The organism is Pseudokineococcus sp. 5B2Z-1 (assembly GCF_037482305.1).
In the GTDB taxonomy this organism is placed as follows: domain Bacteria; phylum Actinomycetota; class Actinomycetes; order Actinomycetales; family Quadrisphaeraceae; genus Pseudokineococcus.
Window position 1 is genome coordinate 55,217 of record NZ_JBBHZG010000003.1, and the last position, 56,773, is coordinate 111,989.

The following is a 56,773-nucleotide window of genomic DNA, read 5'->3' on the forward strand; positions in this document are numbered from 1 at the left end:
GGGGTCGTGCCGGCGCCGCCGGGGGAGTCGCCCCCGCGGGCGGCGCGCAGGGAGTCGCGGGCGGCCTCGGCGACGGCCTCGCCGGTCAGCCCGAACTCGCGGTACAGCGTCTCGTAGTCGGCCGAGGCGCCGAAGTGCTCGATGGAGACGGTGCGGCCGGCGTCGCCGACGACGTCGCGCCAGCCCTGGGCCACGGCCGCCTCGACGGACACGCGGGCGCGCACGCCCGCCGGCAGCACGGACTCGCGGTAGGCGTCGTCCTGCTCGTCGAACCACTCGCGGCACGGCATCGAGACGACGCGGGCGCGCACGCCCTCGGCGGCCAGCTGCTCGCGCGCCGCCATCGCGATCTGCACCTCGGAGCCCGTCCCCACGAGGACGACGTCGGGCTCGCCGCCGTCGGCCTCGGCGAGGACGTAGGCCCCGCGCAGGACGCCCTCCGCCGACGCGAGCGTCGAGCCGGACGCCGCGCCGTCGCCGCGCTCGAAGGTCGGGACCTTCTGGCGGGTGAGGGCGAGGCCGGCCGGGCGGTCGGTGCGCTCGAGGACGCCGCGCCAGGCCCACGCCGTCTCGTTCGCGTCCGCGGGGCGGACGACGTCGAGGCCGGGGATGGCGCGCAGCGCGGCGAGGTGCTCGATCGGCTGGTGGGTCGGGCCGTCCTCGCCCAGGCCGATGGAGTCGTGCGTCCAGACGTAGATCGTCGGGACCGCCATGAGCGCCGCCAGGCGCACGGCGGGGCGCATGTAGTCGCTGAAGACGAGGAAGGTGCCGCCGTAGGCGCGGGTGCCGCCGTGCAGGGTGATCCCGTTGAGGATCGAGCCCATGGCGTGCTCGCGGATGCCGAAGTGCAGCGTGCGGCCGCCCTCGTCGCCCGGGAACTTCTTCGTGGCCTTGCCGGCCGGGACGAAGGAGCTGACGCCCTCCATCGTCGTGTTGTTGGACCCGGCGAGGTCGGCCGAGCCGCCCCACAGCTCGGGCAGCACGGGCGCGAGGGCGGAGAGGACGTCGCCGGACGCCGAGCGCGTCGCCACGTCCTTCCCGGCCGGGAAGACGGGCAGCGCGTCGGTCCAGCCCTCGGGCAGGCGGCGCTCCGACATGCGGTCGAGGAGCTCGGCCCGCTCGGGGTTGGCCGAGCGCCACTGCTGGTAGCGCTCCTCCCACGCGGCGCGGACGCCCTTCGCGCGCTCGGTGCTCGAGCGGGTGACCTCGAGGACCTCGTCGTCGACCTGGAAGGTGCGGTCGGGGTCGAAGCCCAGGACCTCCTTCGTGGCGCGGACCTCGTCGTCGCCGAGCGCGGCGCCGTGCGAGGCGCCCGTGCCCTGCATGGTCGGCGCGGGCCACGCGATGACCGTGCTCAGCTTGATGATCGAGGGGCGGCTCGTCTCCTCGCGCGCCTTCGTGATGGCGGCGTGCAGCTCGGCCGGGTCCTCCGCGTAGCCGCCGCCCTTCGTGAAGTCGACGTGCTGGGTGTGCCAGCCGTAGGCGGCGTACCGGGCGAGGACGTCCTCGCTGAAGGCGATGTCGGTGTCGTCCTCGATGGAGATGCGGTTGTCGTCGTAGATGACGACGAGGTTGCCGAGCTCCTGGTGGCCCGCGAGGGAGCCCGCCTCGGAGGTGACGCCCTCCTGGAGGTCGCCGTCCGAGGCGATGACGTAGATCGTGTGGTCGAACGGGCTCTCGCCGGGCGCGGCGTCCGGGTCGAGCAGGTGGCGCTCGCGGCGGGCGGCCATCGCCATGCCGACCGAGCTCGCCAGCCCCTGGCCCAGCGGGCCGGTCGTGATCTCGACGCCGTCGGTGTGGCGGAACTCCGGGTGGCCCGGCGTCTTCGAGCCCCAGGTCCGCAGCTGCTGGAGGTCCTCGAGGGAGACGTCGTAGCCGGCCAGGTACAGCTGGATGTAGAGGGTGAGGCTCGAGTGCCCGGCGGAGAGCACGAACCGGTCGCGCCCGTGCCAGTGGGAGTCCGCCGGGTCGTGGCGCATCACCTTCTGGAAGAGCAGGTAGGCCGCGGGGGCCAGGCTCATCGCCGTGCCGGGGTGGCCGTTGCCGACCTTCTGCACGGCGTCGGCCGCCAGCACGCGGACGGTGTCCACGGCGCGCTGGTCGGCGTCGCTCCAGGTGAAGGAGCCGGCCGTCGTCTCGGTGTCCATGGGCGTCCTCTCGCGGCCGCCCCGGCGGTGGTGCCGGGCGCCGGCCTCGTCTCGCGGTGCTCAGCCCGTGCCGCGCACGAGCTCGGTCAGTGGCCCGTCGGCCCGGGCCCCGGCGGGTCCCGCCCGGCGCTCGGGCCGCCGCCCCCGGTGCAGCGCACGGGGGGCCGCGGGGCTTCCCGCCCGCCCCGAGCGAGGGACCGGGTGCGGACGTCCCCCGGGGCCCTCTCGCGAGGGCCGTGCCCGGGGCCGCCCGGGACCCGCAGCGACCCTAGTGGCGCGGCCCTCGCGGCGCCCGCGCGCGCCCACCCCTCGGGCGACGCCGGCCGTCGCCCCCGCGCGTCGTCCGGCGGGCGGGTCCGGCTGCCGTCCGGCGGGCGGGTCCGCCCGGGCGCCCGGGGACGGGCGCGTACGATCGGCACCGGAGCAGGCGCACCGGCGGGACCGGTGCGCGGGCGGGCGCGGCGGCGCAGGCTCCCGCTCGTACGCCCAGCCCGCACGCCCAGCCCGGGTGCCGCCCCGGACGCCACGACGTGCGCCCCACCCCCGACCGATCGGACGAGGCCCCTGTGAGAGCGACCGACCCGCTGCGCGCCGAGACCGCCGCGGGCCCCGCCGCCGCGCCCCGGGGCGCCGGCCGGCCGGGCTCGGCGGGGGGCGCCGCGAGCGGGCCCCTGCACCCCTCGGGCCGGCCCGGGCGCTCGCGGGCCGCCGCCTTCCTGGCGCTGACCAAGCCGCGCATCATCGAGCTCCTGCTCATCACCACCGTGCCCACGATGCTGCTCGCCGCCGGGGGCCTGCCGCCCGTCGGGCTCGTGCTCGCCACCCTCGTGGGAGGCGCCCTCGCGGCCGGGAGCGCCAACACGCTCAACTGCTACGTGGACCGCGACATCGACGCGCGCATGGACCGGACGCGGGAGCGCCCGCTCGTCACCGGCGAGGTGACCCCCCGGGAGGCGCTCGTCTTCGGCGTCGGGCTCGGCGTGCTCTCGACGGCGTGGCTGGCCCTGCTCGTCAACCCGCTGTCCGCCGCCCTCGCGGTGGCCGCGATCGCCTTCTACCTCTTCGTGTACACGCTCGGCCTCAAGCGGCGCACCTCCCAGAACATCGTCTGGGGCGGCGCCGCGGGCTGCATGCCCGTGCTCATCGGCTGGTCGGCGGTCACGGGCGGGCTCGACTGGCCCGCCGTCGTCCTCTTCGGCGTCATCTTCCTCTGGACGCCGCCGCACTACTGGCCGCTGTCGATGCGCTACGCCCGCGACTACAGCAGCGTCGACGTGCCCATGCTCGGCGCCGTCGAGCGCCCGACCCTCGTCGCCCGCCGGATCCTCGCCTACTCCTGGGCGATGGTCGCGTGCTCGCTGCTGCTCGTGCCCGTCGCCGGGACGGGCCCGGTCTACACGCTCGGCGCCGTGGTCCTGGGCGCCTGGTTCCTCCTGGAGGCCCACGCGCTGCGCCGCCGCGCCCGCCTGGCCGACTCCTCGACGGAGCCGGTCGCCACGGCCGGCGCCATGCGGGTCTTCCACGTGTCGATCTCGTACCTCAGCCTGCTCTTCCTCGCCGTCGGCGCGGACCCCTTCGTCCCCTGGTGGTGACGGCTCCCCGGCGGTGAGGACCGCCGGGAGGGCGTGCGCCCTCCCGGCGGTCAGCTCCCCTCGACCGGCTCAACCCAGCACGTCGACGACGACGCGGGCCGGGTCGGACAGGCGGGTGACGCGGTACGGCGCGTCGGCGGCGGCGTCCAGGCCCACGAGGACCTGGGCCTGCCCCTCGAAGACCGCGCCCACCGCGACCTCGCGGACGAGGGCGGTGCCCTGCCCCTCGACCGACCCGACGAGCTCGTCCTGCCCGGTGTCGAAGGGGTACCCGAGGCCGCGCACGACGACCTCGAGGAAGCGCTCGCCCTCGACGGCCACGGGGTCGCCGGAGCCCTGCTGGGAGGGCTCGTCGACGTAGTGCGCGAACCAGCCGGGCAGGCCGGCGGGGTCGCCCGCCAGCTCGACGACCACGCGGTCGAAGCCCTCGTGGCGCCCCGTGCGCACGTCCACGACGGAGAGGCCGGCGCCCGTGGCCGCCTCCTCCGAGGGCGCCGTGCCGACGTCCGCCGGGGCCTCGCCCGCCGCGTCGCCCCCGTCCTCGGACGCCGGCGCGGACGACGCGGGCGCGTCGGTCGCGGGCCCGTCGGTCGTCATGGGGTCCGTGGTGCCCGGGTCCGTGGTGCCCGGGTCCGTGGTGCCCGGCTCCGTCGTGGGCGCGCCCGTCGCGGCGGCGGCGTCGGAGACCGGCGAGGAGGCCGCCACGGGGGAGGAGGACGCGGGGCCGGCGGTCACGTCGTCGCCGCAGCCCGCGGCGAGGAGGGCCAGCGCGGCGGCCGCAGCCGCCGCCCGGGCGGCCCGGGTGCGTCGCACGGGCCCGGGCACGGCGGGGCGGGAGCTCGTCAGAGGCCGGGAACGGTCCTGGTGTCGTCGGTCCATGCCCCGATCATCGGCGGCGCGGTGCGGGTGCGAGAGACCGATCCGGTCACGATCTGCTCACACGTGCTGCGCTGCGTGACAGCGCCGTCGGGCGTCAGGCGGGGGCGGAGGGTCGCCGCTCGCGCAGGGAGAGCAGGAGGGCCGTGGTGGCGACGACGCCGAGCGCGGCGCCGAGCATGTGCCCCGCGACGAGGACCTCCGGGAGGCCCGTGGCGTACTGGACCCAGCCGAGCGCCCCCTGCGCGAGGAGGACGACGAGCAGCGCCGCGGTGCGCCGTCGCGGACGCCGCGGCGCGCCCGCCCGCCGCAGCAGCACGGCGAGCACCACGACGAGCGCCAGGAGGAGGACGACGGCGTCGGCGTGGAGGCGGGAGACGACCTCGGTGTCGAAGCCGAGCCGGACGGGGTGCTCGGCGTCCCCCGAGTGCGGGCCGGAGCCGGTGACCACGGTGCCCAGCACGAGCACGGCCCCCAGCACCACGCCGGCGCTGCGCGCGACGACCCGGGGCGCGCGCGGCACCAGGGGGAGCGGCGGGCCGTCGGCGCCCTCGCGCACGCGCAGGAGCAGGACGGTGGAGGCCGCCACGAGCGCCATGGAGACGAGGAAGTGGGTGGCGACGGTGGCCGGGTGCAGCCGGGTGAGGACGGTGATCCCGCCGATGAGCGCCTGCAGCACCACCCCGACCAGCGGCGCCGCGGCGAGGGGCAGCAGCCCGGCCGGCCGACGGCCGGTGAGGACGAGCCGGCTCACGGCGGCGAGGGCGGCCAGCGCCGTGAGGGTGACGACGCCGGTGAGCAGGCGGTTGCCGAACTCGATGGCCGCGTGGACGCCCATCTCCGGCGTGTAGACCGGCGTGTAGGAGCCCACGCTGCACTCGGGCCAGGTGGGGCAGCCGAGCCCCGAGGCCGTGAGGCGCACCGCCCCGCCGGTGACGACGATGCCGACCTGCGCCACGAGGTTGGCCACGAGGACGGCGACGACCCAGCGCGGCGGACGGCCGCCGACGGCCGGGGCCGTGGAGCGCGCGGGGCGCGCGGCGACCGGAGAGGAGCTCACCGCCCCAGGGTAGGTGAGGGGCCGGCGCCGCCCGACGCCGCTGCCGGCGGGCGCGCTCAGTCCCAGCGGAACCAGCGGCGCGCGGCGAGCGCGGCGACGACGGCCCAGGCGAGGAGGACGAGCAGGGCCGTCACGTCGAGGCCGCCGTCGGCCGAGGCGCGCCGCAGGCCCTCGCCGAGGGCGCCGGAGGGGAGGGCGTGCACGAGCGCTGCCCACGGGCCCGGCAGCGCCGCGGCCGGGACGACGAGGCCGCCGCCGACGAGGAGCGCGGCCCAGACGAGGTTGGCGACGGCGAGGACCGCCTCCGCGCGCAGGACGCCCGCGAGCAGGAGCGCCAGCGCCGTCAGCGCCGCGGTGGCCACGAGGACGAGCAGCGCGCCGGGCAGCAGGCCCAGCGGGTCGGGGCGCCAGCCGACGGCGACGGCCACCGCGCCGAGCAGGACGACCTGGACCACCTCGACGGCGAGGACGCCGAGGACCCGCCCGGCGAGCAGCCCGCCGCGGCCCAGCGGCGTCGTGGCGAGCAGGCGCAGGACCCCGCTGCGGCGGTCGAAGCCGGTGGCGATGGCCTGGCCCGTGAAGGCCGTGGAGAGCACGGCGAGGGCGAGGACGCCCGGCGCGACGACGTCGACGGGGCGCTCGCCCGCGGCGAGGCCCAGGTCGACGACCTCGGTGCGGGCGAGACCGACGAGGACGAGCGCCGGCAGCACGAGCGTGAGCAGCACCTGCTCGCCGTTGCGCAGCATGGTCCCCGCCTCCCAGCGGGCCTGGGCCGCGACGCGGGCGAGCAGCGGGGCGGCCGCCGGGCCGCCCCCGGCCGTCCCGGTCGCGCCAGGGCCCCGGCTGGAGCTCGGCCCCGGGCCGGGGCGGCTCACCGCAGGCTCCGTCCGGTGAGGTCGAGGAAGACCTCCTCCAGGCTCGGGCGGCCGACCGAGAGGGCGTCCGGCATGACGCCGCGCTGGGCGCACCAGGACGTCACGCCGGCGACCACCTGCGGGTCGACGTCGCCGGAGACGACGTAGGACCCGGGCGCGGCCTCGCTGACGACGACGTCCTCGGGCAGGGCCTGGCGCAGCGGCCCGAGGTCGAGACCGGGGCCGGCGGTGAAGCGCAGCGACGCCGTGGACCGGGCGGTGAGGACGCCGGGCGCCCCGGTGGCGAGGGCGCGGCCGCCGTCGACGATGACGACGTGCTGGGCGAGGCGCTCGGCCTCGTCGAGGTCGTGCGTCGTCAGCAGCACGCCGGCCCCCTCGGCGACGGCCTCGCGGACGAGGTCCCACACGACGAGGCGGGCGGCCGGGTCGAGCCCCGCCGTCGGCTCGTCGAGGAAGAGCAGCCGCGGGCGGCCCACGAGGGCGGCCGCGAGGGCGAGCCGCTGGCGCTGCCCGCCGGAGAGCCGGCGGACGGACGTGCGCGCGAAGGCCGGCAGGCCGAGCCGCTCGGCGAGGGCGTCGACGTCGCGGGGGCGCGCGTGCAGGCGGGCGAGGTGGCGCAGGAGGCGCATCGGGCGCGCGGAGGTCGGCAGGCCGCCGTCCTGCAGCATGGCCCCCACGGCGGCCCGGTGGTGGGGGTCGGAGGCGGCGCGCAGCACGTCGGCGCCGAGCACCTCGACGCTCCCGCCGTCCGGCCGGCGCAGCCCGAGGCAGCACTCGACGGTGGACGTCTTGCCCGCGCCGTTGGGCCCGAGCAGGGCGGTGACGGAGCCGGCGGCGACGTCCAGGTCGAGGCCGTCGACCGCGGTGCGCGCGCCGTAGCGCTTGACGAGGCCGCGCACGCGCAGCGCGGCCCCGGACGGGGAGCCGTCCGGAGGACCACCCACGGCGGGCGAGTCTAGGTCGGCGCCCCGGCCCCGCCCGTCCCCGCCTCGTCCGAGCCACCCGTCCGAGGGGGAGGGGCGAGCGACGGGCGAGGGGGGCGACGGGTGAGGGCAGCCTCACTGGACGCCCCCCGCGGGGTTTCGTCACACTGGCGTCGTGAAAACGGACGGCGCCTCCCGCTCCGCGGGCGGGACCTCGGGCGAGGTGACCACGCGCGAGCGCGTGCTCGCCGTCGTCGTCGAGCACGGGCCCGTCACCTCGGGGGGCGTGGCGCGCGTCCTCGGGCTCACGGCCGCGGCCGTGCGCCGCCACCTGGACGCCATGGCGGCCGAGGGCCTCGTCACCGGCCGGGACGCCCGTCCCGGCCCGGGGCCCCGCGGACCCGGGCGCCCGCCCAAGGAGTTCGTGGCCACGCGCCGCGCCTCCGCGCCGGCGGGGGAGCGGGACGGGCACGCCGACCTGGCCGTCGACCTCCTGCACCACCTGGCGGCCACGACCGGCCGGGCGGGGGTGCGGGCCTACGCCGAGCACCGCGCCCACGAGCTGCGGGACCGGTACGCGGCGGAGGTGCGGGCGGCCGGCCCGGAGGTCACGGACCGCGCCCGCGCCCTCGCGGGGGCCCTGGGGCGCGACGGCTTCGCGGCCAGCGCCCGGCCCGTCGACACGGGAACAGGCGTCGCCGCGGTCCAGTTGTGCCAGGGGAGGTGCCCGGTGCAGCACGCCGCGGCCGCCTTCCCCGAGCTCTGCGAGGCGGAGACGCAGGCCTTCTCCGAGCTCCTCGGGGTCGGCACCCGCCGGCTCGCGACCCTGGGCGCCGGCGGGCGCGTGTGCACCACGCACGTCCCGACCGCCCCGCCCGAGCACGACCGGCCGGACGAGCACCACCCGGCCCAGCAGCGATCGACCCAGCAGCGATCGGCCCAGCACGGCACCACCACGAGCGGCGCACCACGCCGGGCCCTCGGCCCGGCGGTCCGCCGCACCCCGAGCAGTCCGGAGGGACCCCGCGGATGAGCACCGACGTCGAAGCACTGAACCCCGAGCTCGAGGGCATCGGCACCTACACCTACGGCTGGGCCGACTCCGACCTCGCCGGCACGAACGCCCGCCGCGGCGTGGACGAGGACGTCGTCGCGGACATCTCGGCCCGCAAGGGCGAGCCCGACTGGATGCTGCGCACCCGGCAGAAGGCGCTGCGGATGTTCGGGCGCAAGCCGATGCCGAGCTGGGGCAGCGACCTCGACGGCATCGACTTCGACAACATCAAGTACTTCGTGAAGTCCACGGAGAAGCAGGCCACCTCCTGGGACGACCTGCCCGAGGACATCAAGAACACCTACGACCGCCTCGGCATCCCGGAGGCGGAGAAGCAGCGCCTCGTCGCGGGCGTGGCGGCGCAGTACGAGTCGGAGGTCGTCTACCACCAGATCCGCGAGGACCTGGAGGAGAAGGGCGTCATCTTCGTCGACACGGACACGGGCCTGCGCGAGCACGAGGAGCTGTTCAAGGAGTACTTCGGCTCCGTCATCCCGCCCGGCGACAACAAGTTCGCCGCGCTCAACACGGCGGTCTGGTCCGGCGGCTCCTTCATCTACGTGCCCCCGGGCGTCCACGTCGACATCCCGCTGCAGGCCTACTTCCGGATCAACACCGAGAACATGGGCCAGTTCGAGCGCACCCTGATCATCGCCGACGAGGGCTCGTACGTGCACTACGTCGAGGGCTGCACGGCGCCGATCTACAAGAGCGACTCGCTGCACTCGGCCGTCGTCGAGATCGTCGTGAAGAAGGACGCCCGCGTCCGCTACACGACCATCCAGAACTGGTCGAACAACGTCTACAACCTCGTCACCAAGCGGGCCACCGCCGCCGAGGGCGCCACCATGGAGTGGATCGACGGCAACATCGGCTCCAAGGTGACGATGAAGTACCCGGCCGTCTTCCTCATGGGGGAGGGCGCCAAGGGCGAGACCCTGTCCATCGCCTTCGCGGGCGAGGGCCAGCACCAGGACGCCGGCGCCAAGATGGTCCACGCGGCGCCGCGCACGTCGTCCTCCATCGTCAGCAAGTCGGTGGCGCGCGGGGGCGGGCGCACGTCCTACCGGGGGCTCGTCCAGGTCCTCGAGGGAGCCCATCACTCGGCGTCGACCGTCCGCTGCGACGCGCTCCTCGTCGACCAGATCAGCCGGTCGGACACCTACCCCTACGTCGACGTCCGCGAGGACGACGTCGCGATGGGCCACGAGGCGACCGTCTCGAAGGTGAGCGAGGACCAGCTCTTCTACCTCATGTCCCGCGGCATGACGGAGGACGAGGCCATGGCGATGATCGTGCGCGGGTTCGTCGAGCCCATCGCGCGCGAGCTGCCCATGGAGTACGCGCTCGAGCTCAACCGCCTCATCGAGCTGCAGATGGAGGGCGCGGTGGGCTGACGACCGAGCCCATGCCGCCGCCGGCCGCCCCTCCCGGGCGACCGGCGGCGGTGGTGCGAGGGCGACGGGACGCCCGCCGCCCCCGCACCTCCCGAGCGCCCCCCTGCGCGCCCTCACCGGGCGCCGCTGCACGAGCACCCCGCCCCACGAGCACGGAGGTCCGTCATCAGCACCCCCGACACGCGCCAGGCCGACCACGAGGCGGCGGCCCAGGTGGCCGACGCCGTGGACGCCCGCCAGGAGCACGCCGTCGACCACGCCGCCGAGGCGCCCGCCGCCGTGACGCTCGACTCGTCGCGCAGCCCGGGCCCCGGCTACGACACGGCGGCCGCCCGCGTGGCCGAGGCCGGTGAGGCCGTGCTCGAGGCCTCGCGCGGCGAGCGCCCGCGGTCCTTCGACCCGGCCGACTTCCCCGTGCCGACGGGCCGCGAGGAGGTCTGGCGCTTCACCCCGCTGGACCGCCTCGGCGGTCTGCTCGAGGACGCCCCCGCCGACGAGGACGCGCGCGACGTCAGCGTCCAGGCGCCGGACGGCGTGCACGTCGGCGAGCTCGGGCGCGGCGAGGGCGTGCGGGGGAGCGCCCTCGTACCGGAGGACCGGGCTGCGGCCCTGGCCGACGCGGCGTCGCCGACGGCGACGCACGTGCGCGTCCCGCGCGAGGTCGAGCTCGACGAGCCGGTGCACGTCTCGGTCGTCGGCCGCGCCGGCCGCCGCGGCGCGGGCCACCTCGTCGTCGAGGCCGAGCGCCACTCGCGGGCCGTCGTCGTCGTCGAGCACACGGGCGGGGGCGCGCACGCGGACGCCCTCGAGGTCGTCGTCGGCGACGGCGCCGAGCTCACGGTCGTCAGCCTGCAGCTGTGGGACGACGACGCGGTCCACGTCTCGCAGCAGGAGGCGCGCGTGGGCCGCGACGCGCGGTACCGGCACATCGCCGTGACCCTGGGCGGCTCCGTCGTGCGGCTGTCCTCGACGGCCCGCTACGCCGGCCCGGGCGGTGACGCCGAGATGCTCGGGGTCTACTTCGCCGACTCCGGCCAGCACCTCGAGCACCGCTCCTTCGCCGACCACGCCGAGCCCCGCTGCCGCAGCGACGTCCGCTACAAGGGCGCCCTGCAGGGCGAGACGGCCCGCACCGTGTGGATCGGCGACGTCCTCATCCGCGCGGCGGCGCAGGGCACCGAGACCTACGAGCTCAACCGCAACCTCGTCCTCACCGACGGGGCCCGCGCCGACTCCGTGCCGAACCTCGAGATCGAGACGGGCGACATCGAGGGCGCCGGCCACGCCAGCGCCACCGGTCGCTTCGACGACGAGCAGCTGTTCTACCTGCGCTCGCGCGGCATCCCCGAGGAGGTCGCCCGGCGCCTCGTCGTGCGCGGCTTCTTCGCGGACGTCGTCCAGCGGATCGGCGTGCCCGCAGTCACCGAGCGGGTCATGACGGCCATCGAGGCCGAGCTCGACCTGGCGGTCGGCCCCGTGGCCGGCGTCGCCGCCCCCGCGGACGCCGCGGCGGAGCCGGCGCTGGCCGCCGCGCCGTCCTCCGCGGGCGCCCCGGCGGGTGGCGCATGAGCCTCGTCCGGGTGCTCGCCGCCGGCGACCTCCAGCCGGGGTCGCTGCGCGCCGTCGACGTCCCCGACGCGGCCGGCACGCTGCTGCCGGTCGTCGTCGTGCGCGACGAGGACGGCGGCTACCACGCGCTCGGCGACGAGTGCTCCCACCAGGCCGTGCTGCTCTCGGACGGCGAGGACGACGCCGTCGAGGGCTGCGCCCTCGAGTGCTGGCTGCACGGCTCCCGCTTCGACCTGCGCACGGGGCGGCCCTCGGGGCTGCCCGCCACGCGCCCGGTGCCCGTCTACCGCGTGGCCGTCGACGGCGAGGACGTCCTCGTGGACGTCGAGGCCGGCCCGGACGGCGCGAGCACGGACGACGAGAGCACCACCCCGACCCCCACGACCACCGGCGCGCCCGGCGCGCCCGCGAAGGAGAGCTGACATGGCCACCCTCGAGATCCGCGACCTGCACGTGAGCGTCGAGACCGACGGCGAGCCGACGGAGATCCTCCGCGGCGTCGACCTCACCATCGAGTCGGGGCAGACCCACGCGATCATGGGCCCCAACGGCTCCGGCAAGTCCACGCTCGCCTACTCCATCGCGGGCCACCCGAAGTACACGATCACCGGCGGCACCGTGACGCTCGACGGCGAGGACGTGCTCGCGATGAGCGTCGACGAGCGCGCCCGCGCGGGCCTCTTCCTCGCCATGCAGTACCCGGTCGAGGTGCCGGGCGTCACCGTCTCGAACTTCCTGCGGACGGCGAAGACGGCGCTGGACGGCGAGGCGCCCGCGCTGCGCCACTGGGTCAAGGACGTCCGCACGGCGATGGGCGACCTGAAGATGGACCCGGCCTTCGCCGAGCGCAACGTCAACGAGGGCTTCTCCGGCGGCGAGAAGAAGCGCCACGAGATCCTCCAGATGGAGCTGCTCAAGCCGAGGTTCGCGGTCCTCGACGAGACCGACTCGGGCCTCGACGTCGACGCGCTGAAGATCGTCTCGGACGGCGTGAACCGCGTCCGCGCCGGCGGCGACGTCGGCGTGCTCCTCATCACGCACTACACCCGGATCCTGCGGTACGTGCGCCCCGACGTCGTCCACGTCTTCGTCGCCGGCCGCGTCGCCGAGACCGGTGGCCCCGAGCTGGCCGACGAGCTCGAGGAGAACGGCTACGACCGCTTCGTCCAGGCGGTCGCGGCGTCCTGAGCGCCCGCACCACCGCGACCACCGCACCGCCCGTCCCTGGGAGGACCGCATGAGCGAGACCACCGCACCCACCGAGACCGCGACCGCCCCCTCGGGGGCGGCGACCGGCCCGACCCCGGCCGAGGTCGCCGACGTCGAGGAGGCGCTGCGCGACGTCATGGACCCCGAGCTCGGCGTCAACATCGTCGACCTCGGGCTCCTGTACGGCCTCACCGTCGACGAGTCCAACCACGCGGTGCTCGACCTCACGCTGACGTCGGCGGCCTGCCCGCTCACCGACGTCATCGAGGACCAGACGGCCGCGGCGCTGGCCGACGTCGTCGCCGGGCACAGCATCAACTGGGTCTGGATGCCGCCGTGGGGCCCGGAGAAGATCACCGACGACGGGCGCGAGCAGCTGCGCGCGCTCGGCTTCAACATCTGAGCGCTCCCGCGGCGGGGCCCGCGGGCGGCACGGGGCCCGGGCCCTCGGCCGGCGGCCGGGCGCCCGGCCGGACCGCGCTGGTGCCGCTCGCCCGCTTCGAGGGGTGGCTCGAGCGCTTCGCCGCCTCCCACGGCGGCCCGGGCCGCCTCGTCGCCGGCGGCGGGGGGAGCGCGCTGCTCCGCGCCCCGGACGGGGCCGGGGCGCGCCTGTCCTGCCCGGGTGCCGACCTCGACGGCGGACGCCCGGCGGGAGAGGCGCTGGCGGCCGAGGAGGTCGTTGCCCGCGCGGTCGTCCCGCGCGCGGCAGCGGTCCTGCTGCTGCGCCGCGGGGGCGCGGTGGTGGCGCTCGTGCGGACGGGAGCCGCCGGGCCCGAGGTGCTCTCCTCCCGGGTGCGCACCGCGCGCGTCCAGTCCCGCACGGCGGCCGGCGGGTGGTCGCAGCAGCGCTTCGCCCGGCGGCGAGCGGGCCAGGCCGAGGGCCTCGTCCGGGACGCCGTCGCCGCGGCCAGCCGGGTCTGGGCGCCGGCGGGCGGTGCCGGGCGCCCCGACCTGCTCGCCGTGGGGGGCGACCGCCCGCTCGTCGAGCGGGCGCTCGAGCTCCTGCCGGCCGCGCTGGCCCACGTCGCGGCCCTGCCGCGGCAGGACCTGGACGTCCGGGCCGACCCCCGCCGGCGCGTCCTCGACGCGCTGGCCCCCGACGTCGGCGCCGTCCGCGCCGAGGTCCGGGACGCCTGGGGCGTCCCGCCGTCGTCGCCCTGAGCAGGGCGGCGGCGTCCGTACCATCGAGACCGCACCACGCCGCGCCCCGCGAGCGCCGGCGCACCGCCCCGGAGGGCCCACGTGATCACTGCACAGGACGTCGAGCTGCGCGCCGGAGCGCGCCTGCTGCTCGGCGGCGCCACCTTCCGCGTCGGCCCGGGCGACCGGGTCGGGCTCGTCGGCCGCAACGGGGCGGGCAAGACGACGCTGACCCGCACGCTGGCGGGGGAGACGCAGCCCGCGGGCGGCACCATCACGCGCAGCGGGCCCGTCGGGTACCTGCCGCAGGACCCGCGCGCCGGCGACCCCGAGGTCCTGGCGCGCGACCGGATCCTCGCCGTGCGGGGCCTCGACCGGATCGTCGCGGGCCTGCGGACCGCCGAGGTGGGGATGGCGAGCGACGACGAGGCGGTCCGGGAGAAGGCGATGGCGCGGTGGGCGCGCCTGGACGCCGACTTCACGACGCAGGGCGGCTACACGGCCGAGAGCGAGGCCGCGGCCATCGCGGCCAACCTGGCGCTGCCCCCGCGCGTGCTCGACCAGCCGCTGAAGACCCTCTCCGGGGGCCAGCGCCGCCGCGTCGAGCTCGCCCGCGTCCTCTTCTCCGGCGCCGAGACGCTGCTGCTCGACGAGCCGACGAACCACCTCGACGCCGACTCCATCTCCTGGCTGCGCGAGCACCTGGCCCGCCACAACGGGGGCCTCGTGGTCATCAGCCACGACGTCGAGCTGCTCGAGGCCGTCGTCACCAAGGTCATGCACCTGGACGCCAACCGGTCGGTGGTCGACGTCTACAACGTCGGGTGGAAGGCGTACCTCGCGGCGCGGGCCACGGACGAGAAGCGCCGGCAGCGCGAGCGCGCCAACGCCGAGAAGAAGGCGTCGACGCTCATGGCGCAGGCCGACAAGATGCGGGCGAAGGCCACCAAGGCCGTCGCCGCGCAGAACATGGCCAAGCGCGCCGAGAAGCTCGTCAGCGGGCTCGAGGACGTGCGCCAGCAGGACCGCGTGGCCAAGCTGCGCTTCCCGCAGCCGGCGCCCTGCGGGCGCACCCCGGTCACCGCGGTGGACCTCAGCAAGACCTACGGCTCGCTCGAGGTCTTCACGGGCGTCGACCTCGCGATCGACAAGGGCAGCCGCGTCGTCGTGCTCGGCCTCAACGGCGCGGGGAAGACGACGCTGCTGCGCATGCTCGCCGGCGTCGAGCGGAGCGACGGCGAGGGCCGGGTCGTCCCCGGCCACGGGCTGCGCCTCGGCTACTACGCGCAGGAGCACGAGACCCTCGACCCGGACCGGTCGGTGCTCGAGAACATGCGGACGGCGGCGCCGGACCTCGGGGACACCGAGGTCCGCAGCGTCCTCGGCTCCTTCCTCTTCACCGGTGACGACTCCGACAAGCCGGTGTCGGTGCTCTCCGGCGGCGAGAAGACCCGCCTCGCGCTGGCGACGCTCGTCGTCTCGGCCGCCAACGTCCTCCTGCTGGACGAGCCGACGAACAACCTCGACCCGGCGTCGCGCGCCGAGGTGCTCGGCGCCCTGCAGCGGTACGAGGGCGCGGTCGTCCTCGTCACGCACGACGAGGGCGCCGTCGAGGCGCTCGAGCCCGAGCGCGTCGTCGTGCTGCCCGACGGCACGGAGGACCTGTGGAACCCCTCGTACGCCGAGCTCGTCCAGCTGGCCTGAGGGCGGGACGGGGCGACGCCGGCGCGGCGGGCGCCCGGGTGGCCGTCGTCGGTGCGCGGGGTGATGATCCCGTGAGCGCCCGGCGGGGCCGTGGGGCGGCCGCCGGGGGAGGCGGCCGCCGGGGCCGCTCGGAGCGGTGGGTCGAGGAGGTCGGTCGTGGCAGCGACGCCGGACGGGTCGGAGCGGGGCGAGGACGCTCGCGCGGCGGGCACGGCGGCGAGCCGTCGCCGGATGAGCGCCGACGAGCGCTCGGCGCTGCAGCAGCGCCTGGGCGCCCGGTACGGCGAGGGCTCGAGCATCCGCCAGCTCGCCGGCGAGGAGGGCCTGTCGTACGGGTTCGTCCACCGGCTGCTCAGCGAGGGCGGCACCGCGCTGCGCGGGCGGGGCGGCAGCACCCGGCGCCGCGCGTCCTCCTGAGCCCCGCGCGCACGGCGCGGGCTGCCGGGGCGCCGCCGGCCCCGGCTGCGCCGCGTGAGGGCGCCGCGTGAGCCACGGCGCGTCGTGGACGACGCTGCGGAGCTTCACCCGGGACCCGTCGCTGCGCAGCGGCGGCGTCAGCCGTGAGACGTGGCGGCGCATCGGCGACCTCGCCCGGCCCTACCGCCGCCAGCTCGCGGTGTTCCTCGTCCTCGTCGTCCTCAGCTCGGCGGCCGCCGTCGCGACGCCCCTGCTGCTGGCCGTGCTCATCAACCGCGGCGTCGTCGCGGGCGACCGCGGGGTGGTCCTGGGCGTCGCCGGCGTCGTGGCCGCGCTCGCCCTCGTGGAGGGCGGCATCACCCTCGCCCAGCGCTGGTACTCCTCCCGCATCGGGGAGGGCCTCATCTACGACCTGCGCACGTCCGTCTTCGCGCACGTGCAGCGCCAGCCCGTCTCGTTCTTCACCCGCGCGCAGACCGGCGCCCTCGTGACCCGGCTCAACACCGACGTCAGCGGCGCCCAGCAGGCCTTCACGACGACGCTGCAGTCCGTCGTCTCCAACGTCGTCCTCCTGGTGCTCGCGGGCGGCGTCGTCCTCAGCCAGGCGCCGGTCCTCCTGCTCGCCGTGCTGCTCCTCCTCCCGCTGTTCTGGGTGCCGGCCCGCCGCGTGGGTCGGCGCCTGTCGGGCCTGACCCGGCGGTCCATGGAGCTCAACGCCGACCTCGGCACGCGCATGACCGAGCGCTTCAACGTGGCCGGAGCCCTGCTCGTCACCCTCTACGGGCGGCCCGACGAGGAGGACGAGCAGTTCCGCGAACGGGCCGACCGGGTGCGCCGCATCGGCACGTCCATCGCCATGTCGAACCGCGTCTTCTTCACCGCCCTGACGACCGTCACGGCGCTGGCGACGGCGCTCGTCTACGGCGTCGGCGGCCTCCTGGCGATCGGCGGTCGCTTCGAGGTCGGCACCGTCGTGGCGCTGGCGGCGCTCATGGGGCGCCTGTACGGGCCGATCACCTCGCTCGCCAACGTGCGCGTCGACGTCATGAGCGCGCTCGTCAGCTTCGAGCGCGTCTTCGAGGTGCTCGACCTGCCCTCGCCGCTCGTCGAGGTCGAGGGCGCGGTCGACCTGCCCGAGGGGCCCCTCGACGTCCGGCTCGAGGGCGTCGGCTTCTCCTACCCGCGCGCGGGGGAGGGCGGGCTCCGCTCGCTCGAGGGCGTGACGGCGGACGACGCGCCGCCGGCGGACGACGACGCGGCCGGGGAGGCGCGTGCGGGGGCCGCGACGCACGGCGGTCCCGAGGGCGGCCCCGCCCTCGCGGACGTCGACCTCCACGTGCCCGCCGGGCAGGTGCTCGCCCTGGTGGGCCGCAGCGGGGCCGGCAAGACCACCGCCACGGCCCTCGTGGCGCGCCTGTACGACCCGACCGAGGGGCGCGTCCTCGTGGGCGGCGTGGACCTGCGCGAGGCCCGCCTGGCGTCGGTGCACGACCGCATCGGCGTCGTCACCCAGGACGCCCACCTCTTCCACGACACGGTGCGGGCCAACCTCCTCTACGCGCGCCCGGGGGCGAGCGAGGCGGAGCTGCTCGCGGCGCTCGAGGCGGCGCAGGTCCTCGACGTCGTCCGCGACCTGCCGGAGGGCCTCGACACGGTCGTCGGCGACCGCGGCCACCGGCTCTCGGGCGGCGAGAAGCAGCGCGTCGCCCTCGCGCGCCTGCTCCTCAAGGCGCCGGACGTCGTCGTCCTCGACGAGGCGACGGCGCACCTCGACTCCCGCTCCGAGGCGGCCGTGCAGCGGGCCCTCGAGCGGGCTCTCGAGGGGCGCACGAGCATCGTCATCGCCCACCGCCTCTCGACCGTTCGCAGCGCCGACCTCATCGCCGTGGTCGACGCCGGCCGCGTCGTCCAGACCGGGACGCACGAGGAGCTGCTGGCGCAGGGGGGCCCGTACGCGGTGCTGCACCGCACCCAGCTGGTCGGGGCCGGCGGGCCCCCGGGGGACGCGGCGGACGACGCCGAGGGGGTCGACCTCGACCGCGGCGACGGGGCCGCAGGGCCGGCGGGCGGGCGGCGTCCCCCCGCTCCTCGCCCGGCTCCCTAGCGGCGCCCCGCCGCGCCGTCCTCGAGCGCCGACCGCTCGCCCGCACCTCGGACCAGCCCGTCGCGCTCGGCGGCGTCCACGAGGGCGTCCTCCTCCTCCTCGGCGCTCGGCCGCCGGGGCGCCCGGCGCCGGCGCGCTGGCTCGGCGCCGTCGCGGCGCTCCGGCCGCTCGTCCGGGTCCGGCCCGTCGCCCGTGCCCGTCCCCGGGCCCGCGGCCTCGGCGCGCAGGTCGGCGGCGTGGCGGCGCGCGACGACGCCGTACCCGACGAAGCCGCCGGCGGCGAACACCCACCACTGGAAGGCGTAGGACAGGTGCGGCCCCTCGTCGACGGGCGGGGCGGGGAGGAGCTGCGGCGCCGGGGACGCCGCGGGCACCTCCTCGGCGAGCACGCCGTACGCACCGCCGACGAGCTGCGCCCCGACGGCGTCGAGCGCCCCGCTCGTGGGGGCCCGCCCGGCCAGCCCCGCCGGGTCGATCGTGCGCGTCTGCCCGGCCGGTGCCTGCCCGTAGGGCTCCTCGGCGGGGCGCAGGTGCACGACGGTCGTCACCTCTCCGGCCGGGGGCGGGGGCACGTCGACGGCCCCGGCGTCGTCGCCGGAGGGCAGGAAGCCCCGGTCGACGAGCAGGGCACGCCTCAACCCGTCGCCGGTCGTCCCCTCACTCGTCGTCGTGCTCTCGTCGAGGAGCAGCGGGACGAGCACGTGGAAGCCGTTGGTGCCGTCGAGGGGCCGCTGGCGCAGGAGGACGGTGCCCTCGGGCAGGTAGCGGCCGGTGGCCTCCACCGGGCGCCACTCGTCCGCCGTGGGCAGGAGCCCACCGCTGGGGGGCAGCAGGGACGCGGGGTCGACCGCCGGCTGCCCGTAGTTCTCGGTGATGAGCATGTTGGCCGCGTGCCGCGCCGTGCGGCGGTCCCACTGCCAGAGGCCGAGGGAGACGCACACGAGCGCGAAGGCGACCGCCAGGGCGAGGCCGGCGAGCCAGCGGGGCGTCAGCAGGAAGCGCACGGGCTACTCCCGACCGCCCGGCAGCTCGTCCACGGCGACGACCTCGCGCAGGAAGGACCGCTCGGCGAGGTGGGTGGACAGGTGCTCCCGGTGGTCGGAGCAGGCGAGCCACGTCTTGCGCCGCTCCGGCGCGTGCAGCCGGGGGTTGTTCCAGCGCAGGCCCCACGCGGCGGGGGCGCGGCAGCCGCGGGCGCTGCACACGAGCGGGCCTGCGGGGCCGCGGCCGGGGGCCGCCGGCGGTGGCGGGGTCGGGCTGCCGGGGGAGTCGGGCACGGGCCCAGTGTCCTCCCACCGCTCCGTCGCCCTCGACGGGCCCGGTGCCCAGCCGTCGAGACGGCACAGCGCCGGAGAGCGCACGACGCCGGGTCTCACACAGGGCCGCGAACGAGGACGACGCCGGGCGGCGACGGGGGAGACGCCGCCCGGCGTCGTCGACGCGCGCCCGACGGGGGGGACGGGCGGCGCCGAGGTCGAGTATGGCACGGGACACCTGGCGACCGCGGGCTCTCGCGGCCCCGGAGCGGCGGCGTCGCCCGTCCGGGGGCACGACCACCCCACCGGGGGGCCCGCCGTCGGTGACCCGGCCGGAGCGGGCGCACCACCACGGGGGCGGGTGCGCGCGCGGCGAGCCGTCAGGCGGCGCTGCGGCGGTCGCCGCCGTCGGCCGGCGGACGGAGCCGCTCCGCCTCCCAGGTCCTCGGTCCCGCGCCGGTGCTGCCGGTGCCGGTGCCCGCGCGGCCGGCGCCGGAGGCGGTGGGCTCGTCGGCGTCGACCACGTCGCCCTCGACCACCGGGCCCTGGAAGACCTCGCCGACGAGCGGCGGCTCGGGCTGCGGCCGTGGCGGCGCGGCGGTGAGCGAGGGTCGCGCGGGTGGCGTCACCTGGGTCGTCGTGGGCCCGACGGTCTCGCGCCCGGCGTTCGCCACGAGCACGGCGATGTAGGGGAGGACCACGGCGAGGGCGACGAAGAGCCACATGAGCGCCATGTACCCCGCCTGGGCGAGGACGATGGCGACGACGAAGCACGCCGTGCGCACGCCCATGGACCACAGGTAGCGGCCGATCTGCTGGTGCTGGTGCTGGCGCTGCCCCACGGGGGCGGTGGTGATGCGCTGCACCGGGGCGTCGTCGCGGTGCGGGCGGCGCGCCCTCGCCGAGCGGTCGGCGGAGGGCGGGAGGGACGGCGTGGGACCGCGCCCGCGCGAGCCGGGTGCGGTCCGCTGAGCGCCCGAGGCGCTGGTGGAGACCACGCCCACTACGGTAATCCGCGCCCGCGCGCGGGCGCGCGGGGGGTGCCACCGGCGGGGATGCGGCCGGGCGACGTCCTCCGGCGGGAGCCCGCCGGCGGGCCGTGGCGGGGGCGCCACCGGCGGTCCCCCTCGGGTAGCGTCCGCGACCGCACCAGCGCTCCGGCCGTCCGGCCGGCGCCGCCCCCGACGGAAGGTCCCCGCGTGCCCGAGCCCCGCAGCGTCCTCGTCACCGGCGGCAACCGGGGCATCGGGCGGGCCATCGCCGAGGCGTTCGTGGCGGCCGGCGACCGCGTCGCCGTCACCACGCGCACGGGCGAGGCGCCCGACGGCGTCCTCGGCGTCGCCTGCGACGTCCGCGACGGCGCCTCCGTCGACGAGGCGTTCACGAAGGTCGAGGCCGAGCACGGGCCGGTGGAGGTGCTCGTCGCCAACGCCGGCGTGACGAAGGACCAGCTCCTCCTGCGCATGAGCGAGGACGACTTCACCGACGTCGTCGACACCAACCTCACGGGCGCCTTCCGCTGCGTGCGGCGCGCCACCAAGGGCATGGTGCGGCTGCGCCGCGGGCGCGTGCTGCTCGTGTCGAGCGTCGTCGGCCTCTACGGGTCGCCGGGCCAGGTCAACTACGCGGCCAGCAAGGCGGGCCTCGTCGGCGTCGCGCGCTCGGTGACGCGCGAGCTGGGCGGGCGCGGCATCACGGCCAACGTCGTCGCGCCCGGCTTCGTCGAGACCGACATGACCGCCGCCCTGCCGGAGGCGACGCGGGACGGCTACCTGGCCGCCATCCCCGCCGGCCGCCTCGCGAAGCCCGAGGAGGTGGCGGGCGTCTGCGTCTTCCTCGCCTCGGAGGCGGCCGCCTACATCAGCGGCGCCGTCGTCCCCGTGGACGGCGGCCTCGGCATGGGGCACTGACCCACCGCCACCCCGAGCCCCGGCCCGTCGCCGGGGCGCCCAGCAGCACGAGACACCACGAGCACCGCGACATCGAGAGGGACGGCACGCGCATGGGGATCCTGGACGGCAAGCGACTGCTCATCACGGGGGTCCTGACCGACGCGTCGATCGCCTTCCGCGTCGCGCAGGTGGCGCAGCAGGAGGGCGCGACGGTCGTGCTCACCTCCTTCGGCCGCCAGATGCGCATCACGCAGGCGATCGCCCGGCGCCTGCCGCAGCCGGCGCCGGTCGTGCAGCTCGACGTCTCCGACCAGGAGGACCTCGACGCCCTCGCCGATCGCGTGCGCGAGCACGTCGACGGCCTCGACGGCGTCCTGCACTCCATCGGCTTCGCCCCGCAGGGCGCCTTCGACTTCATGGCGGCGAGCTGGGAGGACGTCTCGGCGGCCCTGCAGATCTCCGCCTACAGCCTCAAGTCCCTGGCGGTGGCCGCGCGCCCGCTCATGGCGGAGCGCGCCAGCGTCGTCGGCCTGACCTTCGACGCCAGCTTCGCGTGGCCGGTCTACGACTGGATGGGCGTCGCCAAGGCCGCCTTCGAGTCGGTGGCGCGCTACCTGGCGCGCGACCTCGGGCCGGAGGGCACGCGGGTCAACCTCGTGTCGGCGGGCCCGCTGCGCACGATGGCCGCCAAGTCGATCCCGGGCTTCGAGGCCTTCGAGAACAGCTGGCCCGAGCGGGCCCCCCTCGGCTGGGACCTCGCGGACACCGAGCCCGCGGCCCGCGCGTGCGTCGCGCTGCTGTCGGACTGGTTCCCCGCGACGACCGGCGAGATCGTGCACGTCGACGGCGGCGTCCACGCGATGGGGAGCTGAGCTGGCGCTCCTCGTCGTCCTCCGCCACGCCCAGGCCGTGCCGGCCGGCGCGGGCCCCGACCACGCCCGCCCGCTGACGGCGCGCGGCGAGGACGAAGCCCGCGCCGTCGGGCGGGCGCTGCGCGAGCGCGGCATCGCGCCGGACGTCGTCGTCTGCTCCGACGCGGCGCGCGCGCGACGCACCGCCGAGCTCGTCGTCGCGGACGCCCCCTGGCCCCTCGTGGAGGACCCGGACGTCTACGAGGCGAGCCCCGCGCGCCTGGGCGCCGTGCTCGAGCAGCGCGCCGCCGACGCGACGACGACGGTGCTCGTGTGCCACGAGCCGGGCGCCTCGGGCCTGTCGGTCGCGCTGGCCGGGCCGTCGTCCGCGCCCGGTGCGGCCGACCGCCGCGCGCAGGTCCTCGGCGGCCTCGGCACGGCCTGCGCCGCCGTGCTCCGCTGGGACGACGAGCACGCCCAGCTGCTGCCCGCCAGCGCCGACCTGGTCGACGTCCTCGGCCCCTGACCCCTCCGCTGGAGTTCCTGTCCCGGGAGGGTCGGCAGCGCCTCGCCCGCGGACCTCGAGGGACGACGCGCCGCGCGGCCGCCGCGGGTGCGGACTTCGGGGGACGACACGCCGAGCGGCTGCCGCGGGCGCGGACTCCGCGGGACGACACGCCGAGCGGCTGCCGCGGGCGCGGACTTCGGGGGACGACGCGCCGAGCGACTCCCGCGGGCGCGGACTTCGCGGGACGACACGCCGAACGGCCGTCGCGGGCGCGGACTTCGCGGGACGACACGCCGAACGGCCGTCGCGGGCGCGGACTTCGCGGGACGACACGCCGAACGGCCGTCGCGGGCGCGGACTTCGCGGGACGACACGCCGAACGGCCGTCGCGGGCGCGGACTTCGCGGGACGACACGCCGAACGGCCGTCGCGGGCGCGGACTTCGCGGGACGACACGCCGAACGGCCGTCGCGGGCGCGGACTTCGAGGGACGACACGCCGCCCGACGCCCCTCGAAGTCCGCGCCCACGCTGACGCCGCGGCGTGCCGACCCGCGAAGTCCGCTCTCGTGCTCGGTGGTGCACCTCGTGGGCCAGCGCGCATCGGTGGTGGATCCCGTGGGCTGGCCCGCGTCGGTGGTGGACCCCGTGGGCTGGCCCGCGTCGGTGGTGGATCCCGTGGGCTGGCCCGCGTCGGTGGTGGACCCCGTGGGCTGGCCCGCGTCGGTGGTGGACCCCGTGGGCTGGCCCGCGTCGGTGGGGGACCCCGTGGGCTGGCCCGCGTCGGTGGGGGACCCCGTGGGCTGGCCCGCGTCGGTGGGGGACCCCGTGGGCTGGCCCGCGTCGGTGGGGGACCCCGTGGGCTGGCCCGCGTCGGTGGTGGACCCCGTGGGCTGGCCCGCGTCGGTGGTGGACCCCGTGGGCTGGCCCGCGTCGGTGGTGGAGCGCGTAGGACGGCACGCCGACGTCGACCCCACGCGGTCCACCAGCGCCGGCCGCAACCCACGGGGTGCACCACCGAGGGCGCCCGAACCGGGGCGGACGGCTCGGTTCATCCACAGGGGCCCGAACGTCACCGGATCGGGGAGGTCGGGTCTGGCTACGGTCGGCGGGTGCGCCTCCTCGTCCCCGCGGCAGCCGCTGCGGCCCTGCTCGCGCTCTCCGGTTGCAGCGACCCCGAGCCCGGCTCGCCCCTGCCCACCGGCGCGCCCGCGGAGACGTCGACGACGGCCCCTCCGCCCGCCCCCACCGCGACGGCGACACCGACCGACGACGCCCCGACCCCCGAGCCGGGTCCGGCCCCGACCCTGCCGCCCGAGGCGACGACGGACGACGCCGCCGGCGCCGAGGCCTTCGTGCGGTACTGGTACGACTCGCTCAACTACGCGATCCGCACCGGCGACACCGCCTCCGTCCGAGAGGCATCGCTGCTGCCCGAGTGCATCGAGTGCGAGGCCCTGGCCAGCTCGGTGGAGTCGGCCTACGACGCAGGAGGGTCGCTCGTAGGTGGCCGGGCCGACGTCGTCGAAGCCATCGCGCCCACTCCCGACGGTTCTGGCGCAGTCCTCCTATCGGTCGTTGTCCAGCAGCAGCCTCTGCAGCGGTTGGACAGCGCGGGCGACGTGGTCAGCGACGACATGGGCGAGGGGGTCGACGAGTCGAGCCAGTCGGTCGTCATCGGCCGTAACGACACCGGTGATGGATGGCTCATGGTTGGACTCGGCCAGTGAGGCTCCAGCAGACTGGCTCGTTGTGGCCACCCCTGGTCGCCGTCGCCGTCTGTCTCACTGCGCTCGCGGTGAGCCTCGTCGCCCCACCGACCGCGCTCGCCGCCGCCAGCGACGACGTCCCGAAGATCTCGCCCCACCTCCGCGAGGGCGCCGCCGACCTCCTCGGGCGCTACCGGGCGCCCTCGAGCGGCCGTCTAGCGTCGTCCAGCGCGTCACCACGCACAGGCGGGCTGATTGTCGACGCGGTCACCACCAAGCCAAACCCCTACGTCTACCGCTACCTGCCCGCGTGCTCCGGCAACGACGCGAACGGTGGGGCGAGCGATGACTGCGGGGCGACGCGGGCGGCGTGCCCGCCGGGGCAGCTGATGTTCTTCGTGTGGCAGGCGCCGGCGACGGACGGAGTGGCGTCGGGTCCGTTCACGCAGACGGGCCGGGTGTGCCGGGTGCCGTTCCAGCCGGGGGAGCCGGGGGCGCCGGACGCGGTGGAGGCGCTGGTGCTGCCGGTGATGACGCAGGCGGACTTCCAGCGGCTGCCGCTGCCGGCGGGGCGCTCGGGGGTGGAGCCGGCGTCCGGCGAGGTGCTGGTGGCGATGCCGACGAACACCTACGCCGTGGCCGAGCCGGTGACCCTGCAGACGGACCTGCTGGGGTTCCCGGTGACGGTGCGGGCGACCCCGGTGGCGTACACGTGGGACTACGGCGACGGGACGGTGACCGGTCCGACGTCGGAGCCCGGGGCGCCGTGGCCGGACCTGCGGGTGACGCACGTGTACGAGCGGTCGGGTGAGTACGCGATCACGTTGACGACGCACTACGAGGGTGAGTACTCGGTGCTGGGCGGGCCGTTCCTGCCGGTGCCAGGGCAGGCGCAGGTGACGAGCGACCCCGAGCCGGTGGTGGCGTTCGAGGGCCGCACCGCGCCCGTCGCCGACCCCCTGCGCTGACCCGCCCCACCCCGACCGCTGGGCGCCCGTCCCCGCGCCGAGCCCGCGGGGCCCGTGCGCAGGACGGTCTCAGCCGCCCTCGGGCCGCCCGACCCCCACGAGGTGGGCGACGGCGGTGAGGTCGCGGTGGCGCAGCACCACGTCAGCCGCCGCGGCGAGCACCGGCCTGGCGCAGAAGGCCACACCCGTGCCGGCGGCGCGCACGGCGTCGAGGTCGTTGGCGCCGTCCCCGACGGCGACCGTCCCCGCCGTCGGGACGCCGTGGCGCTGCGCCAGCTCGTGCAGGAAGCGCTCCTTCGCGGCGGCGTCGACGACGTCGCCACGGACCCGGCCCGTCAGCCGGCCCGCCTCGGCCTCGAGGACGTTGGCGCGGGCGTGCGGGATGCCGAGGGCGGCCGCGAGCGGCTCGACGACCTCGAGGAACCCGCCCGAGACCACGCCGACGGGCACGCCCGCCCCGGCCAGCGCGGACGCCATGACGGCGGCGCCGGGGGAGGGCACGACCTCGGCCAGGACGTCGTCCAGCACACCGACGGGCAGGCCCTCGAGCAGCGCGACGCGGCGGTGCAGGCTCTCGGCGAAGTCGACCTCGCCGCGCATGGCGGCCTCCGTGACGCGGGCGACCTCGTCCTCGACGCCGGCGCACGCCGCGAGCATCTCGACGACCTCGCCGGTGATGAGGGTCGAGTCGACGTCGAGGACGACGAGGCGCGGCAGCACGTCGAGCTCCGCGGGCACGACGACGAGGTCGTTCGTCGGCCCCGGCGCCTCCTCCCGGGCCCGGGCCCGCAGCGCGGCCACGACGGTGCCGACGTCCGCGCCCGGCGCCGAGGGCTGCACCCGCCACTCGACGCCGGCGTCATCGTCGCCCTCGAGGGCGGGCAGGGCGCGCTCGTCGACGACGCGACCGCCGGCCGCGGCGACCCAGCCCGTCGCGGCGCCGACGGCGTCGGCCCAGGCGCGCTCGGCGTGCTGCCGCTCCCGTCGACCGCCCGGACCCCGGTCGCCGTAGAGCAGCAGGACCCGCGCGGCGGGCTCGCTCAGGGCTCGACCACGGCGTTCTTGCCGACCACCGTGAGTCCCGAGGGGGTGACGACGAAGCCGCGGGCGCGGTCGTGGTCGGGGTCGAAGCCGATGCGGGCCCCCTCGGGGATGACGACGTTCTTGTCGATGATCGCCCGACGCACCGCGGCGTGGCGCCCGACCTCCACGCCGTCGAGGAGCACCGAGTCGGTGACCGTGCTCCACGAGTGCGCCGCCGCGCCGCTGGACAGCACGGAGCCCTCGACCGTGGCGCCGGACACGACGACCCCGGGGGCCACGATGGAGTTCACCGCCGTGCCCGCGCGCCCGTGCCACCCGTGGACGAACTTGGCCGGGGGCAGGGGCCGCTGCTGGGACAGGATCGGCCAGCGGTCGTTGTAGAGGTTGAAGACCGGCAGCGCCGACGTGAGGTCCATGTGGGCCTCGTAATAGGAGTCGATGGTCCCGACGTCGCGCCAGTAGCCGCGGTCGCGGTCCGTGGCCCCCGGCACGTCGTTGCGCTGGAAGTCGTAGACCGCCGCCGACCCGCGCGAGACGAAGTCGGGGACGATGTCGCCGCCCATGTCGTGCTTGGAGGAGTCGTCCGCGGCGTCGCGGGTGACCGCCTCGACGAGGGCGTCGGCGTCGAAGACGTAGTTGCCCATCGACGCGAGGATCTCGTCGGGCGACCCGGGGATCGTCGTCGGGTCGGTGGGCTTCTCGCGGAAGGCCGTGATGCGCGGCGTCGAGGCCATGTCGGCGCCCTCGCCGACCTCGATGACGCCGAACTGGTCGGACAGCCCCACCGGCTGGCGGATGCCGGCGACGGTGCAGCCGGCCCCGGAGGCGATGTGGGCGTCGACCATCTGGGAGAAGTCCATGCGGTACACGTGGTCCGCGCCCACGACGACGACGATGTCGGGGCGGGCGTCGTCGACGAGGTTGAGGCTCTGGTAGATCGCGTCGGCGCTGCCGAGGTACCAGTTCTTGCCCACGCGCTGCTGCGCCGGGACGGGCGTCACGTAGTTGCCGAGCATCGTCGACATGCGCCACGTCATGGACACGTGCTTGTCGAGGCTGTGGGACTTGTACTGCGTCAGCACGACGATCTGCAGGTACCGCGAGTTCGCGACGTTGCTGAGGGCGAAGTCGATGAGCCGGTAGGTGCCGCCGAAGGGCACGGCCGGCTTCGCCCGGTCGGCCGTCAGGGGCATCAGCCGCTTGCCCTCGCCGCCGGCGAGGACGATGGCGAGGACGCGAGGGCTGGACATGGGCAGACCCTAGGGGCCGACGCCTGCGGCGCAAGGCGTCCGGCCGCCGCGACCTGCGCGCGGGCGCTACGGTCCGCCCCATGGCCAGCGCCGCCCACTCCGCCGCAGCGACCCCGGGCACCGGACCGGGCGCCGACCCGGGCGCCGGTGCCCTCCCGCACGAGGGGGGAGGGCGGCCGCGCGTCGACCTCCTGACCCGCGAGTACCCGCCCGAGGTCTACGGCGGTGCGGGCGTCCACGTCGCCGAGCTCGCGCGGGCGCTGCGGCCGCTGGCCGACGTCCGGGTGCAGTGCTTCGGCGCGCCGCGCGTGGAGGACGGGGTGACGGCGCACCCCGAGCCGGAGACCCTCTCCGGCGCCAACGCCGCCCTGCGCACCCTGGGTGTCGACCTCGGCATGGTGGCCGCCGCCGAGGGCGCCGACCTCGTCCACACCCACACGTGGTACGCCAACCTCGCCGGCGTGCTGGCCGCGAAGCTGCACGGCGTCCCGCACGTGGTGACGGCGCACAGCCTCGAGCCGCTGCGCCCGTGGAAGGCCGAGCAGCTCGCCGGCGGCTACCGGCTGTCGAGCTGGGCGGAGGAGCAGGCGATGACGACGGCGGACGCCGTCGTCGCCGTCAGCGCGGGGATGCGCGCCGACATCCTGCGCTGCTACCCGGGCGTCGACCCCGCGCGGGTGCACGTGGTGCACAACGGCATCGACGCCGACGACTGGCGGCGGGACGACTCGCCGGAGGCGCACGAGCACGTGCGCTCCCTCGGGGTCGACCCCGACCGCCCGAGCGTCGTCTTCGTCGGGCGCGTCACGCGCCAGAAGGGGCTGCCGCACCTGCTGCGCGCCGCGGCGCAGCTGCCCCCGGAGGTGCAGCTCGTCCTCTGCGCCGGTGCGCCCGACACCCCCGAGATCGCCGCGGAGGTCGACGAGCTCGTGTCCGCGCTGGCCGCGATGCGCACCGGCGTGGTGCGGATCGACCGCATGCTGCCGCGCGCCGAGCTGTGCCAGGTGCTCTCGCTCGCGACGGTCTTCGTGTGCCCCTCGGTCTACGAGCCGCTCGGCATCGTCAACCTCGAGGCGATGGCCTGCGGCACCGCCGTGGTCGGCACGGCGACCGGGGGCATCCCCGAGGTGGTCGACGACGGCCGCACCGGCTGGCTCGTGCCCATCGACCAGGTGCAGGACGGGACCGGCGCTCCCACCGACCCCGAGGCCTTCGCGGGCGACCTGGCCCGCGTCCTCACCGAGGCGGTCTCCGACCCGGCCGAGGCGCGGCGCCGCGGCGAGGCCGGTCGCGAGCGCGCCGTCGCCGAGTTCTCCTGGGCGGCCATCGGCGAGCGGACGATGGAGGTCTACCGGTCGGTCCTGCCCGGCTGACCGGCTCGCCGCGCCGCTGCGGCGAGGACGAGGAGGCCTCCGGCCACGGCCCACGCCCACGGCTCGGGCCCGCCGACCACGAGCTGCGGCCCGGCGTCGCCCAGGCCGAGCCGGTCGAGGGAGGCGCGCTGGGCCGCCGCCGTGACGGCCGGCCCCACCACCCCGGCGAGGAGGACCCCCGCGGCCGCCAGGACCAGCGCGCGCGCCTGGGGCCGGCGCCAGGGACGTCCGGCGACCGTGGTGCGCAGCAGGGCGCTGAGGACGACCGCCACCAGGGCGGCTCCCACGCCGAGGGCCGCGGCGTCGGCCCGCTCGGCGAGGCGCTCGAGGGCGCCGGCCCCCCAGACCCGGACGACGGGCCCCGTGGGACCGCTGGAGACGACCGCGTCCAGCGCGGCCTCCACGGCCGGGCCGGGCGCGTCGGGCAGCACGACGGGGACGGCGGGCGGTGCGGGCGCCTGCGTGGCGCCGTTCACCGCGTAGGCGGGGCCGACCACCGCGGCGGCCACCGCGGCGACGAGCAGCAGCGCGCGCCGTCCGTCCAGCGGCCGTGCGCGGGGCGGGGCGGCGTCCTCGTCCGGCAGGTCCTGCGCTCCGACGGCCATCCCCGCAGGCTGGTCGACGCCGCCGGAAGTGTCGACCCCGCGCCCCGGCCGGTCGCGCCCCACGTCTCCCGCGGTCTCTCAGCCGGGGCGGACCGGCTCCAGACCGGCGTTGACGGCGGCCACGACGGCGTGGCGCGCGACGGCCTCCACGCCGCGCAGCGCGTCGCTGCGCCCGGCGGCCTCGAAGCCCGTGACGGCGGCGCCGTCGTCCTCGGAGGCGAGGGCGACGATGCCCCGCAGCCGCGCCGCGGTGGCGAGCACCCGCTGGGCCCGCGGTGGCGTCGACGGGGGCACGGCGTCGCGGGGGAGCGCCCCGTCGCGCACCAGCGCGATCCGCGTCGCGGCGTCCTCGCGCCAGCGCGCCACGTCGAGGCGGTGCAGGGCCCCGAGGGCGTCCTCGAGGGCCCGCGACAGCTGGCGCTCGGCGTCCGCGAGCGTCGTCGACGGCGGGGCCGTCGGCCGCTGCACGAGCTCCGCGTGCCAGGCGACCATCGCCCCCGGCTCGAGCGCCGAGCCGAACTCGGTGACGTCGGGCCACGCGCCCCAGCGGCGCCCCGCCCCGTCCTCGTCGTCGGTGAGCACCGCCTCGCCGACGTCGAGGGCCTCGACGTTGAAGGACGCCGGCCCGGGCAGGCCCGAGACGTCGCCCGGGACCGGCAGCACGACGCGCAGGCCGCGGTGGCCGGCCGCGCGCCAGCCCTCGAGGAGCTCGGCGAGGTCGGCGGCGGGGGCGTCGCCGGCCGCGGTGTGCGGCTCGTCGTCCCGCTGGACGGCGCGCACGGCCGTCCCCACCGGTGCCTCGCCGCGCAGGACCGCGGTGCCCCAGGCGGCCAGCCGTGCGGAGCGGGGGAGGTCGATCACGCCGACGAGGGTACGCAGCGGGCCGCCGCCGGCCGCTGGTGGACGGGTCGACCGGACGGGTCGGCGGACCGGCCTGCGGGTGCGCCGCGGCCCCCTCGGGGGCACCGCACCGGGCACCGCCGCCGGGCCCGGGACGCGCCGCGGGGCGGCAGTAGGGTCGCGGCCATGAGCGAGGGCACCGGCCGCACCAGCACCGCACCGCGACCGGTCTCCCCGTCGACGGGGCCCTCCGCCCGTCGTGCCGCCGTCGCGCCGACCGCCAAGGGCGCGCCCGACGAGCCCGTGCTCGACCTCGGCGGCGTCACGGTCGTCCGCGACGGCCGCCCGCTGCTCGACGACGTCTCCTGGGCCGTCGGCGCCGACGAGCGCTGGGTCGTCCTCGGCCCCAACGGGGCCGGGAAGACCACGCTGCTGCAGGTCGCGTCGGGCCGCCTGCACCCCACGCGCGGGCGGGCGGAGGTGCTGGGGGAGGAGCTCGGCCTCGTCGACGTCTTCGAGCTGCGCCCCCGCATCGGCCTGGCCAGCGCCGCGCTCGCCGAGCGGGTGCCCCCGGGGGAGCGCGTCGTCGACGTCGTCCTCACCGCCTCCTACGGGATGGTCGGGCGCTGGCGCGAGGAGTACGAGGGCCCCGACCACGACCGCGCGCTCGAGCTGCTCGCCGCGCTCGGCGTCGCCGGCCTCGAGCGGCGCACCTACGGGACGCTGTCGGAGGGGGAGCGCAAGCGCGTCCAGATCGCCCGGGCGCTGATGTCGGACCCCGAGCTCGTGCTGCTCGACGAGCCCGCCGCGGAGCTCGACCTCGGCGGGCGCGAGGACCTCGTGCAGCGCCTCGGCGCCCTCGCCGCCGACCCCCTGTCGCCCGCGCTCGTGCTCGTCACCCACCACGTCGAGGAGGTCCCGCCCGGGATCACCCACGCGCTGCTGCTGCGCGAGGGGCGCGTGGTCGGCCAGGGACCGCTCGAGCAGGTGCTCACCGCGGAGGCCCTGGGGGCGACCTTCGGGCTGCCGCTGCACGTCGAGCGGTCCGGGGGCCGCTGGTCGGCCCGGGCCGCCCGCGCGTGAGGGGCGGAGGCGCGGCGGGCAGAGGCACGGCGGGCAGGGGCCCGTCGAGCTGGCGCGTGAGGACGGCGTGAGCGAGGCCCTCCTCGGCGACCTCACCGGCTGGCAGCTGCTCCTCCTGTCGCTGGCGGCGGTGTGGGCGGGCGCCATCAACGCCGTCGTCGGCTCGGGCACGCTCGTCACCTTCCCGACGCTCGTGGCGATCGGCGTCCCGCCCGTGTCCGCGACGATGTCGAACGCCGTGGGGCTCGTCACGGGCGGCGTCTCCGGCACGTGGGGCTACCGGCGCGAGCTGCGCGGCCAGGGCGCCCGCGCGGCGCGGCTGGTGCCCATGTCGGTGCTCGGCGCCCTCGTCGGCGCGTTGCTGCTGCTGCACCTGCCCGCGACGACCTTCGAGACGGTGGTCCCCGTCCTCGTCGTCCTCGCGATCGTGCTCGTCCTGCTCCAGCCGCGACTGCAGGCGCGCACCCGTCGGCGCCTGGAGCGGCGGCTGGCCGTCGGCGGTCCCGCGTCGCCGACCTCGCTCGAGAGCACCGGCGCCGGGTCGAGCGCGGCGCCCGGCCCCGGGCGCACCGGGCAGGTCGTGCTGCTCGTCGTGACCTTCCTCATCGGGGTCTACGGCGGCTACTTCACGGCGGCGCAGGGGATCCTGCTCGTCGGCGCGCACGGCGCGCTGCTCGTGGAGCCCCTCCAGCGGCTCAACGCGATGAAGAACCTGCTCTCGCTCGTCGTCAACGTCGTCGCGGCGGCGGCGTACGTCGTCGTCGGGTTCGACCGGATCGTCTGGGAGGCGGTCCTCGTGATCGCCGTCGGCTCGCTCGTCGGCGGCCTGCTCGGCGCCTCCGTCGGACGACGGCTGCCCAGCGCCGTGCTGCGCGCGACGATCGTCGTCCTCGGCGTCGTGGCCCTCGTCGCGCTGGTCGTGCGATGAGCGACGCGCACGTGCCCGAGGGCGTCGAGGTGCCGCCCGGCGTCGTCGTCGACCGCGTCGAGGACGCGACCGACCCCCGCCTCGGCGACTACACCGGCCTCACCGACGTCGCGCTGCGGCGCGTCCGCGAGCCCGCCGAGGGCCTCTACATGGCCGAGTCGAGCACCGTGCTCGAGCGGGCGCTCGAGGCGGGCCACCGCCCGCGCTCGGTCCTGCTCGCGCCCCGCTGGCTGCCGGACCTGCTGCCGCTGCTGGCCCGGCACGGCGTCGGCGCGGACGACGGGCCGCCCGTCCCGGTGCACGTCGCCGACGAGCCGCTGCTGCGCGACATCACCGGGTTCCACCTCCACCGCGGCGCCCTGGCGGCCATGCACCGGCCGGTGCTGCCCGCGCTCGACGACGTCCTCGCCGGGGCCCGCCGTGTCGCGGTGCTCGAGGACGTCGTGGACCACACCAACGTGGGCGCCGTCTTCCGCTCCGCCGCGGCGCTGGGCGTCGACGCCGTCCTCGTCTCGCCGCGCTGCGCCGACCCGCTGTACCGGCGCTCGGTGCGCGTGTCGATGGGGACCGTCTTCCAGGTGCCCTGGACGCGCCTCGAGCCGTGGCCCGGCGGCCTGGACCTCCTGCGCGAGCGGGGCTTCGCCGTCGCCGCCCTGGCGCTCGCCGACGACGCCGTCAGCCTCGACGACCTCGCCGCCGACCCGCCCGAGCCCCTCGCCCTGCTGCTCGGCACGGAGGGGGACGGCCTGTCCCGCGGGGCGGTCGTCGGCAGCGACGTCGTCGTGCGCATCCCCATGGCGGGCGGCGTGGACAGCCTCAACGTCGCCGCCGCCAGCGCCGTCGCCTTCTGGGCGCTGCGGGCGCCGGGCGCCCCGCCCGGGACGTCATAGCCCCTTTCCGTCGCGGGGGCCCCGGGAGCCGGACGTCGTAGCCGTCTTCCGTCGTGAGGGCCCTCTTCCGCGCACTTCGTCGCCTTCCTCCACCGCGGGGCCCCGAGGCACGACGTCGTGGCCCTCCTCTTCGCCGAGCCCCGCGCGCGTCGGGGCTCAGGCGGGGCGGCCGAGCCCCTCGTGCACCTCGGCGCCGGGCAGGCGCGCCAGCAGGGCGCCGGGGAGGGCGAGCTTGGACCGACGCACGCCGCTGCCGACGACGGCCCGGGGGAGGCCCGCCACGGCCCCGTCGACGAGGACGCGCCACCCGCCGGGCAGCCCCACCGGGGTGATGGCGCCGAAGTCCATCCCGGAGGCGCTGACGGCGTCCTCCCGGGCGAGGAAGGACGCCTTGCGGACGTCGAGCGCGCGCTTCACGAGGCCGTTGACGTCGGCGCGGTCGGTGCCGCGGACCAGGGCCGCCGCGACGCGCTGCTCGCCGTCCCGCCGTCCACCGACGAGCACGCAGTTGGCCGACTCCTCGAGCGTGACGTCCGAGGACGCCACCAGGGCGGCGGTGTCGGCGACGTCCGGGTCGATCTCCGCGACGAAGACCGTCGCGGCGTCGTCCGCCGGGAGGGCGCGCAGCGCGGCGGCGACGGGCTCGGCGAGCAGGTCGGGCCGCTCCAGCGCGGCGTCCAGGCCAGGGTGTGCTGCTGCGGGGTCTCGCTCACGCCCGCCACCGTAGGCGCCGCGCCGCCCGCGTCAGCGGCGGCCACCGCCCTGCTCACCGGGGTGCCGGCCGCCGGTGTGCCGGCCGCCGGTGTGCTGGTCGTCGGCGGGCCGGCCCTTCCCGGTGCAGGGCGAAGAAGAACGGCCGCTCGAGGCCCCGCGCGTCCATGAGCCCGAGCAGCCCGCCGTCGTCCAGCGCGCGGAGGTGGTCCACCACCGGCAGCGCGTCGTAGAGCATCGCCGCCGACGTGACGCCCCGGTGGCGCACCGGACGCAGCCGGGCCCTCGGGCGCCCGGTGCGGCGCAGCGGCAGCGCCCCGCGCGCCGCGGCCGCGACCCGCTCGTCGTGCAGGAGCCCGCTGGCCCTCACGACCAGCCCGACGGGCACGCCGGCGGGGTCGACGGCGAAGGGCTCGCCCCCCGGGCGGGTGGCGAAGAGCAGCGGGTGCGCCGCGTCCGCGCCGTCGAAGCGCTTGCCGTGCCAGCCGAGGAGCTCGAGCAGGCCGTCGAGCGGGTGGCCCGTCGGCACGCCGGTGCCCCGCCACGCGCCGAGGACGTCGTCGACCTCGACCGCCGGCAGGGCGTCGAAGAGCGCCAGCGCGTCCTCCGTCGTCCGCACACCCGCGAGCCCCGCCCGACGTCCCTCTCGGTCTCCGCCCACGACGTCCCCTCGCCCCCGGGTCAGCCGGTGTTGCGCATGCCCGCGGCGATGCCGTTGATCGTCAGCAGCAGCGCCCGGCGCAGCACGGGGTCGACGTCGTCGCCCGCCGCGCGCGAGCGCTGCAGCAGCTCGACCTGCAGGGCGTGCAGCGGGGCCAGGTAGGAGTCGCGGAGCTCGAGGGTGCGGCGCAGCACCGGCGAGGCCTCGAGCAGCTCGGACTGCCCCGTGACGGCGAGGACCTCCTCGGTCGTGCGCGCGTGCTCGGCGCGCAGGTCCTCCAGCAGCGCCGCCTGCCCCTCGTCGCAGAGGGTGTCGACGTACCGCTGGGCGATGGACAGGTCGGTCTTCGCCAGGGTCATCTGCACGTTGCCGAGGAAGCTGCGGAAGAAGGGCCAGGTCTCGTACATCGCCCGGAGCTCGTCGGTGCGCCCGGCCTCGCGCGCCGCGGCCAGCCCCGAGCCGACCCCGAACCACCCGGGCACGTTGATCCGGCTCTGCGTCCAGCCGAACACCCACGGGATGGCCCGCAGGTCCTCCAGCCCGCCGGTGCCACCGGGGCGGCGCGCCGGCCGCGAGCCGATGTTGAGGTGCCCGAGCTCCTCCACCGGCGTCGCCGCGAGGAAGAACGGCACGAGGCGCTCGTCCTCGACGAGGCCGCGGTAGCGGTCGCGGCCGGCCGCGGCGACGACGTCCATCGTCGCGTCCCAGGAGTCGAGGACGGAGCGGTCGACGACGGGCGCGCTGCGCAGCACCGACGCCTCGAGCACCGCCGAGAGGGCGACGTCGAGGTTGTGCACGGCGAGGCCGTGGAGCAGGTACTTGTCGGAGATGACCTCGCCCTGCTCCGTGACCTTCATGGCGCCGTCGAGGCTGCCCGCGGGCTGCGCGAGGATCGCCTCGCCCGTCGGGCCGCCGCCACGGCCGACCGACCCGCCGCGGCCGTGGAAGAGCCGCAGCTGCACGCCGTGCTCGCGGGCGACGTCGCGCAGCGCCCGCTGGGCGCGGTGGATCTGCCAGCGCGAAGCGGCGATGCCGCCGTCCTTGGAGCTGTCGGAGTAGCCGAGCATGATCTCCTGCACGTCGCCCCGGGCGGCCACGAGGCGCCGGTAGGACGGGTCGGAGAGCAGCGTGCCGAGCAGGGGGCCCGCCGCCTCGAGCTCGGTGATCGTCTCGAACAGCGGGGCGAAGCCCACCCGCGCCACGGCCGGGGCCTCGGGGTCCGCGGGGAGGTCGACGAGGCCCACCTCGCGCCCCAGGACGGCGACGGCGAGGAGGTCGTCCACCCCCTTCGTCATGGAGACCACGTACGTCTCGACGGCGTCGTCGCCGAAGCGGTCGAGCGCCGTGCGCACCGTGCGGAAGAGCTCGACGACCTCCGCGGCCGTGCCCTCGACGGCGTCGAGCGTGGCCGCGCTCGCGAGGGGCCGACCGCCGGCCAGCTCGGCCGACAGGAGCGCCCGCCGCTGCTCGCGGTCCATCTCGCCGTAGGGGCGGTCCGCGGCGCGGGCCCGGTCCACCAGCGCCTCGAGGGCGGTGTGGTGGCGCTCGGAGTGCTCGCGCACGTCGAGCACTGCGAGGCCGAGGCCCGTGGCCGCGGCGGTCCGCAGGGCGCGCGCCACGACGCCGTGGGCCACGAGCTCGCAGCCGTTCTCGACGAGGGAGCGCTGGACGAGCTCCAGCTCGTCGAGCAGGTCGCCGACGCCCGCGTAGTCCTGCCCCGGCACGTGGGCGCCGCCCGCCGTCAGGCGCCGACCCGTCCCCTCCAGGCGGGCGCGCACGTAGGAGAGCTTGAGCCGGTACGGCTCCTCGCTGTTGAGGCGGTGCCGCAGCTCCCACACGCCCGGCAGCTGCTCGCGGTCGCGCTCCAGGCTCTCGCGCAGCTCCGCGGAGACGGCGACCACCTGCGTCGAGGACGCGAGCTGGACGACGAGCTCGTCGACGAGGCGGAGCAGGACCTCGACGCCCGTCGCGTGCTGCTGGGCCAGGACGTCGAGCGTGACGGCCGGGGTGACGTTGGGGTTGCCGTCGCGGTCCCCGCCCACCCAGCTGCCGAAGCGCAGGGGGCGCGCCCGCCCGCCGAGCTCGACGCCGAGGCCCCGCAGGCGGCGGTCGAGCTCGTCGAGGAGGTCGGGCATCACCGTCGTGGCCAGCGAGGAGAGGTAGTACAGGGCCGAGCGCGCCTCGTCGGCCGGCTGCGGGCGCTCCACGCGGAGCTCGTCGGTCTGCCAGAGCAGGTCGACGAGCTCGACGACGCGGCGCTCGTCGGCCTCGACGTCGGCGGCGCGACGGCGCGGGTCGCCGCTGCGGTCCAGCGCCGCGGCCGTGCGGGAGAGCAGGTCGAGCACCGAGCGCCGGCTGGACTCGGTGGGGTGGGCGGTGAAGACGGGTCGCAGCTCCATGCGGTCGACGACGGCCTGCAGCTGCTCGCGGCTCACGTCGCCGGCCTCGAGCGCGGCGGCCAGCCGCGGGACGGTGTGGGCGAGGCCCGCGCCCGGGCGGCTCGCCAGCTCCTGGGAGCGGTGCAGCTGCTCGGTGATGTTGGCGAGCTGGAAGTAGGCCGTGAAGGCTCGCGCGAGGACGACGGCCGTGCCGTCGTCCACGTCGGCGAGGACGCGGCTGAGCTCGGCGCCCTCGTCGGGGCGGCGGGCGAGGTGGCGCACGCGCTCGACGAGCGCGAGGAGGTCGGCGCCCTCGTGGCGCTCGAGCGCCTCCCCGAGGAGGGCCGCGAGACGGCGGACCGACGCCCGCAGCTGGGCGTGGGCCTCGTCGGACGACACCCCGTCCACGGCGGGCGCCGCGGCGGCGGCGCCGCCGGCCCGCGCGTCCTCGGCCGGGTCGCCGTCCGTCGCCGCGGACGTCCGGTCGGCGCCGGTGCCTCCGCTGCTCGACCCTGTGCTGCTGGACCGGGTGCTGCTCATCGGGGCGCTGCTCATGGGGCTCCTCGGGTGCGGGGCCCGACCGCCGCGCCCGCGAGCCGGGGCGCGCCGGCCGCGCCGGGTCCGGGTGTCGGCGTCCAGTGTGCTGCAGGCCACACCGGGGCGGGGGCGGCGTCCGCCAGGCGGCGCGGCGGCCGGGGGCCACGACGCGGACCTACCCTCCGGAGGTGAGCTCCCGCACGCCCCCGCCGCAGCCGGTCGGGCCCGGTGGGGTCCCCGACCACCACGGCACGGGCCACCACGGCACCGGTCACCGGCGCGGTCGCCCCCGTCGCCCCGCGGCGACGGCGCCCGAGGGCGGGGTGCGCGCCGGGACGGCGCAGGGGAGGGCGGTCCTGCTCGTCCTGGTCCTCGCCTCGGGCATGGCCTTCCTCGACGGCACGGTCGTCAACGTCGCCCTCCCGAGCATCGGCGCGGACCTGGGCGCCGACGTCGCCGGGCTGCAGTGGACCGTCACCGCCTACCTGCTCACGCTCTCCTCGCTCATCCTCCTCGGCGGCTCGCTGGGCGACCGCTACGGGCGCCGCCGGGTCCTGCTCGTCGGCGCCGTCGCCTTCGCCGTCGCCTCGGCCGGGTGCGCCCTCGCCCCCGACGTGCCGACGCTCGTGGCCGCCCGCGCCGTCCAGGGGGTCGGCGGCGCGCTGCTGACGCCGGGCGGCCTCGCGGTGCTGCAGGCCAGCTTCGCCCCGCAGGACCGGGCGCGGGCCATCGGCACCTGGTCCGGGCTCACCGGCGTGGCGGGCGCCGCCGGCCCGGTCGTCGGGGGGTGGCTCGTGGCGTGGGACTGGCGGGCCGTCTTCCTCCTCAACCTGCCGCTGGCGGCGGCCGTCGTCGTCCTCGGGCTGCGGCACGTGCCCGAGTCGCGCTCGCCCGAGCGGGCGCCGTCCCTCGACGTGCCGGGAGCGGTGGCGAGCGCCGTCGGGCTCGGGGGCCTCACGTACGCCCTCGTGGCCGGGCCCGAGGACGGCTGGGGCGCGCCGCCGCTCGTCGCGGCAGCCTTCGGTGTCGTGGGGCTGGTGGCCTTCGTCCTGCGCGAGCGGCGGACGCCGCACCCCGTCGTCCCGCCGTCGCTGTTCTCGTCGCGGGTCTTCACCGTCGTCAACGTCGGCACCTTCGCCGTCTACGCCGCCCTGTCCGGCGTCATGCTCCTGCTCGTCCTGCAGCTGCAGGTCTCGCTCGGGTGGAGCGCTCTCGCGGCGGGCGCCGCCATGGCGCCCTCGACGCTGCTCCTGCTCCTGCTGTCGGGGCGCTCGGGAGCGGCGGCGGCGCGGACCGGACCGCGCCTCCCGCTCGTCGTGGGGCCCCTCGTCGCCGCGGTCGGCGTGGCGCTGCTCGCGGGTGTCGGGCCGGGGGACACCTACCCCGTCGACGTGCTGCCCGGCGTCCTGCTGCTCGGGGCGGGCCTCGTCGTCACCGTCGCGCCGCTGACGGCCACCGTGCTGGCGGCGGCGCCGGACGCCCTGTCCGGCACGGCGAGCGGCGTCAACAACGCGGTCGCGCGCTCGGCGGGCCTCGTCGCCGTCGCGGCCCTGCCGGCCGTCGTCGGGCTCACCGGCGCCGCCTACGCCGACCCCGCGCTGCTCACGCCGGCCTACCGCGCCGCGACGCTCGTCTGCGCCGGGCTGCTCGCCCTCGGCGCCCTCGTCGCGCTCGTGGGCGTGCCGGGCGGGCGCCTCGACGACGTCGCGCCGCGCGACTGACCGCCCCGCCGGGGCGACGTGTGGCCATGTCGCCCTGGCCCCGCCTCCTCCCAGGGCGATGTGCGGCCATGTCGTCCCGGACCCGCCCCTTCGGGAGGCGATGTGTGGCCATGTCGCCCCTGCGCCGGCCCCGACGGTCAGCGCAGTGCTGCCCGGTCGCCAGCCCTCGGCTTGGTGAGGGCCGCGTCGCGGTCGAGCGCTGCCGAGCGCGCCGCGCCTCCGCTTCGGCGGGGGTCGTAGGGCGTCATGGCCACACATCGCCCCTCGGGCGGCCCTCACGGGGGCGTCATGGCCACACATCGCCCCTCGGGCGGCCCTCACGAGGGCGTCATGGCCACACATCGCCCCGCAGGAGGCCGCCGCTGGGGGCCGGGGCGGCGTGGTCGGACCTGGCCGAGGAACAGGGGCCGACAGGCCCACGGACGACGACGGGCCGCCCTCGGCGAGAGCGGCCCGTGCTGGTGTCCGGAGGGGGACTTGAACCCCCACGCCCGATAAAGGGCACTAGCACCTCAAGCTAGCGCGTCTGCCATTCCGCCACCCGGACAGGTGCCGTGCGGCGCCGGAGCGCCGCGAGCGGTGGAAAAACTACCACGGGTCCTGGGGCGTCCCCGACCGCTCGCCGCCGGGCCGCCGGCCGGCCCGAGCGCCCACCCCGACGCCCCGTCCTGACGGCCCACCCCGACGCCCCCGCCCTGACGCCGCGGCGGGGCCGCCGACGCCCCCGCCGGTAGCGTGCCGGGCATGACGGACCTCACCCGCACGCCGTCCGCCCCCGACGCCGGCGCCGCGACCGGCGTCCCCTCGGCCGCGGACGAGGTCGTCGAGATCGCGCGCGACCTCATCCGCATCGACACGTCGAACTACGGCGACGGCAGCGGGCCGGGGGAGCGGGCCGCCGCCGAGCACGTCGTCGGCCTGCTCGAGGAGGTCGGGCTGTCCCCGGAGCTGCTGGAGAGCGACCCGGGCCGCGCGAGCGTCGTCGTGCGCGTCCCCGGTGCGGACCGCGAGCGGGGCGCCCTCGTCGTCCACGGCCACCTCGACGTCGTCCCCGCCCGCGCGGCGGACTGGAGCGTCGACCCCTTCGCCGGCGAGGTGCGCGACGGCCTGCTGTGGGGCCGCGGCGCCGTCGACATGAAGGGCATGGACGGGATGATCCTGTCCGTCGTGCGCCAGATGGTCCGCGAGGGCCGCACGCCGCCGCGCGACCTCGTCGTCGCCTTCTTCGCGGACGAGGAGGCGGGCAGCGTCAAGGGGGCGACGCACCTCGCGCGCACGCGCCCCGACCTCTTCGAGGGCGCCACCGAGGCGATCAGCGAGGTCGGCGGCTTCTCGATCGACGTCGCCGGGCAGCGCTGCTACCTCCTGCAGACCGCCGAGAAGGGCATCGCGTGGGTCCGGCTCGTGGCCCACGGCCGCGCGGGGCACGGCAGCCAGGTCAACGGGGAGAACGCCGTCACCCGACTGGCCGCCGCCGTCGCCCGCATCGGCGCGCACCGGTGGCCGACCGAGCTGCGGCCGTCCGTCAGCGCCTTCCTCGAGGGGGTCCGCGACGTCACGGGCGAGCCGCTCGACCCCGAGGACTTCGACGCGCTCACGCTTACGCTCGGGACGACGGCCAACTGGGTGGGCGCCACCCTGCGCAACACCTCGAACCCCACGCAGCTCGAGGCCGGCTACAAGCACAACGTCATCCCCGGGACGGCGACGGCCCTCGTGGACTGCCGCACGCTGCCGGGGCAGGGCGACCACGTCCTCGAGGTCGTGCGCGAGCTGGCGGGGCCCGGCGTCGACGTCGAGGTCGTCCACGCCGACGCCGCCCTCGAGACCGACATGGAGGGCTCGCTGCCCGAGGCCATGGTGGGCGCGCTGCTCGCCGAGGACCCGGGAGCCCGCGTGCTGCCCTACTGCCTGTCCGGCGGCACCGACAACAAGGCGCTGGCCAAGCTGGGCGTCCGCGGCTTCGGCTTCGCGCCGCTGCAGCTGCCGCCGGAGCTCGACTTCGCCGGCATGTTCCACGGCGTCGACGAGCGCGTGCCCACCGAGTCGCTGCGCTTCGGCACCCGCGTCCTCGACCGGCTGCTGCGCACCTGCTGAGGCGGCCCTACGGCGCGTCGGCGGGAGCGCCGCCGAGGCCGGTCAGCGCCTCCAGCGGTGCGAGCCGGACGACGCCGGCGACCAGCGCCCGCAGACGGGCGTCACCGCTGACGAGGGCGTCCGCCTGCAGGAGGGCGACGGCCACGACCTCGGCGTCGGCCGTCGCCCACCCGTGCTCGCGGGCGAGGCGCCAGGCGGTCCGCCGCGACACCCGGTCGCCCAGCAGCCGCACCCGCAGCGACGTGAGGTCGTCGAGCAGCGCCAGGGCGCGCGCCTCCTCGAGGCGGCCGGCGCGCACCGCGCCGAGGACCAGGTCGAGCACCTGGGAGCGCAGGGCCGCCGTGCCGACGAGCGGGTGCACGGGGTCGTGACCGGCCTCGAGCAGGCTCAGCACCGCCGGCGCGTCGACGGCGAGGCGCGGCATCCCGGTCGGCCCCGCGCCTGCGGCCTCAGGCGGTCCGCTGCATGCGGATGATGCGCCGGCGCAGCACGACGCGCCGCAGCCCGCCGACGTAGAGGCGCACGCCCGCGAGCTCCCACTTGCCGTACTCCGCCTCCTCCGTGAGGAGGGCGCGCGCCTGGCCGCCGGAGGTGCCGCGGGGCAGCACGACCTCGCGGTACTCGAAGGTCGAGGCGCGGGGGCGACCGGGTGCGCGCCCGCCCCGGGCGGCGTCCTCGTCGGGCGCCGAGTGCGTGGGCCGCTCGGAGGGCTGGTCCCCGCCCCGGGGGGTGCGTCGGCTCGCGTCCATCGCGCGTCATGGTGCCACGAGGCTCCTCCCGGACCCCGGTGACGCGACGGGTGCGACGTCGGACCCCGCCCCGGAGGGCGGGTGCCGCACCGTGGCGCGGGGCGCGGACGGCACCTGCTCGCACCCGTCGCCGACGACCCTTCCGCGCGGCTACGGTCCTCCCATGAGCACCGAGCCCCGCGCGGCCCTGGCACGTCTCGTCGGGGCGCTCGAGGCGCACCTCGACGCCGTCGAGCGACGCCGCTCCGAGACCGACCCCGTGGTCAAGGACGCCTACCAGTCGCTGTCGGACGCGTTCGAGACCTACGACGAGGCGCTCTACGACGCCTTCGACGAGGTGACGCCCTTCGTGCTCTTCGACGACTCCGACGAGGACGACGACGACCTCGAGGACGACGACGAGGACGACGACGACCTCGAGGACGACGACGACCAGGACGACGACGACGAGGACGACGACAGCCGCCCGCGCCTGTAGGCGCGCAGCCGTGCGGGCGCCGGCGCCCCCTCGACCGGGAAGCGACGGCCGCCGGGCGACCGGCGTCTAGGGGCGCCCGACGGCCGTCCGGGCCGAGGACACCTCGTCCAGCGCCGCGCGGATCGGTCCCGGCAGCCGCAGGTCCTCGCCCGCGAGCGCGGCGCGCAGTTGCGCCGCCGTGCGGGCGCCCGTGACGGCGCTGGCGACGCCGGGGCGGTCGGCCGCCCACGCGAGGGCGACCTCGAGCGGGGAGCGCTCGAGCCCGTCGGCGGCGGTGCGCACGGCCTCCACGACCCCGCGCGCCGAGGGGTCGAGGTGCGGCTCGACGACGTGCACGAGGTGCGGCGAGGCCGCCCGGGAGTCCGCGGGCAGCGCGTGGCGGTACTTGCCCGTCAGCACCCCGCCGCCGAGGGGGCTGCGGGCGAGCAGGCCCACCCCGCTCGCGGCGGCGGCGTCGCGCAGGTCGACGTCGGCCCAGCGGGCGACCAGCGAGTGCTCCACCTCGACGGCGACGAGCGGCGCCCCGCCGGCCTGCGCCAGGGCGGCGGCGCGGGCGGTCTGCCAGGCGCCGTGCTCGGCGAGGCCCGTGTAGCGCGCGCGTCCGGAGCTCTGGGCCTCCGCCAGGGCGGCGAGGGACTCCTCGACGGGCGCCCCGTCGTCCCCGGGGCCGCCGTCGCCGACGTGGCCGCCCGGGTCGGCGCCCCGGTCGGTGCCGCCGAGCAGCAGCAGGTCGACGTGGTCGGTCCGCAGGCGCGCCAAGGAGTCGTCGAGGTCGGCGAGGAGGCTGCGCCGCGAGCCGTCGGTGCGGCGCGCGGCGCCGAGCCCGCGGGAGCCGACGCGCAGGGCGAGCACGAGGTCCCGGCGGGGGACGACGTCGTCGAGCAGCGCGCCGAGGAGCTCCTCCGCCTCGCCGGAGCCGGAGGCCGCGGTGCTGACGAGGGTGCCGCCGGCGTCCGCGAAGTCGCGCAGCTGCTCGGAGGCCTCGTGCTCGTCGGTGTCGCGCCCCCACGTCAGGGTGCCGAGCCCGAGCCGTGAGACGCGCAGGCCCGACCGTCCGACGCGCCGGGTCTCCATGGCGCTCGACCCTAGCCGCGGACCGGGCGGGCTCCCGGTCCGCCCGGCGGGCGCCGCACCGAGCCGTCCGCCGGTGGCGGGCCGTGGGTCCCGGCGTCGCTACTGTCGGCGCCGTGCGTCTGGGCGTCGACCTCGGTCAGGGTCCGCAGGTCTCGGCCGCGGGGCCCGGTGGTGGGGGCGAGGACCCGTGGGCCCGCGTCCGCCTCGCCGAGGAGGCCGAGCGCCTGGGGTACGCGGTCGCGTGGGCGGCGGAGGCCTACGGCACCGATGCCGTCACGGTCCTGTCCTGCGTCGCCGCGCGCACGACGCGCATCGGCGTCGGCAGCGCCGTCCTGCAGATCCCCGCCCGCAGCGCCGCCATGACGGCGATGACGGCCGCCTCGCTCGACGCCCTCTCCGGCGGCCGCTTCCACCTGGGGCTGGGGGTCTCCGGCCCGCAGGTCTCCGAGGGCTGGCACGGGGTGCGCTTCGACGCGCCGCTGCGGCGCACGCGCGAGCACGTCGAGGTCGTCCGGATGGCGCTGCGCCGGGAGCAGGTGCGCTACGACGGCCGGCACCTGCAGCTGCCCCTGCCCGACGGGCCCGGGCGGGCGCTGCGGCTGTCCGTGCGGCCGCTGCGGGCCGACGTGCCCGTGTACCTCGCGGCCGTGGGCCCGAAGAACCTCGAGCTCGCCGGGGAGCTCGCCGACGGCTGGCTCGGGATCCTCGTGACGCCGGAGCACCTGCCGGACGCGCTGGCGCACCTGGCGGCGGGACGGCGCCGCTCGGCGCACGCCGACGCCCCCCTCGACGTCGTCGCGTCCGTCGCCGCCGCGCCCTCGTACGGGACCTCGGTCGCCGAGGACGACGAGGCGGGGCGCCTCGGGGCCCTGCGGGCCCGGCTCGCCCTCTACGTCGGCGGCATGGGCAGCCGCGAGCAGAACTTCTACAACGCCCTGGCCGTGCGGCTGGGCTACGAGCGGGAGGCCGCCCTCGTGCAGGACCTGTACCTCGACCGCCGGCACCGGGAGGCCGCCGCGGCGGTCCCGCGGGGCCTCCTCGAGGCCACCAGCCTCGTCGGGCCGCCCGCCGCCGTCCGCGACCGCCTGGCCGCCTACGCCGAGGCGGGGGTGACGACGCTCTCCGTGCTGCCCGACGGGCGCGACGAGGCCGAGCGGGTCGCCGTGCTCCGCACGGTCGCCGAGGCGCTCGACGCCAGCGGGGCGGGCTCCTGATGGGGTGGGTCGAGGCGCTGGTCCTCGGTCTCGTGCAGGGGCTCACGGAGTTCCTGCCCATCTCCTCCAGCGCGCATGTGAGCATCGTCGGCCAGCTGCTCTTCGACGGCCGCGACCCCGGGGCCGCCTTCACCGCGATCATCCAGCTGGGCACCGAGGCGGCCGTCGTCGTCTACTTCTGGCGCGACATCGTCCGGATCGTCCGGCAGTGGGCGCTCTCGCTCGTGGGCCGCGTTCCGCGCAGCGACCCGGACGCGCGGATGGGCTGGCTCGTCATCCTCGGGTCGATCCCCATCGGCGTCCTCGGGCTCCTCTTCCAGGACCAGATCGAGACCCAGCTGCGCAACCTGTGGATCACCGCCGTCATGCTCGCCGTCTTCGGCGTGCTCCTCGGCGTCGCCGACGCCCGGGCGTCGACCCGGAAGGACTTGTCCGACCTGTCGGTCCGCGACGGCCTGCTCTACGGGTTCGCCCAGGCGCTGGCGCTCGTCCCCGGGGTGTCCCGCTCCGGCGGCACCATCACCGCCGGCTTGCTGCTGGGCTACCGCCGCGAGGCGGCCGCGCGCTACGCGTTCCTCCTCGCCATCCCCGCCGTCGTCGCCTCGGGCGGCTTCCAGCTCGTCTCGGAGCTGGGAGAGGGCGGCGCCGCGTCCGTCGACTGGGGTCCGACCGTCCTGGCGACGGCCATCTCCTTCGGGGTGGGCCTCGCCGTCATCGCGTGGCTGCTGCGCTTCATCAGCACCCACACCTTCCGCGGGTTCGTGGTCTACCGGCTCGCGCTCGCGGCCGTCCTCGCGGTGCTGCTGCTCACGGGCGTCGTCGACGCCGCGCCCGTGGTGGCGCCCGCCGTCCAGCCCTGACGGCCGGGCCGGGCCGGGCCGGGCCCTACAGCCAGCCCGACCGCCGGAACGCCCGGTGCAGCACCAGGCAGACGGTGACCATGAGCAGGAGCGCCGCCGGGTAGCCGTAGCGCCACGCCAGCTCGGGCATGTACTGGAAGTTCATGCCGTAGATGCCGGCGATGACGGTGGGCACGACGGCGAGGGCCGCCCACGCGGAGATGCGGCGGGCGTCGTCGTTCTGCTGCAGGCCCACCTCGGCGAGGTGGGCGCTGTGGACGTCGCCGAGCTGGCGGTCGGTCGCCTCGACGGACTCGGCGGCCTGCTGGGCGTGGTCGGCCACGTCGCGCAGGAAGACCCGGGCCCCCTCGGGCACGAGGTCGAGGTCCTGCTGCCAGAGGCGCCGCACGGGCTCGACGAGCGGCCGGGCGGCGCGGATCATCTCGAGCACCTCCCGCTTGAGCTGGTAGACGCGCGCCGTCGTCCCGGCGCCGCGGTCGTCGGGGCTGAAGACCTCCTGCTCCAGGTCGCTGACGTCGACCTCGAGCTCGGAGGCGATGGCGACGTAGGCGTCCACGACGACGTCGAGCACCCCGTGGAGGACGGCGGCGGGGCCGAGCGCGAGGAAGTCCTCGTCGAGGCGCCCGCGGGCGCGCTCGACCACGCCCTCGTCCTCCCGCGAGACGGTGAGCACCCAGCGGTCGCCGAGGACGACGAGCACCTCGCCGGTCTCCACCGCCGAGCGGCTGTCGTCGTAGCGGACGGGCCGCGCGCTGAGCAGCACGGACCCGCCCTCGTCGCCCGGGTAGCGCTCGAGCTTGGGGCGCTGGCGCCCGGTCTCGAGGTCCTCGACCGCCAGGGGGTGCAGGTCGAGGACCTCCGCGTAGCCGGAGAGGTCGCCCTCACCGGGGTCGATGTGGTGGACCCACACGAAGCCGGCGCCCTCGGCGCGGGCCCGGGCCAGGGCGTCGGCGGTCTCCGCCGCGCCGGGGACCCGCGCCGGGGGCGGCGGGACGGACGACGCGCCGGCGTGCGCCGGGACGGCGACGTCGTGCAGGCGGGTGCCGTCGCAGGTGCGGACGATGGCGCTCACGGGTACCTCCGGAGGGGTCGTGGCCCCGGCCGGGGCTCGGCGCGCGCGAGGGGCGCGGGTCGGTCGGTCCCGGCCGGCGCGGGGCGCGGCCGAGGACGGCGCCTATGGTGGCGCCCGTGCCGACCCTCCTGCTGGTCCGACACGGGCGCACCGCGGCCAACGCCTCGGGCGTGCTCGCGGGGCGGACGCCCGGCGTCGGCCTCGACGACAGCGGCGCCGCGCAGGCCGCGGCCCTCGGGCAGCGCCTCGCGGGCGTCCCCCTCGCCCGGGTCGTCGCCAGCCCGTTGGAACGCACCGTCGCGACGGCGCGCGCCCTCCTCGCCGTCGGCGGGACGGCGCGCCGCCCGCGCCCCGACCTCGTCGAGGAGCCCCGGCTGCTCGAGTGCGACTACGGGGACTGGACCGGCCGCGGCCTGCGCGAGCTGGCGAAGGAGCCGCACTGGAAGGTCGTGCAGGGCCACCCCAGCGCGGCTCAGTTCCCCGGTGGCGAGTCGCTGCGCGACGTCCAGGCCCGGGCCCTGGCGGCGGTCCGCGAGCACGACGCCGCGGTCGCGGCGGAGCACGGCGCGGACGCCGTGTGGGTCGCCGTCTCCCACGGCGACGTCATCAAGGCGGTCCTCGCCGACGCCCTGGGCCAGCACCTCGACAGCTTCCAGCGCATCGTCGTCGACCCGGCCTCGGTCTCGGTCGTGCGGTACACCCCGCTGCGGCCCTTCGTCGTGCGCACCAACGACACCGGCGGCGACCTCGCCTCCCTCGCGCCGGCGCCGCGACGACGGCGCCGGGCGGCGGCGTCGTCCGACGCCGCCGTGGGCGGCGGGGCCGGGACCTGAGCCGGCCGGTGGGCGGCGCGGGCGCTGGGTAGTCTCGACGGCATGCCAGCGCAGGTCTTCGACTACGACCCGCCGGACCGCTTCGTCGCCGGCACGGTGGGCCCGGCGGGCTCGCGCACCTTCTTCCTCCAGGCGCGGGCGCGCAGCACCGGGCCCGTGCCCGTCGTCGTCTCGGTCGCCCTCGAGAAGCAGCAGGTCGCCACCCTGGCCGAGAAGGTCGAGGAGCTCCTCGACGAGGTGGTGCGCCGCAGCGGCGGCGAGGCGCCCGTGCCCGCGGTGACCCCCGTCGGGGCGGGCGACACCGAGCCGCTGGACACCCCCATCGAGGAGGAGTTCCGGGTCGGGACGATGAGCCTGCAGTGGGACGGCGACCGCGGCGTCGTCGTCATCGAGTGCTTCTCCGTCGAGGAGGACGAGGCCGGCGGCGGCCTGGGGGAGGGGCCTGAGCCCGACGCCCGGTCCGTCCTGCGGGTCTCCCTGTCCGGCGCCAGCGCCCGCGGCTTCGCCCAGCGGGCCTCGGCCCTCGTGGCGGCCGGCCGCCCGCCGTGCCCGTTCTGCCAGGGCCCGCTGGACCCCGAGGGCCACGTCTGCCCGCGCGCCAACGGGTACCGCCGCTGATCGGGGGCGGCGGGACGCCCGCGGGCCCGCGGTCCGGCGTCCCGCGCGACGGCGACGCGCTGGCGGACCTGCTCTCGCGCGGCGACCTCGAGGTCGTCGGGCGCATCTCCGGCTCCTCCAACGTCACCCTGCTCGCCACCTGCCGGGACGGCGGCACGGCCGTCCGCTGCGTCTACAAGCCCGTCCGCGGCGAGCGGCCGCTCCACGACTTCCCCGACGGCACGCTCGCCGGGCGCGAGGTCGCGGCCTCGCTGGTCTCGCGCGCGGGCGGGTGGGGCGTCGTCCCCACGACCGTCCTGCGCGACGGCCCCCTGGGGCCCGGGTCCGTGCAGCGCTGGGTCCACCCGCCGCGCGACGCCCCGCTGGACGAGGAGGCGGCCGAGGACGGCGTGGTCGACCCGTACGGCGCCGTGGACCCCGACGACGGGGACCCCGACGCCGAGGGCGCGGAGGGGCTGGATCCCCTCGACGACGACGCGGGGCCGGACGAGGCGGACGAGTCGGACGAGGACCTCGACGACGAGCACCTGCTGGGCGAGCCCGGCGCCGGGCTCGTCGACGTCGTCCCCCAGGGCGAGGTGCCCGCGGGGTGGCGCGGCGTCCTCGAGGCGTGGGGGCCCTACGGCGAGCCGGTGACCCTCGTCCACGCCGACGACCCGCGGCTGCTGTCCGTGGCCGTCTTCGACGTCGTGGCCAACAACGCCGACCGCAAGGCCGGCCACCTGCTGCTGGGACGCCCCGCGGCCGCGGACCCCGCGTCCGCCGCCGCGCGCGCCGACGGCCCGCCCGTGCACGGCATCGACCACGGCCTGGTCCTCCACGCCGAGGGCAAGCTGCGCACCGTCCTGTGGGGCTGGGCGGGGGAGCCGCTGCCCGACGTCGAGCTCGAGGCGCTCGACCGCCTGCGGGCGGCCCTGCGCGACGGCCTCGAGGACGAGCTGCAGGCCCTCCTCACCGGGTGGGAGGTGCGGGCGCTGCGCACGCGCGTCGACCGCCTCCTGCGCGGCGCCGTCATGCCGCAGCCGCCCGAGCACCGCAGCGCGGTGCCCTGGCCGGTGTTCTAGCGCCGGTCGCCCGGTCGCCCCGACGGGATCGCCGACTTCCCCGAGCCCGACGCCCGAGCCCGACGCCCGGGCCGGAGGACCCTGGCGCCCCGGCGCGGTCACGAGCACCCCCGGGGCGTGCTCGTCGACGTGCCGCCCGAGGCGCAGGCCCCTCGCGTGCTGGCGGACTTCTACCGCGCCCAGCGCGAGCGCTGGGGCCTCCTGCCCGACGACGCCGGGGCCTTCGCCCCGCGCCCGGACGTCGCAGCGGCCTGGGCGGCGCTGGGCGCCGCCGTCGTCGCGCCCATGGACCGGCGCCGCTACGAGCTCGTCAGCATCGCCGCGGCCCGCGCTCTCGGGAGCACCTACTGCACGGTGGCCCACTCCTCCTTCCTCCGGGACGTCTGCCACGACGAGGCCGCCCTGCGGGCGCTCCTCGCCGATCCGAGCGGCGGCGGCCTCGCCGAGCCGGACCGGAGCGTCGTCCGCTTCGCCGCCGAGGTCGCCGTGGCCGCCCCGTCGTGACCCGCGACGACGTCGAGGCGCTGCGCTCCGTGGGCCTCACGGACGTCGACGTGGCCGACGTCGTCTACGCCGTCGGCGCCCGCGCCTTCTTCACCCGGGTGCTCGACGGCCTGGGCGCGCTGACCGACCACCGGACGGCGGCGACCTTCGACGACGAGGACCTGGCGACGATGGTCGTGGGCCGTCCGGTGGGTCCGCCCGCCCCGGCCGAGGGCGGGCCGGCGGACGCGTCGGCGGCGTCCGGGGCGGTGGTCCCCGCCGACTAGGGTCGCGCCGTGAAGTCCTGGTCCTCCCCGCACCTGCCGCACCTGCCGGGCACGGGAGGGCCCGTCTCGCTGCACGACAGCGCCTCCCGCAGCGTGCGCCCCACGACGCCGGGCCCGGTCGCCGGTCTCTACGTGTGCGGCATCACCCCCTACGACGCCACCCACATGGGGCACGCGTCGACCTACCTCGCCTTCGACCTCCTCGTCCGCGCGTGGCGCGACGCCGGGCACGAGGTCCGGTACGTCCAGAACGTCACCGACGTCGACGAGCCGCTGCTCGAGCGCGCCACCGCGACGGGCGTGGACTGGCGCGACCTGGCGGTCCGCGAGACCGACCTCTTCCGCGAGGACATGACGGCGCTGGGTGTCGTCCCGCCGGACGTCTACCTCGGCGCCGTCGAGACGGTGCCCCGGGCGGCCGCGGCCGTCTCCGAGCTCGTCCGCCGCGGCGCCGCGTACCGGGTCGAGGCCACGGGCGACGTGTACTTCGACGTCACCGCCGACGAGGCCTTCGGCGGCGTCAGCGGGTACGACGCCGCGACGATGGCGCAGCTGTCGGCCGAGCGGGGCGGCGACCCGACGACGCCGGGCAAGCGCTCCCCGATCGACCCCGTGCTGTGGCGCGCCGCCCGCGAGGACGAGCCGTCCTGGGACGGCGGCGACCTCGGCCCCGGGCGCCCCGGGTGGCACATCGAGTGCGTCGCCATCGCGCTGGACCACCTCGGGCCCGGCTTCGACGTCCAGGGCGGCGGCTCCGACCTCGTCTTCCCCCACCACGAGATGGGCGCCTCCCACGCCCACGTCCTCACGGGCACCCGGCCCTACGCGCAGCTGTACGCCCACGGCGGGATGGTGGCGCTCGACGGCGAGAAGATGAGCAAGTCGCGCGGCAACCTCGTGCTCGTCTCCGCGCTGCGCCGCGCGGGGGAGGACCCGGCGGCGGTGCGCCTCGCCGTCCACGCCCACCACTACCGCGACGACTGGCCCTGGACCGACGAGGGGCTGCAGGTCGCGCGCGAGCGGCTGGCGCGCTGGCGGGCCGCCGTGGCGATGCCCCAGGGCCCCGACGCCTCGCGGGTGCTCGACGGCGTCCGCAGCCGTCTGGCCGACGACCTCGACGCCCCCGGCGCCCTCGCCGTCGTGGACGCGTGGGTCGACGCCCAGCTGGCCCAGGACCTCTCGCACGTCCCGGGCGACCCGCAGGGCGACGGCCAGGGCCCGGCGCTGGTGGCCGACGTCGTCGAGGCGCTGCTCGGTGTGACGCTGCGCCTCGGCTGACCGGGGACGCCCAGCCGTGCGGGACCGGGCGTCGGGCACGGCTCCGCGTCCCCGGTCGTGGCCGGCCCGAGCGGGCGGGAGCCCGTCGCGTCAGGCGGGCGGACCCGCCGGGCCGCGCCGCGGGGGGCCCTCGTCGCCGCGGCGGCGCAGGTAGCGCTCGAACTCGCGGGCGATCGCCTCGCCGCTCGCCTCGGGCAGCTCGGCCGTGTCCTTGGCCTGCTCGAGCTGCTGGACGTACTCGCCGATCTCCTCGTCCTCGCCGGCGAGCTCGTCGACGCCGCGCTCCCACGCCTCCGCCTCCTCGGCGAGGTCCTCGAGCGGCACGGGCGCGCCGATGACCTCCTCGACGCGGCCCAGCAGCGCGAGGACGGCCTTCGGCGAGGGCGACTGCCCGACGTAGTGCGGCACGGCGGCCCACAGCGAGACCGAGGACAGCCCGCGCTCGGCGGCCGCGTCGGCGACGACACCGACGATGCCGGTGGGGCCCTCGTAGCGCGAGGGCTCCAGCGCCAGGTGCTCCATGGACGGCGCGTCGCCGGTGCTCGTGATGGGGATGGGCCGCGTGTGCGGCACGTCGGCCAGCAGGGCGCCGAGCGTCACGACGGTGCGGGCGCCGACGGCGGCGGCCCGGTCGAGCAGCTCGGCGGTGTAGGAGCGCCAGCGCATCGACGGCTCGATGCCGTGGACGAGCACGACGTCGCGCTCCCCGCCCGGCGGCCGGGCCCACGCGAGGCGGGTCGTCGGCCAGGTGATGCGGCGGCGGCCGTCCTCGTCGAAGCCCGTGACCGGCCGGTTGACCTGGAAGTCGTGGTAGTCCTCCGGGTCGAGCTCGCCGAGCGGCGTCTCGCCCCACACGCGCGCCAGGTGGTCCAGCGCCCCGCTCGCCGCCTCGGCGGCGTCGTTCCAGCCCTCGAAGGCCGCGAGGACGACGGGGTCCCTCAGCTCGGGCACCGGGCCCGGCGACCGCTGCGCCTGCTCGCTCACACGTCCTCCTCGTCCTGCCGCCCGCCGCCGGGGCCAGGGCGCCCCCGGCCCACGGGGGCGGACGGCCCCGCGAGCAGCGCGTCCACCCTACGGGCGCGCACCCGGCGCGCCCGACGACGGCGCCTAGCATCGACGCCCGTGAGCGACCGTCCGCAGCGCCTGCGCGCAGCCCTGGCCGAGCGAGTCCTCGTGGCCGACGGGGCCATGGGGACGATGCTCCAGGCCGCCGCTCCCGGGCTCGAGGACTTCGAGGGCCACGAGGGCTGCAACGAGGTCCTCAACGCGACCCGCCCCGACGTCGTGCGCTCGGTGCACGAGGCCTACCTCGACGTCGGCGTCGACCTCGTCGAGACCAACACCTTCGGCGCCAACTGGGCCAACCTCGCCGAGTACGGCATCGAGTCGCGCATCCGCGAGCTCGCCGCCGCGGGGGCGCGCGTGGCCCGGGAGGCCGCCGACGGCGCGAGCACCGCCGACCACGAGCGCTTCGTCCTCGGGTCCATGGGTCCTGGCACGAAGCTGCCGAGCCTCGGCCACGCGCCGTACGCGCTGCTGCGCGACGCCTACGCCGAGCAGGTGCTCGGGATGCTCGACGGCGGCGTCGACGCGGTGCTCGTCGAGACGGTGCAGGACCTCCTGCAGGCCAAGGCCGCCGTCGTCGGCGCGCGCCGGGCGATGCGCGAGGCGCGGGTCGAGGTGCCCGTGCTCGTCCAGGTCACCGTCGAGACGACCGGGACCATGCTGCTCGGCAGCGAGATCGGCGCGGCGCTCACGGCGCTGGCCGCCCTCGGCGTCGACGGGATCGGGCTCAACTGCGCCACGGGGCCGGCCGAGATGGGCGAGCACCTGCGCCACCTCGCGCGCCACGCCGCGGTGCCGGTGACGGCGATGCCCAACGCCGGGCTGCCGCAGCTGTCCAAGGACGGCGCCTACTACCCGCTCTCGCCGGACGAGCTGGCCGAGGCGCACGACCGCTTCACCCGCGAGTTCGGCCTCGCGCTCGTCGGCGGCTGCTGCGGCACGACGCCCGAGCACCTGCGCCAGGTCGTGGAGCGGGTGGGCGGGCGCCCCCTCGCGCCCCGCGACCCGCGGCCCGAGCCCGGCGTCGCGAGCATCTACCAGCACGTGCCCTTCGCCCAGGACGCGAGCGTGCTGTCCATCGGCGAGCGCACCAACGCCAACGGCAGCAAGGCGTTCCGCGAGGCGATGGTGGCGGGGGACTGGGAGCGGTGCGTCGAGATCGCCCGCGGCCAGACGCGCGACGGCGCGCACCTGCTCGACGTCTGCGTCGACTACGTGGGTCGCGACGGCGTCGCCGACGTGAAGGAGGTCGTCAGCCGGCTGGCGACGGCGTCGACCCTCCCGCTCGTCATCGACTCCACCGAGCCCGCCGTCATCGAGGCGGGCCTCGAGCTCGTCGGCGGCCGCGCCGTCGTCAACTCCGTCAACTACGAGGACGGCGACGGGCCCGGCAGCCGCTTCGCCCGGATCATGCCGCTGGTGCGCGAGCACGGCGCCGCCGTCGTCGCGCTGACGATCGACGAGCAGGGCCAGGCGCGCACCGCGGAGACCAAGGCCGCCATCGCCACGCGCCTCGTCGAGGACCTCACGGGCACCTGGGGCATGGACGAGGCCGACGTCGTCGTCGACGCGCTGACCTTCCCCATCGCCACCGGCCAGGAGGAGACGCGCCGCGACGGCGTCGAGACGCTCGAGGCCATCCGCGAGATCAAGCGCCGCCACCCGCGCGTGCAGACGACGCTCGGGCTGTCGAACATCTCCTTCGGCCTCAACCCGGCGGCGCGCGCCGTCCTCAACTCGGTGTTCCTCCACGAGGCGGTCGCGGCGGGGCTGGACTCCGCCATCGTCCACGCCGCGCGGATCATGCCGATGGCGAGCATCCCCGACGAGCAGCGCGAGGCCGTGCTCGACCTCGTCCACGACCGGCGGCGCTACGACGACGAGGGCGCCGTCACCTACGACCCGCTGCAGCGGGTGCTCGAGCTCTTCGAGGGCGTCGACGCCGCCTCCGTGCGCGCCGACCGCGCCGCCGAGCTGCTGGCGCTGCCGCTGGGGGAGCGGCTGTCCCGGCGCATCGTCGACGGCGAGCGCAAGGGCCTCGACGCCGACCTCGACGAGGCGCTCGCGGCGGGCACGAGCCCCCTCGACGTCGTCAACGACCACCTCCTGGCGGGCATGAAGGAGGTCGGCGAGCTCTTCGGGTCGGGCCAGATGCAGCTGCCCTTCGTCCTGCAGTCGGCCGAGGTGATGAAGGCCGCGGTCGCGCACCTGGAGCCCCACATCGAGGCCGAGGCCGCCGCGAGCGGCACCGCCCGGCAGGCGCGCGCCAAGATCGTGCTCGCCACGGTCAAGGGCGACGTCCACGACATCGGCAAGAACCTCGTCGACATCATCCTGTCCAACAACGGCTACGACGTGACGAACATCGGCATCAAGCAGCCGATCAGCGAGATCATCCGCGTCGCCGAGGAGACGGGCGCCGACGCGATCGGCATGAGCGGGCTGCTCGTGAAGTCGACCGTCGTCATGAAGGAGAACCTCGCCGAGCTCAACGAGCGCGGGCTCGCGGCGCGCTGGCCGGTGATCCTCGGCGGCGCCGCGCTGACCCGCGCCTACGTCGAGACCGACCTGGCGGAGATGTACGAGGGCGAGGTGCGCTACGCCCGCGACGCCTTCGAGGGCCTGCGGCTCATGGACGCCATCGCGGCGGCGCGCACGACGCCGGGCGCGAGCGTCTCCGAGACGCTGCCCGCCCTGCGGCCGCGGCGCGTGCGCCGTCGCGCCGGCGCCGACGACGAGGGCGGCGGCGTCGCGCTCGCCGAGGGCGAGGACCCGCGCGCGCGGCGCTCGGACGTCGCCCGCGACGTCACCGTCCCCGTCCCGCCGTTCTGGGGGACGCGCGTGGTCAAGGGCGTGCACCTGGCGGACTACGCGTCCTACCTCGACGAGCGCGCCACCTTCCTCGGCCAGTGGGGCCTGCGCGGCGCCCGCGGCGGCGAGGGACCGTCGTACGAGGAGCTCGTCGAGACCGAGGGCCGCCCGCGCCTGCGGATGTGGCTCGACCGGGTGCGCACCGAGGGCATCACCCGCGCCGCCGTCGTCTACGGGTACTTCCCGTGCTGGTCGGAGGGCCAGGACCTCGTCGTCGCCCACCACGAGGGCGACGGCACGGGCGGCGAGCCGGGCACGGAGCGGCTGCGGTTCTCCTTCCCCCGCCAGCGGCGCGACCGGCGGCTGTGCCTCGCGGACTTCTTCCGCGACAAGGGCGAGGTGGAGGCGCTGGGCCGGCCCGACGTCCTGCCGCTGCAGCTCGTGACGATGGGCTCCCAGGTCGCCGAGGTGACCGGGGAGCTGTTCGCGCGCAACGCCTACCGCGAGTACCTCGAGCTGCACGGCCTGTCGGTGCAGCTCACCGAGGCGATGGCCGAGATGTGGCACGCCCGGGTGCGCACCGAGCTCGGCTTCGGCGCCGAGGACGCGGACGACCTCGACGGCGTGCTCGGGCAGGGCTACCGCGGCTCGCGCTACTCCTTCGGCTACCCGGCGTGCCCGGACCTCGAGAGCCGCCGCGACCTCGTGCGCCTGCTCGAGCCGGAGCGCATCGGCGTCGAGCTGTCCGAGGAGCTGCAGCTGCACCCCGAGCAGTCGACCGACGCCCTCGTCGTCCACCACCCCGAGGCCAAGTACTTCAACGCCGTCTGAGGGAAGCGCCCCCCTCCCGCGGCGGAGGAGGCGCCACCCGCGGGCTGGCAGACTCGCGGCCATGCCCGCCGAGACCACCCCCTCCGCCGTGGCGAGCACCGGCAGGGGGCGCGAGGGGCTGCCCGACGCCGCCCTGCCCGACAGCGCCCTGCCCGACGCCGTCCTGTTCGACATGGACGGCACGCTCGTCGACACCGAGCCGGTGTGGTGGGCGGCGGAGCGCGCGCTCGTCGAGGCCCACGGCGGGGTCTGGACGGACGCGCAGGCGATGGCGCTGGTCGGCAACCAGCTCGAGGTGTCCGCCGAGGTGCTGCGGCGCGAGGGCGGCGTCGACCTGCCCGTGCGGGAGCTCATCGAGGTCCTCGGGGCGCAGGTCGGCGCGGAGCTGCGGCGCGACCCGCGCTGGCGGCCCGGGGCGCACGCGCTGCTCACGGGCCTCGCGGAGCGGGGCGTCCCGCTCGCGCTCGTGACGATGTCGTGGCGCTCGATGGCCGACGCGATGCTCGCCCACCTGCCCGCGGACCTCTTCGACGTCGTCGTCACGGGCGACGCGTGCGAGCACGGCAAGCCGCACCCCGAGCCCTACCTGCGCGCCGCCGCCGCCCTCGGCGTCGACCCCGCGCGCTGCGTCGCCGTCGAGGACAGCCCGACGGGCCTGGCCTCCGCCGAGGCCGCCGGCGTGCCCGCG

53 protein-coding genes and 1 tRNA gene (1 of these 54 only partly in view) are annotated in these 56,773 nt (G+C 77.1%); 33 read left to right on the forward strand and 21 right to left on the reverse strand.

Going from position 1 to position 56,773, the window contains the following annotated elements:
• Nucleotides 1–2,147 (reverse strand): transketolase (tkt, locus tag WDV85_RS08740; protein WP_339570237.1); only part of this gene is annotated, 2,147 nt, incomplete at its 3' end.
• Nucleotides 2,148–2,818: 671 nt separating this feature from the next.
• On the opposite strand from tkt, the gene WDV85_RS08745 reads away from it, so the two are divergent.
• A complete protein-coding gene (locus WDV85_RS08745) occupies nucleotides 2,819–3,739 on the forward strand; it encodes a heme o synthase (RefSeq protein WP_445263275.1) in 921 nt (306 codons plus the stop codon).
• Nucleotides 3,740–3,808: 69 nt separating this feature from the next.
• Here WDV85_RS08745 and WDV85_RS08750 read toward each other — a convergent pair whose 3' ends face one another.
• The 4 genes from WDV85_RS08750 to WDV85_RS08765 all read right to left on the reverse strand — a co-directional run bounded on the left by WDV85_RS08750 (nucleotide 3,809) and on the right by WDV85_RS08765 (nucleotide 7,494).
• Complete coding sequence (locus tag WDV85_RS08750) at nucleotides 3,809–4,618, reverse strand: AMIN-like domain-containing (lipo)protein (protein ID WP_339570239.1); 810 nt, start codon at nucleotides 4,616–4,618, stop codon at nucleotides 3,809–3,811.
• 94 nt (nucleotides 4,619–4,712) lie between these two features.
• Complete coding sequence (locus WDV85_RS08755) at nucleotides 4,713–5,585, reverse strand: COX15/CtaA family protein (protein ID WP_445263276.1); 873 nt, start codon at nucleotides 5,583–5,585, stop codon at nucleotides 4,713–4,715.
• A gap of 146 nt (nucleotides 5,586–5,731) precedes the next feature.
• Nucleotides 5,732–6,550, reverse strand: coding sequence for an ABC transporter permease (locus WDV85_RS08760; protein ID WP_339570241.1), 819 nt, complete (start codon nucleotides 6,548–6,550; stop codon nucleotides 5,732–5,734).
• Entirely contained in the window at nucleotides 6,547–7,494 is a 948-nt protein-coding gene (locus WDV85_RS08765) for an ABC transporter ATP-binding protein (protein WP_339570242.1), read from the reverse strand. Before WDV85_RS08765 ends, WDV85_RS08760 begins: the two co-directional genes overlap by 4 nt.
• 154 nt (nucleotides 7,495–7,648) lie before the next feature.
• On the opposite strand from WDV85_RS08765, the gene WDV85_RS08770 reads away from it, so the two are divergent.
• From WDV85_RS08770 to WDV85_RS08815, 10 genes are all read left to right on the forward strand, one after another.
• Nucleotides 7,649–8,506, forward strand: coding sequence for a helix-turn-helix transcriptional regulator (locus WDV85_RS08770; protein WP_339570243.1), 858 nt, complete (start codon nucleotides 7,649–7,651; stop codon nucleotides 8,504–8,506).
• Complete coding sequence (gene sufB, locus WDV85_RS08775) at nucleotides 8,503–9,924, forward strand: Fe-S cluster assembly protein SufB (RefSeq protein ID WP_339570244.1); 1,422 nt, start codon at nucleotides 8,503–8,505, stop codon at nucleotides 9,922–9,924. Before WDV85_RS08770 ends, sufB begins: the two co-directional genes overlap by 4 nt.
• A 213-nt stretch (nucleotides 9,925–10,137) precedes the next feature.
• Nucleotides 10,138–11,493, forward strand: a complete 1,356-nt coding sequence (gene sufD, locus WDV85_RS08780) for a Fe-S cluster assembly protein SufD (RefSeq protein WP_339570245.1) — start codon at nucleotides 10,138–10,140, stop codon at nucleotides 11,491–11,493.
• The gene (locus tag WDV85_RS08785; protein ID WP_339570246.1) at nucleotides 11,490–11,915 is read left to right on the forward strand and encodes a non-heme iron oxygenase ferredoxin subunit; all 426 of its coding nucleotides are present in this window, start codon (nucleotides 11,490–11,492) and stop codon (nucleotides 11,913–11,915) included. Before sufD ends, WDV85_RS08785 begins: the two co-directional genes overlap by 4 nt.
• A gap of 1 nt (nucleotide 11,916) precedes the next feature.
• The gene (sufC, locus tag WDV85_RS08790; RefSeq protein ID WP_339570247.1) at nucleotides 11,917–12,681 is read left to right on the forward strand and encodes a Fe-S cluster assembly ATPase SufC; all 765 of its coding nucleotides are present in this window, start codon (nucleotides 11,917–11,919) and stop codon (nucleotides 12,679–12,681) included.
• 49 nt (nucleotides 12,682–12,730) lie between these two features.
• Nucleotides 12,731–13,105 (forward strand): metal-sulfur cluster assembly factor, encoded by a 375-nt coding sequence (locus WDV85_RS08795; protein WP_298802811.1) that lies wholly within the window; start codon nucleotides 12,731–12,733, stop codon nucleotides 13,103–13,105.
• Between the two features lie 80 nt (nucleotides 13,106–13,185).
• A complete protein-coding gene (locus WDV85_RS08800; protein ID WP_339570248.1) occupies nucleotides 13,186–13,863 on the forward strand; it encodes an acVLRF1 family peptidyl-tRNA hydrolase in 678 nt (225 codons plus the stop codon).
• Between the two features lie 81 nt (nucleotides 13,864–13,944).
• Nucleotides 13,945–15,546, forward strand: a complete 1,602-nt coding sequence (gene abc-f, locus WDV85_RS08805; RefSeq protein WP_339570249.1) for a ribosomal protection-like ABC-F family protein — start codon at nucleotides 13,945–13,947, stop codon at nucleotides 15,544–15,546.
• A 156-nt stretch (nucleotides 15,547–15,702) separates the two neighbouring features.
• On the forward strand, nucleotides 15,703–15,963 hold the full coding sequence (locus WDV85_RS08810) for a helix-turn-helix domain-containing protein (protein ID WP_339570250.1): 261 nt from the start codon (nucleotides 15,703–15,705) through the stop codon (nucleotides 15,961–15,963).
• Between the two features lie 67 nt (nucleotides 15,964–16,030).
• Entirely contained in the window at nucleotides 16,031–18,067 is a 2,037-nt protein-coding gene (locus WDV85_RS08815; protein WP_339570251.1) for an ABC transporter ATP-binding protein, read from the forward strand.
• Here the strand turns inward: WDV85_RS08815 and WDV85_RS08820 are convergent.
• The 3 genes from WDV85_RS08820 to WDV85_RS08830 form a co-directional block, all read right to left on the reverse strand.
• Entirely contained in the window at nucleotides 18,064–19,071 is a 1,008-nt protein-coding gene (locus WDV85_RS08820) for an SURF1 family cytochrome oxidase biogenesis protein (protein WP_339570252.1), read from the reverse strand. The genes WDV85_RS08815 and WDV85_RS08820 overlap by 4 nt on opposite strands.
• A 3-nt stretch (nucleotides 19,072–19,074) precedes the next feature.
• Nucleotides 19,075–19,344: a hypothetical protein gene (locus tag WDV85_RS08825; protein ID WP_339570253.1), complete on the reverse strand. Its 270-nt coding sequence runs from the start codon at nucleotides 19,342–19,344 to the stop codon at nucleotides 19,075–19,077.
• Nucleotides 19,345–19,703: 359 nt separating this feature from the next.
• Entirely contained in the window at nucleotides 19,704–20,321 is a 618-nt protein-coding gene (locus WDV85_RS08830) for a DUF3099 domain-containing protein (protein ID WP_339570254.1), read from the reverse strand.
• A 201-nt stretch (nucleotides 20,322–20,522) separates the two neighbouring features.
• Here WDV85_RS08830 and fabG point away from each other — a divergent pair, with 201 nt between their 5' ends.
• The 5 genes from fabG to WDV85_RS08855 all read left to right on the forward strand — a co-directional run bounded on the left by fabG (nucleotide 20,523) and on the right by WDV85_RS08855 (nucleotide 25,250).
• On the forward strand, nucleotides 20,523–21,233 hold the full coding sequence (fabG, locus tag WDV85_RS08835) for a 3-oxoacyl-ACP reductase FabG (protein WP_339570255.1): 711 nt from the start codon (nucleotides 20,523–20,525) through the stop codon (nucleotides 21,231–21,233).
• Nucleotides 21,234–21,325: 92 nt separating this feature from the next.
• Nucleotides 21,326–22,087 (forward strand): enoyl-ACP reductase FabI, encoded by a 762-nt coding sequence (gene fabI / locus WDV85_RS08840; protein WP_339570256.1) that lies wholly within the window; start codon nucleotides 21,326–21,328, stop codon nucleotides 22,085–22,087.
• Between the two features lies 1 nt (nucleotide 22,088).
• A complete protein-coding gene (locus tag WDV85_RS08845; RefSeq protein WP_339570616.1) occupies nucleotides 22,089–22,592 on the forward strand; it encodes a SixA phosphatase family protein in 504 nt (167 codons plus the stop codon).
• 1,093 nt (nucleotides 22,593–23,685) lie between these two features.
• Entirely contained in the window at nucleotides 23,686–24,303 is a 618-nt protein-coding gene (locus tag WDV85_RS08850; RefSeq protein WP_339570257.1) for a DUF6318 family protein, read from the forward strand.
• Nucleotides 24,304–24,371: 68 nt separating this feature from the next.
• Nucleotides 24,372–25,250 carry a PKD domain-containing protein gene (locus WDV85_RS08855; RefSeq protein WP_339570258.1) on the forward strand — a complete coding sequence of 293 codons (879 nt, stop codon included), beginning with the start codon at nucleotides 24,372–24,374 and terminating at the stop codon, nucleotides 25,248–25,250.
• A gap of 69 nt (nucleotides 25,251–25,319) precedes the next feature.
• Here the strand turns inward: WDV85_RS08855 and serB are convergent, their stop codons facing one another.
• The gene (gene serB / locus WDV85_RS08860) at nucleotides 25,320–26,090 is read right to left on the reverse strand and encodes a phosphoserine phosphatase SerB (protein WP_339570259.1); all 771 of its coding nucleotides are present in this window, start codon (nucleotides 26,088–26,090) and stop codon (nucleotides 25,320–25,322) included.
• Between the two features lie 200 nt (nucleotides 26,091–26,290).
• Complete coding sequence (gene glgC, locus WDV85_RS08865; RefSeq protein WP_339570260.1) at nucleotides 26,291–27,544, reverse strand: glucose-1-phosphate adenylyltransferase; 1,254 nt, start codon at nucleotides 27,542–27,544, stop codon at nucleotides 26,291–26,293.
• A gap of 80 nt (nucleotides 27,545–27,624) precedes the next feature.
• Here glgC and glgA point away from each other — a divergent pair, with 80 nt between their 5' ends.
• A complete protein-coding gene (glgA, locus tag WDV85_RS08870; RefSeq protein WP_339570261.1) occupies nucleotides 27,625–28,917 on the forward strand; it encodes a glycogen synthase in 1,293 nt (430 codons plus the stop codon).
• Here glgA and WDV85_RS08875 read toward each other — a convergent pair.
• Both WDV85_RS08875 and WDV85_RS08880 read right to left on the reverse strand, forming a co-directional pair.
• Nucleotides 28,893–29,522, reverse strand: a complete 630-nt coding sequence (locus WDV85_RS08875) for a hypothetical protein (RefSeq protein ID WP_339570262.1) — start codon at nucleotides 29,520–29,522, stop codon at nucleotides 28,893–28,895. The genes glgA and WDV85_RS08875 overlap by 25 nt on opposite strands.
• A gap of 78 nt (nucleotides 29,523–29,600) precedes the next feature.
• Nucleotides 29,601–30,383: a hypothetical protein gene (locus WDV85_RS08880; RefSeq protein ID WP_339570263.1), complete on the reverse strand. Its 783-nt coding sequence runs from the start codon at nucleotides 30,381–30,383 to the stop codon at nucleotides 29,601–29,603.
• Between the two features lie 165 nt (nucleotides 30,384–30,548).
• Between WDV85_RS08880 and WDV85_RS08885 the strand changes: the two genes are divergently transcribed.
• The 3 genes from WDV85_RS08885 (at nucleotide 30,549) to WDV85_RS08895 (ending at nucleotide 33,263) form a co-directional block, all read left to right on the forward strand.
• Entirely contained in the window at nucleotides 30,549–31,445 is an 897-nt protein-coding gene (locus WDV85_RS08885) for an ABC transporter ATP-binding protein (protein WP_339570264.1), read from the forward strand.
• A 106-nt stretch (nucleotides 31,446–31,551) separates the two neighbouring features.
• Complete coding sequence (locus WDV85_RS08890; RefSeq protein WP_445263277.1) at nucleotides 31,552–32,373, forward strand: sulfite exporter TauE/SafE family protein; 822 nt, start codon at nucleotides 31,552–31,554, stop codon at nucleotides 32,371–32,373.
• A complete protein-coding gene (locus WDV85_RS08895) occupies nucleotides 32,370–33,263 on the forward strand; it encodes a TrmH family RNA methyltransferase (protein ID WP_339570266.1) in 894 nt (297 codons plus the stop codon). Before WDV85_RS08890 ends, WDV85_RS08895 begins: the two co-directional genes overlap by 4 nt.
• Before the next feature lie 156 nt (nucleotides 33,264–33,419).
• Here the strand turns inward: WDV85_RS08895 and WDV85_RS08900 are convergent, their stop codons facing one another.
• The 3 genes from WDV85_RS08900 to ppc form a co-directional block, all read right to left on the reverse strand.
• Nucleotides 33,420–33,944: a YbaK/EbsC family protein gene (locus WDV85_RS08900; protein WP_339570617.1), complete on the reverse strand. Its 525-nt coding sequence runs from the start codon at nucleotides 33,942–33,944 to the stop codon at nucleotides 33,420–33,422.
• Between the two features lie 85 nt (nucleotides 33,945–34,029).
• Nucleotides 34,030–34,635: a GXWXG domain-containing protein gene (locus WDV85_RS08905; RefSeq protein WP_339570267.1), complete on the reverse strand. Its 606-nt coding sequence runs from the start codon at nucleotides 34,633–34,635 to the stop codon at nucleotides 34,030–34,032.
• A gap of 20 nt (nucleotides 34,636–34,655) precedes the next feature.
• Nucleotides 34,656–37,568, reverse strand: a complete 2,913-nt coding sequence (gene ppc / locus WDV85_RS08910) for a phosphoenolpyruvate carboxylase (protein ID WP_339570268.1) — start codon at nucleotides 37,566–37,568, stop codon at nucleotides 34,656–34,658.
• A gap of 170 nt (nucleotides 37,569–37,738) precedes the next feature.
• Between ppc and WDV85_RS08915 the strand changes: the two genes are divergently transcribed.
• Complete coding sequence (locus WDV85_RS08915) at nucleotides 37,739–39,271, forward strand: DHA2 family efflux MFS transporter permease subunit (protein WP_339570269.1); 1,533 nt, start codon at nucleotides 37,739–37,741, stop codon at nucleotides 39,269–39,271.
• A 459-nt stretch (nucleotides 39,272–39,730) separates the two neighbouring features.
• On the opposite strand, the gene WDV85_RS08920 is transcribed toward WDV85_RS08915, so the two are convergent.
• Nucleotides 39,731–39,818 (reverse strand) — tRNA-Leu (locus WDV85_RS08920).
• Between the two features lie 197 nt (nucleotides 39,819–40,015).
• Here WDV85_RS08920 and WDV85_RS08925 point away from each other — a divergent pair.
• Nucleotides 40,016–41,368: a M20/M25/M40 family metallo-hydrolase gene (locus WDV85_RS08925; protein WP_339570270.1), complete on the forward strand. Its 1,353-nt coding sequence runs from the start codon at nucleotides 40,016–40,018 to the stop codon at nucleotides 41,366–41,368.
• Nucleotides 41,369–41,375: 7 nt separating this feature from the next.
• On the opposite strand, the gene WDV85_RS08930 is transcribed toward WDV85_RS08925, so the two are convergent.
• Nucleotides 41,376–41,792 carry a type II toxin-antitoxin system VapC family toxin gene (locus WDV85_RS08930; protein WP_339570271.1) on the reverse strand — a complete coding sequence of 139 codons (417 nt, stop codon included), beginning with the start codon at nucleotides 41,790–41,792 and terminating at the stop codon, nucleotides 41,376–41,378.
• A gap of 25 nt (nucleotides 41,793–41,817) precedes the next feature.
• Nucleotides 41,818–42,117, reverse strand: coding sequence for a DUF5703 family protein (locus WDV85_RS08935; RefSeq protein ID WP_339570272.1), 300 nt, complete (start codon nucleotides 42,115–42,117; stop codon nucleotides 41,818–41,820).
• 163 nt (nucleotides 42,118–42,280) lie between these two features.
• Here WDV85_RS08935 and WDV85_RS08940 point away from each other — a divergent pair, with 163 nt between their 5' ends.
• Nucleotides 42,281–42,595, forward strand: a complete 315-nt coding sequence (locus tag WDV85_RS08940) for a primosomal protein (protein ID WP_339570273.1) — start codon at nucleotides 42,281–42,283, stop codon at nucleotides 42,593–42,595.
• 66 nt (nucleotides 42,596–42,661) lie between these two features.
• On the opposite strand, the gene WDV85_RS08945 is transcribed toward WDV85_RS08940, so the two are convergent.
• Nucleotides 42,662–43,669 carry an aldo/keto reductase gene (locus WDV85_RS08945; RefSeq protein WP_339570274.1) on the reverse strand — a complete coding sequence of 336 codons (1,008 nt, stop codon included), beginning with the start codon at nucleotides 43,667–43,669 and terminating at the stop codon, nucleotides 42,662–42,664.
• A 113-nt stretch (nucleotides 43,670–43,782) separates the two neighbouring features.
• Between WDV85_RS08945 and WDV85_RS08950 the strand changes: the two genes are divergently transcribed.
• On the forward strand, nucleotides 43,783–44,883 hold the full coding sequence (locus WDV85_RS08950) for an LLM class F420-dependent oxidoreductase (protein ID WP_339570275.1): 1,101 nt from the start codon (nucleotides 43,783–43,785) through the stop codon (nucleotides 44,881–44,883).
• The gene (locus tag WDV85_RS08955; RefSeq protein WP_339570276.1) at nucleotides 44,883–45,743 is read left to right on the forward strand and encodes an undecaprenyl-diphosphate phosphatase; all 861 of its coding nucleotides are present in this window, start codon (nucleotides 44,883–44,885) and stop codon (nucleotides 45,741–45,743) included. Before WDV85_RS08950 ends, WDV85_RS08955 begins: the two co-directional genes overlap by 1 nt.
• Before the next feature lie 25 nt (nucleotides 45,744–45,768).
• Here WDV85_RS08955 and WDV85_RS08960 read toward each other — a convergent pair whose 3' ends face one another.
• Nucleotides 45,769–46,815, reverse strand: coding sequence for a magnesium and cobalt transport protein CorA (locus WDV85_RS08960; protein ID WP_339570277.1), 1,047 nt, complete (start codon nucleotides 46,813–46,815; stop codon nucleotides 45,769–45,771).
• 116 nt (nucleotides 46,816–46,931) lie between these two features.
• Between WDV85_RS08960 and WDV85_RS08965 the strand changes: the two genes are divergently transcribed.
• From WDV85_RS08965 to mshC, 6 genes are all read left to right on the forward strand, one after another.
• Entirely contained in the window at nucleotides 46,932–47,648 is a 717-nt protein-coding gene (locus tag WDV85_RS08965) for an MSMEG_4193 family putative phosphomutase (RefSeq protein WP_339570278.1), read from the forward strand.
• 42 nt (nucleotides 47,649–47,690) lie between these two features.
• Nucleotides 47,691–48,266 carry a DUF3090 domain-containing protein gene (locus WDV85_RS08970; RefSeq protein WP_171204050.1) on the forward strand — a complete coding sequence of 192 codons (576 nt, stop codon included), beginning with the start codon at nucleotides 47,691–47,693 and terminating at the stop codon, nucleotides 48,264–48,266.
• Nucleotides 48,194–49,330, forward strand: a complete 1,137-nt coding sequence (locus WDV85_RS08975) for an SCO1664 family protein (protein WP_339570279.1) — start codon at nucleotides 48,194–48,196, stop codon at nucleotides 49,328–49,330. Before WDV85_RS08970 ends, WDV85_RS08975 begins: the two co-directional genes overlap by 73 nt.
• Before the next feature lie 117 nt (nucleotides 49,331–49,447).
• Nucleotides 49,448–49,834, forward strand: a complete 387-nt coding sequence (locus WDV85_RS08980) for a carboxymuconolactone decarboxylase family protein (RefSeq protein WP_339570280.1) — start codon at nucleotides 49,448–49,450, stop codon at nucleotides 49,832–49,834.
• Nucleotides 49,831–50,100, forward strand: a complete 270-nt coding sequence (locus WDV85_RS08985) for a hypothetical protein (protein WP_339570281.1) — start codon at nucleotides 49,831–49,833, stop codon at nucleotides 50,098–50,100. Before WDV85_RS08980 ends, WDV85_RS08985 begins: the two co-directional genes overlap by 4 nt.
• A 9-nt stretch (nucleotides 50,101–50,109) precedes the next feature.
• Complete coding sequence (mshC, locus tag WDV85_RS08990) at nucleotides 50,110–51,378, forward strand: cysteine--1-D-myo-inosityl 2-amino-2-deoxy-alpha-D-glucopyranoside ligase (protein ID WP_339570282.1); 1,269 nt, start codon at nucleotides 50,110–50,112, stop codon at nucleotides 51,376–51,378.
• A 90-nt stretch (nucleotides 51,379–51,468) separates the two neighbouring features.
• Here mshC and WDV85_RS08995 read toward each other — a convergent pair whose 3' ends face one another.
• Nucleotides 51,469–52,362: a PAC2 family protein gene (locus tag WDV85_RS08995; protein WP_322790133.1), complete on the reverse strand. Its 894-nt coding sequence runs from the start codon at nucleotides 52,360–52,362 to the stop codon at nucleotides 51,469–51,471.
• A gap of 138 nt (nucleotides 52,363–52,500) precedes the next feature.
• Here WDV85_RS08995 and metH point away from each other — a divergent pair, with 138 nt between their 5' ends.
• Nucleotides 52,501–56,085, forward strand: coding sequence for a methionine synthase (metH, locus tag WDV85_RS09000; protein WP_339570283.1), 3,585 nt, complete (start codon nucleotides 52,501–52,503; stop codon nucleotides 56,083–56,085).
• Between the two features lie 61 nt (nucleotides 56,086–56,146).
• On the forward strand, nucleotides 56,147–56,773 hold the 5' portion of the coding sequence (locus WDV85_RS09005) for an HAD family hydrolase (protein ID WP_339570284.1). 132 nt of this gene lie beyond the right edge of the window; only the first 627 of its 759 coding nucleotides appear in the window; the start codon lies at nucleotides 56,147–56,149; its stop codon lies off the right edge, out of view.

Bases quoted from the DNA above. Each gene is read 5' to 3' on its own strand.
- WDV85_RS08930 (WP_339570271.1), bottom strand. From the start codon at position 41,792: ATGCCGCGCCTCGCCGTCGACGCGCCGGCGGTGCTGAGCCTGCTCGAG.
- WDV85_RS08875 (WP_339570262.1), bottom strand. From the start codon at position 29,522: ATGGCCGTCGGAGCGCAGGACCTGCCGGACGAGGACGCCGCCCCGCCC.
- WDV85_RS08895 (WP_339570266.1), top strand. From the start codon at position 32,370: ATGAGCGACGCGCACGTGCCCGAGGGCGTCGAGGTGCCGCCCGGCGTC.
- sufB (WP_339570244.1), top strand. From the start codon at position 8,503: ATGAGCACCGACGTCGAAGCACTGAACCCCGAGCTCGAGGGCATCGGC.
- WDV85_RS08925 (WP_339570270.1), top strand. From the start codon at position 40,016: ATGACGGACCTCACCCGCACGCCGTCCGCCCCCGACGCCGGCGCCGCG.
- WDV85_RS08940 (WP_339570273.1), top strand. From the start codon at position 42,281: ATGAGCACCGAGCCCCGCGCGGCCCTGGCACGTCTCGTCGGGGCGCTC.
- WDV85_RS08785 (WP_339570246.1), top strand. From the start codon at position 11,490: ATGAGCCTCGTCCGGGTGCTCGCCGCCGGCGACCTCCAGCCGGGGTCG.
- WDV85_RS08795 (WP_298802811.1), top strand. From the start codon at position 12,731: ATGAGCGAGACCACCGCACCCACCGAGACCGCGACCGCCCCCTCGGGG.
- glgC (WP_339570260.1), bottom strand. From the start codon at position 27,544: ATGTCCAGCCCTCGCGTCCTCGCCATCGTCCTCGCCGGCGGCGAGGGC.
- WDV85_RS08945 (WP_339570274.1), bottom strand. From the start codon at position 43,669: ATGGAGACCCGGCGCGTCGGACGGTCGGGCCTGCGCGTCTCACGGCTC.
- WDV85_RS08955 (WP_339570276.1), top strand. From the start codon at position 44,883: ATGGGGTGGGTCGAGGCGCTGGTCCTCGGTCTCGTGCAGGGGCTCACG.
- glgA (WP_339570261.1), top strand. From the start codon at position 27,625: ATGGCCAGCGCCGCCCACTCCGCCGCAGCGACCCCGGGCACCGGACCG.
- sufC (WP_339570247.1), top strand. From the start codon at position 11,917: ATGGCCACCCTCGAGATCCGCGACCTGCACGTGAGCGTCGAGACCGAC.
- ppc (WP_339570268.1), bottom strand. From the start codon at position 37,568: ATGAGCAGCGCCCCGATGAGCAGCACCCGGTCCAGCAGCACAGGGTCG.
- fabI (WP_339570256.1), top strand. From the start codon at position 21,326: ATGGGGATCCTGGACGGCAAGCGACTGCTCATCACGGGGGTCCTGACC.
- WDV85_RS08750 (WP_339570239.1), bottom strand. From the start codon at position 4,618: ATGGACCGACGACACCAGGACCGTTCCCGGCCTCTGACGAGCTCCCGC.
- WDV85_RS08970 (WP_171204050.1), top strand. From the start codon at position 47,691: ATGCCAGCGCAGGTCTTCGACTACGACCCGCCGGACCGCTTCGTCGCC.
- WDV85_RS08935 (WP_339570272.1), bottom strand. From the start codon at position 42,117: ATGGACGCGAGCCGACGCACCCCCCGGGGCGGGGACCAGCCCTCCGAG.
- WDV85_RS08885 (WP_339570264.1), top strand. From the start codon at position 30,549: ATGAGCGAGGGCACCGGCCGCACCAGCACCGCACCGCGACCGGTCTCC.